Annotated in this window: 45 protein-coding genes and 1 tRNA gene; 20 read left to right on the top strand and 26 right to left on the bottom strand. The window is 74.5% G+C overall.

From position 1 onward, the window contains the following. Nucleotides 1-61 precede the first annotated feature (61 nt). Together ACI79D_RS21255 and ACI79D_RS21250 are read right to left on the bottom strand one after the other, a co-directional pair. A tRNA-Ser gene (locus tag ACI79D_RS21255) sits at nt 62-148 on the bottom strand. 28 nt (nt 149-176) lie between these two features. Then, nucleotides 177-686 (bottom strand): hemerythrin domain-containing protein, encoded by a 510-nt coding sequence (locus tag ACI79D_RS21250; RefSeq protein WP_456920488.1) that lies wholly within the window; start codon nt 684-686, stop codon nt 177-179. A 162-nt stretch (nt 687-848) separates the two neighbouring features. On the opposite strand from ACI79D_RS21250, the gene ACI79D_RS21245 reads away from it, so the two are divergent. Further along, nucleotides 849-1493, top strand: coding sequence for a hypothetical protein (locus tag ACI79D_RS21245; RefSeq protein ID WP_456920487.1), 645 nt, complete (start codon nt 849-851; stop codon nt 1491-1493). A 148-nt stretch (nt 1494-1641) separates the two neighbouring features. Here ACI79D_RS21245 and ACI79D_RS21240 read toward each other — a convergent pair whose 3' ends face one another. Beyond that, nucleotides 1642-2331, bottom strand: a complete 690-nt coding sequence (locus tag ACI79D_RS21240; RefSeq protein WP_456920486.1) for a TetR/AcrR family transcriptional regulator — start codon at nt 2329-2331, stop codon at nt 1642-1644. Nucleotides 2332-2425: 94 nt separating this feature from the next. Between ACI79D_RS21240 and ACI79D_RS21235 the strand changes: the two genes are divergently transcribed. Next, the gene (locus ACI79D_RS21235; protein WP_456920485.1) at nt 2426-3094 is read left to right on the top strand and encodes a DUF2306 domain-containing protein; all 669 of its coding nucleotides are present in this window, start codon (nt 2426-2428) and stop codon (nt 3092-3094) included. Nucleotides 3095-3275: 181 nt separating this feature from the next. Here the strand turns inward: ACI79D_RS21235 and ACI79D_RS21230 are convergent, their stop codons facing one another. The 13 genes from ACI79D_RS21230 to ACI79D_RS21170 all read right to left on the bottom strand — a co-directional run bounded on the left by ACI79D_RS21230 (nt 3276) and on the right by ACI79D_RS21170 (nt 18038). Further along, nucleotides 3276-3983 (bottom strand): class I SAM-dependent methyltransferase, encoded by a 708-nt coding sequence (locus ACI79D_RS21230; protein ID WP_456920484.1) that lies wholly within the window; start codon nt 3981-3983, stop codon nt 3276-3278. Nucleotides 3984-4086: 103 nt separating this feature from the next. Next, nucleotides 4087-4947, bottom strand: coding sequence for an LLM class flavin-dependent oxidoreductase (locus ACI79D_RS21225; protein WP_456920483.1), 861 nt, complete (start codon nt 4945-4947; stop codon nt 4087-4089). A 15-nt stretch (nt 4948-4962) separates the two neighbouring features. Then, nucleotides 4963-5376 (bottom strand): TIGR03668 family PPOX class F420-dependent oxidoreductase, encoded by a 414-nt coding sequence (locus ACI79D_RS21220; protein WP_456920482.1) that lies wholly within the window; start codon nt 5374-5376, stop codon nt 4963-4965. Between the two features lie 39 nt (nt 5377-5415). After that, on the bottom strand, nt 5416-6438 hold the full coding sequence (locus ACI79D_RS21215; RefSeq protein ID WP_456920490.1) for an ABC transporter ATP-binding protein: 1023 nt from the start codon (nt 6436-6438) through the stop codon (nt 5416-5418). Between the two features lies 1 nt (nt 6439). Continuing rightward, a complete protein-coding gene (locus tag ACI79D_RS21210; protein WP_456920480.1) occupies nt 6440-7480 on the bottom strand; it encodes an ABC transporter ATP-binding protein in 1041 nt (346 codons plus the stop codon). Continuing rightward, the gene (locus ACI79D_RS21205; protein WP_456920478.1) at nt 7477-8376 is read right to left on the bottom strand and encodes an ABC transporter permease; all 900 of its coding nucleotides are present in this window, start codon (nt 8374-8376) and stop codon (nt 7477-7479) included. Before ACI79D_RS21205 ends, ACI79D_RS21210 begins: the two co-directional genes overlap by 4 nt. Next, the gene (locus tag ACI79D_RS21200; RefSeq protein WP_456920489.1) at nt 8373-9302 is read right to left on the bottom strand and encodes an ABC transporter permease; all 930 of its coding nucleotides are present in this window, start codon (nt 9300-9302) and stop codon (nt 8373-8375) included. The genes ACI79D_RS21205 and ACI79D_RS21200 overlap by 4 nt, the downstream gene beginning before the upstream one ends. Nucleotides 9303-9310: 8 nt before the next feature. Beyond that, nucleotides 9311-10837 (bottom strand): ABC transporter substrate-binding protein, encoded by a 1527-nt coding sequence (locus tag ACI79D_RS21195; protein WP_456920477.1) that lies wholly within the window; start codon nt 10835-10837, stop codon nt 9311-9313. Nucleotides 10838-11066: 229 nt separating this feature from the next. Beyond that, nucleotides 11067-12551 (bottom strand): aldehyde dehydrogenase family protein, encoded by a 1485-nt coding sequence (locus tag ACI79D_RS21190; protein WP_456920476.1) that lies wholly within the window; start codon nt 12549-12551, stop codon nt 11067-11069. Nucleotides 12552-12692: 141 nt separating this feature from the next. Then, nucleotides 12693-14492, bottom strand: coding sequence for a glycoside hydrolase family 2 protein (locus ACI79D_RS21185; RefSeq protein WP_456920475.1), 1800 nt, complete (start codon nt 14490-14492; stop codon nt 12693-12695). Between the two features lie 65 nt (nt 14493-14557). Continuing rightward, a complete protein-coding gene (locus ACI79D_RS21180; RefSeq protein ID WP_456920474.1) occupies nt 14558-15406 on the bottom strand; it encodes a MaoC family dehydratase in 849 nt (282 codons plus the stop codon). A gap of 2 nt (nt 15407-15408) precedes the next feature. Then, nucleotides 15409-16746, bottom strand: coding sequence for a 3-oxoacyl-ACP reductase (locus ACI79D_RS21175; RefSeq protein ID WP_456920472.1), 1338 nt, complete (start codon nt 16744-16746; stop codon nt 15409-15411). A gap of 11 nt (nt 16747-16757) precedes the next feature. Continuing rightward, on the bottom strand, nt 16758-18038 hold the full coding sequence (locus ACI79D_RS21170; protein ID WP_456920470.1) for an acetyl-CoA C-acetyltransferase: 1281 nt from the start codon (nt 18036-18038) through the stop codon (nt 16758-16760). Between the two features lie 92 nt (nt 18039-18130). Between ACI79D_RS21170 and ACI79D_RS21165 the strand changes: the two genes are divergently transcribed. Beyond that, a complete protein-coding gene (locus ACI79D_RS21165) occupies nt 18131-18772 on the top strand; it encodes a TetR/AcrR family transcriptional regulator (protein ID WP_456920469.1) in 642 nt (213 codons plus the stop codon). Next, complete coding sequence (locus ACI79D_RS21160; protein ID WP_456920468.1) at nt 18769-20796, top strand: acyl-CoA dehydrogenase family protein; 2028 nt, start codon at nt 18769-18771, stop codon at nt 20794-20796. The genes ACI79D_RS21165 and ACI79D_RS21160 overlap by 4 nt, the downstream gene beginning before the upstream one ends. A 142-nt stretch (nt 20797-20938) precedes the next feature. Here the strand turns inward: ACI79D_RS21160 and ACI79D_RS21155 are convergent, their stop codons facing one another. Continuing rightward, nucleotides 20939-22474 carry an amidase gene (locus tag ACI79D_RS21155; RefSeq protein ID WP_456920467.1) on the bottom strand — a complete coding sequence of 512 codons (1536 nt, stop codon included), beginning with the start codon at nt 22472-22474 and terminating at the stop codon, nt 20939-20941. Between the two features lie 98 nt (nt 22475-22572). Here ACI79D_RS21155 and ACI79D_RS21150 point away from each other — a divergent pair, with 98 nt between their 5' ends. Continuing rightward, nucleotides 22573-23301 carry a trimeric intracellular cation channel family protein gene (locus tag ACI79D_RS21150; protein WP_456920466.1) on the top strand — a complete coding sequence of 243 codons (729 nt, stop codon included), beginning with the start codon at nt 22573-22575 and terminating at the stop codon, nt 23299-23301. Here ACI79D_RS21150 and ACI79D_RS21145 read toward each other — a convergent pair. Beyond that, nucleotides 23298-26138: a SpoIIE family protein phosphatase gene (locus ACI79D_RS21145; protein ID WP_456920465.1), complete on the bottom strand. Its 2841-nt coding sequence runs from the start codon at nt 26136-26138 to the stop codon at nt 23298-23300. The two genes, ACI79D_RS21150 and ACI79D_RS21145, sit on opposite strands and share 4 nt — an antisense overlap. 188 nt (nt 26139-26326) lie before the next feature. Between ACI79D_RS21145 and ACI79D_RS21140 the strand changes: the two genes are divergently transcribed. Further along, the gene (locus ACI79D_RS21140; protein ID WP_456920464.1) at nt 26327-27421 is read left to right on the top strand and encodes an EAL domain-containing protein; all 1095 of its coding nucleotides are present in this window, start codon (nt 26327-26329) and stop codon (nt 27419-27421) included. Between the two features lie 159 nt (nt 27422-27580). Next, nucleotides 27581-27754 carry a DUF1059 domain-containing protein gene (locus tag ACI79D_RS21135; protein WP_456920463.1) on the top strand — a complete coding sequence of 58 codons (174 nt, stop codon included), beginning with the start codon at nt 27581-27583 and terminating at the stop codon, nt 27752-27754. 46 nt (nt 27755-27800) lie between these two features. On the opposite strand, the gene ACI79D_RS21130 is transcribed toward ACI79D_RS21135, so the two are convergent. Continuing rightward, on the bottom strand, nt 27801-28724 hold the full coding sequence (locus ACI79D_RS21130) for an aldo/keto reductase (protein WP_456920461.1): 924 nt from the start codon (nt 28722-28724) through the stop codon (nt 27801-27803). Between the two features lie 193 nt (nt 28725-28917). On the opposite strand from ACI79D_RS21130, the gene ACI79D_RS21125 reads away from it, so the two are divergent. The 6 genes from ACI79D_RS21125 to ACI79D_RS21100 all read left to right on the top strand — a co-directional run bounded on the left by ACI79D_RS21125 (nt 28918) and on the right by ACI79D_RS21100 (nt 34094). Continuing rightward, nucleotides 28918-29202 (top strand): HU family DNA-binding protein, encoded by a 285-nt coding sequence (locus ACI79D_RS21125; protein ID WP_089336247.1) that lies wholly within the window; start codon nt 28918-28920, stop codon nt 29200-29202. Nucleotides 29203-29325: 123 nt separating this feature from the next. Further along, nucleotides 29326-30582, top strand: coding sequence for a serine hydrolase domain-containing protein (locus ACI79D_RS21120; protein ID WP_456920460.1), 1257 nt, complete (start codon nt 29326-29328; stop codon nt 30580-30582). Nucleotides 30583-30620: 38 nt separating this feature from the next. Further along, nucleotides 30621-31481 (top strand): dihydropteroate synthase, encoded by an 861-nt coding sequence (gene folP, locus ACI79D_RS21115; protein ID WP_456920459.1) that lies wholly within the window; start codon nt 30621-30623, stop codon nt 31479-31481. A 68-nt stretch (nt 31482-31549) separates the two neighbouring features. Further along, nucleotides 31550-31936, top strand: coding sequence for a VOC family protein (locus ACI79D_RS21110; RefSeq protein WP_456920458.1), 387 nt, complete (start codon nt 31550-31552; stop codon nt 31934-31936). A 40-nt stretch (nt 31937-31976) separates the two neighbouring features. Then, nucleotides 31977-32402 (top strand): PaaI family thioesterase, encoded by a 426-nt coding sequence (locus ACI79D_RS21105; RefSeq protein WP_456920457.1) that lies wholly within the window; start codon nt 31977-31979, stop codon nt 32400-32402. Between the two features lie 90 nt (nt 32403-32492). Then, a complete protein-coding gene (locus ACI79D_RS21100; RefSeq protein ID WP_456920456.1) occupies nt 32493-34094 on the top strand; it encodes a 4-coumarate--CoA ligase family protein in 1602 nt (533 codons plus the stop codon). Here ACI79D_RS21100 and ACI79D_RS21095 read toward each other — a convergent pair. Further along, complete coding sequence (locus ACI79D_RS21095; RefSeq protein WP_456920455.1) at nt 34078-35079, bottom strand: AraC family transcriptional regulator; 1002 nt, start codon at nt 35077-35079, stop codon at nt 34078-34080. The two genes, ACI79D_RS21100 and ACI79D_RS21095, sit on opposite strands and share 17 nt — an antisense overlap. A 153-nt stretch (nt 35080-35232) precedes the next feature. Between ACI79D_RS21095 and ACI79D_RS21090 the strand changes: the two genes are divergently transcribed. Further along, nucleotides 35233-35907 carry an NAD(P)-dependent oxidoreductase gene (locus tag ACI79D_RS21090; RefSeq protein ID WP_456920454.1) on the top strand — a complete coding sequence of 225 codons (675 nt, stop codon included), beginning with the start codon at nt 35233-35235 and terminating at the stop codon, nt 35905-35907. Between the two features lie 257 nt (nt 35908-36164). Continuing rightward, nucleotides 36165-37157 (top strand): NAD(P)H-quinone oxidoreductase, encoded by a 993-nt coding sequence (locus tag ACI79D_RS21085; protein WP_456920453.1) that lies wholly within the window; start codon nt 36165-36167, stop codon nt 37155-37157. A gap of 12 nt (nt 37158-37169) precedes the next feature. On the opposite strand, the gene ACI79D_RS21080 is transcribed toward ACI79D_RS21085, so the two are convergent. Continuing rightward, a complete protein-coding gene (locus ACI79D_RS21080) occupies nt 37170-38393 on the bottom strand; it encodes a cysteine desulfurase-like protein (RefSeq protein WP_456920452.1) in 1224 nt (407 codons plus the stop codon). Nucleotides 38394-38483: 90 nt separating this feature from the next. On the opposite strand from ACI79D_RS21080, the gene ACI79D_RS21075 reads away from it, so the two are divergent. Together ACI79D_RS21075 and ACI79D_RS21070 are read left to right on the top strand one after the other, a co-directional pair. Further along, nucleotides 38484-39044 carry a bacterial proteasome activator family protein gene (locus ACI79D_RS21075; RefSeq protein WP_456920450.1) on the top strand — a complete coding sequence of 187 codons (561 nt, stop codon included), beginning with the start codon at nt 38484-38486 and terminating at the stop codon, nt 39042-39044. A 118-nt stretch (nt 39045-39162) separates the two neighbouring features. Then, a complete protein-coding gene (locus tag ACI79D_RS21070) occupies nt 39163-39432 on the top strand; it encodes a DUF4190 domain-containing protein (protein WP_456920449.1) in 270 nt (89 codons plus the stop codon). A 70-nt stretch (nt 39433-39502) separates the two neighbouring features. Here ACI79D_RS21070 and ACI79D_RS21065 read toward each other — a convergent pair whose 3' ends face one another. The 5 genes from ACI79D_RS21065 to serS form a co-directional block, all read right to left on the bottom strand. Then, nucleotides 39503-41143, bottom strand: coding sequence for a methyl-accepting chemotaxis protein (locus ACI79D_RS21065; RefSeq protein WP_456920448.1), 1641 nt, complete (start codon nt 41141-41143; stop codon nt 39503-39505). Nucleotides 41144-41391: 248 nt separating this feature from the next. Next, nucleotides 41392-42987, bottom strand: coding sequence for a methyl-accepting chemotaxis protein (locus ACI79D_RS21060; protein WP_456920447.1), 1596 nt, complete (start codon nt 42985-42987; stop codon nt 41392-41394). 141 nt (nt 42988-43128) lie between these two features. Next, entirely contained in the window at nt 43129-43932 is an 804-nt protein-coding gene (locus ACI79D_RS21055) for an HAD family hydrolase (RefSeq protein ID WP_456920446.1), read from the bottom strand. Between the two features lie 11 nt (nt 43933-43943). Continuing rightward, complete coding sequence (locus tag ACI79D_RS21050; RefSeq protein ID WP_456920444.1) at nt 43944-44855, bottom strand: HAD family hydrolase; 912 nt, start codon at nt 44853-44855, stop codon at nt 43944-43946. Beyond that, complete coding sequence (serS, locus tag ACI79D_RS21045; RefSeq protein WP_456920443.1) at nt 44852-46147, bottom strand: serine--tRNA ligase; 1296 nt, start codon at nt 46145-46147, stop codon at nt 44852-44854. Before serS ends, ACI79D_RS21050 begins: the two co-directional genes overlap by 4 nt. Nucleotides 46148-46329: 182 nt before the next feature. Here serS and ACI79D_RS21040 point away from each other — a divergent pair, with 182 nt between their 5' ends. The 3 genes from ACI79D_RS21040 to ACI79D_RS21030 are packed head-to-tail and all read left to right on the top strand — an operon-like array spanning nt 46330 to nt 48880. Then, a complete protein-coding gene (locus ACI79D_RS21040) occupies nt 46330-47046 on the top strand; it encodes a hypothetical protein (protein ID WP_456920442.1) in 717 nt (238 codons plus the stop codon). A gap of 56 nt (nt 47047-47102) precedes the next feature. After that, nucleotides 47103-48536, top strand: coding sequence for a GuaB1 family IMP dehydrogenase-related protein (locus ACI79D_RS21035; protein WP_456920441.1), 1434 nt, complete (start codon nt 47103-47105; stop codon nt 48534-48536). Beyond that, nucleotides 48533-48880, top strand: a complete 348-nt coding sequence (locus ACI79D_RS21030; protein ID WP_456920440.1) for a metallopeptidase family protein — start codon at nt 48533-48535, stop codon at nt 48878-48880. The genes ACI79D_RS21035 and ACI79D_RS21030 overlap by 4 nt, the downstream gene beginning before the upstream one ends. Nucleotides 48881-48992: the final 112 nt, after the last annotated feature.

Raw genomic sequence — 48992 nt, 5'->3', positions numbered from 1 at the left:
GCCGGTGACCGCGAGCGGTCACCGGCCCCCCGGACGTGGATCGAGGGTGAGCCCTCGGGAGCGGAGGGCGTGGGATTCGAACCCACGATGGGTTTGACCCCATAGCGGTTTTCAAGACCGCCGCCATCGGCCACTAGGCGAGCCCTCCTGGCGCCGTCGAGGCTAACCCGACGCGCTCACCGGTTCTCGTCGATGTACCGCTCGGGGTCCTTGTCGCGGATCGGGATGCCGGCGTAGTGCTGCGCCTCGAAGGTGAGGAACTGCACCGCGATGTCGTGGCGGGTCTGCAGGTCGGCGTGCCGCCGGAAGTCGAGCAGGTCCTCCCGCTCCTCCTCGCCCATGTGGTCGTCGTTGGCCTTGCGGGCCTCCCAGACCGCCGTCCACCACTCCTCGGTGCCCACCTCGTGCTCGCCGGCCTTGCGGACGGCGTCGCGGATCTCGTTGTGGTCCTTGATCGCGTCCTCGACCTCGTCGTCGACGTCGCCGTCGGGGTTGCCCTTCCCGAGCCGGAGCAGCCGCGGGTAGAAGAACCGCTCCTCCGCCTCGGCGTGCACCTCCAGCAGCACCCCGAGCCGGGCCCACACCGCGCCGAGTGCCGCGGAGTCGCCGCGGGGCATCTCGTCGAGCAGCGCGAACGCCCGCCGCTGCTCGTGGTGCTGCTCCAGGATCACCTCGGTGATGTCCATGCGCCGACCCTCCCCGGCTCGGCCGACCGGGGCAATGCCCGCCGACCCCGGCGGTCAGCGCTCCGGGGAGCTCCAGCCTTCGCGCTGCAGCCGTTCGGCGCCGTCCAGCAAACACGGCGTCGCTCAAGTGTCGGGCCGCTGCTCCGCCCTATCGTCGCCGCTGTGGGCGGTCAACAGGCGACCCTGGGCACTCTGGGAACTTGGGCCGTCGTCTTAGGCGCAGTTCTCACTTCGTCCGTCATCTCCGCGGTACTCACCAAGGTGATGGACCGGACCGGCGCGCACGTCGATCGCGTGAGGGAGGGCTACGCAGAGGCGTCCAAGGCGCTTGTCGCATGGTCGTTGTTTCCCGACCGCATCCAGCGCAGAGTCGACGACGAGCCTGACACGCGCGCCGCGCTCGCTAAGACAGGGACAGACATCACGGAGCGTCTCGCGTACTACTCCGGCTGGGTGCACACGGAGAGCCCTGTACTCGGCGAGCTGTACATGAGCCTCGCAGAAACTCTTCGTCGAGAAACCGCCCCGCGTGCTCAATCCGCGTGGAAGCTGCCACCTCGACGGAGCGGCGACAAGATGAACCTCGGCACAGGCGTGGTCGATGCCTCTCCCGCGGGCTGGCGACACGTGCGCGCCTTTGCGGCTGGCTTTCAATACCGATTCGGATGGCGACGCTATCTCGTTCCTCCTGCCCTGCTGAGACGCCGACTGATTGCAAAGGGGCTACTTCATGAAAGCTCAATGACCACAGCCGCGGAAGACGTACCTGAGACACCAGCGCACACGGGCGTGGCTACTGAGGGATGATGGGCACTCACTAGAAGACCGGGACACTTGCAATGCGCAAGAAAAGGTACTGGATGAATGGCCTGCACATCCCCCGCTACAGCCCTATGTGACAGAGCGCAGCATTCGTCGCACGTTGGGCCCCTCTTCTCGCCGACGAGGCGATCAATCAGCCCTTCGAGGAAGCCCAGGCCGCGCGGTGCAGCCGTTCGGCGCCGTCCAGCAGCAGGTCGAGGGCGAACTCGAACTCGAACTGCTCGTCGCAGCCCCCGCCGACGGCGGACAGGTGCCCTCCGGTCGCGGCCGTGGCTATCGCCAGGATGTGCGGGAAGCGCCGCGCTATCGCCGCCTGCACCTCGGGGCCGGGGGGCGGCGCGTCCGGGTCCTGCGGCTCCTCGAACAGCTCGGGACTGAAGCCCCAGATGCGGTTGCCCAGGGCGTGCATCACGTGGTGGGTCAGGTCCGCCGAGAGGCCGCCGGCGAGGAACTCCCCCGCCACGGCGTCCATGTGACCCAGCACGACCGGCGTCCGGCGGGTGCGCGACTCGATCGCCTGCCGCGCCCACGGGTGCCGCAGCACCGTGCGGCGCGCGGCGAGGACCCGCTGCCGGACGGCGGCCTTCCAGTCCAGCGCCGGGTCCGGCTGCGCGATCTCCCCGAGGACGACGTCGACCATGCCGTCGAGCAGTTCCTCCTTGTCCGCGACGTGCTTGTAGAGCGCCATCGGGACGACGCCGAGCTGCTGGGCCAGCCGGCGCATGCTCACCGCCGCGATGCCCACCTCGTCGGCCAGGGCGACCGCGGCGCGCAGCACGCGGTCCCGGCTGAGGGGTTCCCGGCGGCGCGCCTCGGGCGGCATCGACGTCCTCCACGGGTCTTGACGTGTGTACACCGTACACCTATGGTCCTCGCCAATGGGTGTACGCCGTACACCGGAGACGAAGGGACCCGCCATGAGCTCCTCCCGACAGTGGCTGACCCCCGCGGGGCTGCTCCTGCTCAGCGCCGTCCCGGTGCTGGCCGGCGCCGCCCGGGTCGGCGAGATCACCGGTGGGGCCGAGGCGACGGCGGACAACGCCCGGTTCCTCGCCTCGCCGGCCCCTCTGCTCGTGCACGTCCTCGGCGCGACCATCTACTGCCTGCTCGGCGCGCTGCAGTTCGCCCCCGCCCTCCGCCGGCGCCGGCCGCGGTGGCACCGCGTCGCCGGGCGGGTGCTGGTCCCGTGCGGGCTGGCGGCGGCGCTGTCCGGCGTGTGGATGGCGCTGTTCTACGAGCGCCCGCCGGCCGACGACGTGCTGCTCACGCCGATGCGGCTGTTCTTCGGGCTCGCTATGACCGGCTGCCTCGTCCTAGGCGTCGCCGCGATCCGCCGTCGCGACCTCGCCGGCCACCGCGCCTGGATGGCCCGCGGCTACGCGATCGGCCTCGGGGCGGGCACCCAGGTGCTCACCCACCTGCCGTGGACGCTGCTGGTCGGCCCGCCGAGCGGGACCCCTCGGGTGCTGATGATGCTGGCGGGCTGGTTGCTCAACCTCGCCGTGGTCGAGTGGGCGCTGCGCCGGTCGCGCGTCCGGCCGACGCGGGTGGCCGGACCCGCGGCCACCGCCGTCCCCGTCGCCTGACCCCGACCCCGGCTCCGGCCCCGTCCCACGCCCGATCCGCGCTCCGACCCCGATCCGCGTTGATCATGGGCTCGCTGCCGGGGGACACGCCGCCGCCCGGCGTGTCGGCCTGCAACAACGCCATGATCAACACGGAGAGGCGCGGACGGACCGCCAGGAGGGGCGGGCAGGGAAGTCTGTGTCAGACGGCCACCGCGGTGACGAACGTGCAGACGCCGTCCCCGCGCGTGGCCCGCGCCCGCAGACCGAACAGCCGGAGCACCGCCATCTCGACCCGGTACGCCAGGCGGGTCAGTCCGCTGTAGAAGGTGTCGCCGGCGTTGGTGACCTCGATCCGGTCGAACCCGGCGAGACGGACGTGCTCGGTCAGCATCCAGTCCGGGAGGATCGTGATGTGCCCGGGCGAGTGGTAGAACTCCGGCCCGAAGATGTACGGCGAGCCCACCAGGAAGTTCTTCAGCCGCGAGTGCGGGTGGGTGATGTTCGGCGTGCTGACCAGCAGCCGGTCGCCGGCCCGCAGCAGTGACCGGATCTGACGCAGCACCTGGCGCGGGTTCTCCACGTGCTCGAGCGTCTCGACGCAGAGCACCATGTCGAACGGGCCGCGGGTCTCGTCGGTCCACTCGGGGGCGTCCAGGTCGAGCCGGGCGATCCAGTCGTGCGGTGGGTCCAGGTCGGTCGGGACGACGTCGAAGCCCGCGTCGCGCAGCCGCAGCGCCAGCGCGCCGCACCCGGAGCCGACCTCGAGGATCCGCCCGCCGTCCGGCAGCGCCTGCCGCACCAACTCCACGGCGTACTCGTGCACCCCCGGGGCGGCGTGCACCCCGTGCCCCTTGTAGGACCGGACGGCCTCGGTGCGCCCGCCACTCCTCTGCTCCGCGACTGCCATCGCGCCAGCCTGGCACACCTCCCCGCCGCCCACCCGCGAGCACGCGCCGGGGCCGGCGGACCCTCTCCCCGTCGGGTGAGGCAGCCGGACGGGGAGAGCCCGCTCAGAGGGCCACCTCGGCGAGCAGGTCGACCTGCGCCGGGTCGGGCACGGTCGGGTCGAGGATCAGCTCGTCGATCCCGACCTCGGCGAACGCGGTGACGACGTCCTTGATCGCCTGCGGCGACCGGTGCGCGCTCCCGGCGATGAACGCGGCGGTCTCCCCGCCCATCGGCTGGTAGTAGTCCAGGAGGTAGGCGCGGGACTGCTCCTCGGTGTCGCCGAGGGAGAAGTAGTTGAGCGCCACGATCCGGGGGGAACCTTCCCGGCCGGCGTCCCGCCACGCCGCGCGCACCTTCTCGACGAACGGTGCGGTCGCCTCCGGCGGCAGCCCGCCCGCCGTCCAGCCGATGCCGTGCCGGACCGCCCGACGGACCGCGGCGTCGGTGTTGCCGCCGATGAGCAGCGGCACCCCGGCGTGCCCGGTCTCCGGGGTCGCCGACCGGGTGCCCTCCGCGATCGGCTCCCCCGCCCACGCCCGGCGCAGGTCGGCCAACTGCTGGTCGAACAGGCGTCCGCGCCCGGCGAAGTCGCGGCCGGTGAGCGTGTAGTCGGCCTCCCGCCAGCCCACCCCCAGGCCCAGGGTCAGCCGTCCTCCCGTGAGCTCCTGCACGGTGGCCGCCTGCTTGGCCAGCTCCGCGGTGCTGCGCGCCGGCGCGATGAGCACGTTGGGGAGGAACCGGATCCGCTCGGTCACCGCCCCCACGGCGGCGAACACGGTCAGCTCCTCGTAGCTGGGATAGGAGACCGCACCGATCGAGGCCAGCGTGGAGAACCCCGCCGCCTCGGCTCGCCTCCCCCACTCGAGGAGCTGGGTGCCCGTGGTGCCGCGGACGCTGTTCGGGATGCCGATGCCGATCTCCACGCTGGACTCCTCCTGTCAGGACGTGCCCGACCAGCCACTCCACCGCTGGACGGTGACGACGAGGAGCGGCCCGGCCGGGGGCTCCTCGCGGTACTGCGGGTGCCGGTCGACCAGCGCGGCCAGCCCGGGGTGGGCGGCGGCAGGCTCGTCGACGACCTCGGCCGTACCGTCCGCCCGGACCCACCACAGCCGCGACCAGTCGTCCTCGTAGTGGTCGACCAGCAGGGCGCAGCGCGGCTCGGCCCGCACGTTGGCCAGGCGCTGCAGCCGCGGCGAGCGCTTCGGCTTGGCGTCGACGGCCGAGTAGACGACCCCGTCGACCAGGGCGAACACGACGGGGACCAGGTGCGGGGCGCCGTCCGGCCGCACGGTGGCCAGGCGGGCCACCGGGCTGGAGGCGAACCGGTTGCGCAGTTCCGCCGGCTGCACGCGGCAGTCCTACCAGGGACGCTGCCGGACGACCACCGCTCACTCCGCCGCGGCCGCGACCTCCTCGCGCTCGACCGGCGTCCCGACGACGCCGTGCAGGTGGCAGGCCGCCCGCTGCCCGGGCGCGCCGACCGGCTGGAGCGCGGGGTCGACGTCCGGGCACGGCTCGAACGCGTACGGGCAGCGGGTGCGGAACCGGCAGCCGCTGGGGACGTTCGCCGGCGAGGGGACGTCGCCGCCGAGCACGATCCGCTTCCGGGAGCGCTCCAGCGCGGGGTGCGGCACCGGGACGGCGGACAGCAGCGCCTGCGTGTAGGGCATCTGCGGATCGGCACCGACCGCCGACGCCGGCCCCACCTCGACGATGCGGCCCAGGTACATCACCGCGATCCGGTCGGAGACGTGCCGGACGGCGGACAGGTCGTGCGAGATGAACAGCACGGTCAGCCCGAGCTGCCGCTGCAGCCGGCGCAGCAGGTTGAGCACCTGCGCCTGCACGCTGACGTCGAGGGAGGCGATCGCCTCGTCGCACACGAGGAAGTCCGGCTCCCCGGCCAGGGCGCGGGCGATGCCGACGCGCTGCCGCTGCCCGCCGGAGAACTCGTGCGGGTAGCGGCCGGCGACGGCGGGGTCCAGGCCCACCAGCTCCAGCAGCTCGGCGACCCGCTGCGCCCGCTCCCGCCGGCCGCCGTGCAGGCCGTGCACCTCCAGCGGCTCGGCCACCGTCTGCGCCACCGTTCGGCGGGGGTCGAGCGAGGCGAACGGGTCCTGGAACACCATCCCGGCCCGGCGGCGCAGGTCGCGCAGCCCGCGCTTGCCCAGCGCGGTCACGTCCGTGCCGTCGAAGGTGACCGTCCCCCCGGTGGGCGGCACCAGCCGGAGCAGCGCGTTGCCGAGGGTGGACTTCCCGCAGCCGGACTCCCCCACCAGCCCCAGGGTCTCGCCGCGGTACACGTCGAGGTCCACCCCGTCGACCGCCCGCAGCACCCCGGTGGGACGCCGCAGCGCGCCGCCGGAGCGGATCGGGAAGTGCACCTCCAGCCCCCGCGCGGAGACCAGCACGTCAGACAACGGGACCCTCCTCGCACCACGTCGCCGCCCGGTGCGGCAGTCCCCCCGACACGGACCGCTGGCTCTGAGTGGGGCGGAAATGGCCATTTCTGCCCCCACCGACGAGGGTGAGGGGTGGCTGCTCGGTCTCGCACCGCGGGTCCGCGCGCACCGGGCAGCGCGGCCAGAACACGCAGCCGGGCGGCAGGTCGGTCGGCGCGGGCGGCACCCCGGGCACGGTGGCCAGCTCGCCGCCGTCCGCCGTCGTGAGGTCGGGCAGCGCGCCGAGCAGGCCGCGGGTGTAGGGGTGGGCGGGGCGCTCGAGGACGTCGTCCACCGTGCCGTCCTCCACGCAGCGGCCGCCGTACATGACGAGCACCCGGTCGGCGATCCCCGCGACGACGCCGAGGTCGTGGGTGATCCAGACGACGCCGGTGCCGTGCTCGGCCTGCAGCTTCTCGACCAGGTCGAGGATCTGCGCCTGCACGGTGACGTCGAGGGCGGTGGTGGCCTCGTCGGCGATGAGCAGCGACGGGTTGTTCGACAGCGCGATCGCGATGACCACCCGCTGCCGCATGCCGCCGGAGAGCTCGTGCGGATAGCGGTCCAGCGCGCCGCGCGGGTCGGGGAGCCCGACCTCGACCAGCAGCTCCGCGGCCCGGTCGCGGGCCGCGACCTTGGACACCTCGCCGTGGGCGCGGATCCCCTCCACCAGCTGCCGGCCGACGGTCAGCACGGGGTTGAGCGAGGTCATCGGGTCCTGGAACACCATGCCCACGCCCGGGCCGCGCACCTCGCGCAGCCGCTCGGGGCGCATGGTCAGCAGGTCCTCCCCGTGCAGCCGCGCCCGCCCGGTGACCGTGGCGACCCGCGGCGGCAGCAGCCCGAGCAGCGCCAGCACCGAGACGCTCTTGCCGCTGCCCGACTCCCCCACCACGGCGACGGTCTCGCCCGCCCCGACGGCGTAGCTGAGCCCGTTGACCACGTGCGCCGTCCCGCGCGGCGTCCGCAGCTCCACGCGGAGGTCCTCGACCTCCAGCACCGGCGCGGTCACCGGCCACCTCCTGCCATGAGGGTGCGCTGCCGCGGGTCCAGGACGTCGCGCAGCCCGTCGCCGAGCAGGTTGAAGCACAGCACCGTCACGAAGATGGCCATGCCCGGGAAGAAGGCCAGCCACCACGCGATGTCGATGAAGCCGCGCCCCTCGGCCAGCATCAGCCCCCAGGAGGGGTTGGGCGGCTGGGTGCCCAGACCCAGGAAGGACAGCGCCGCCTCGGCCAGGACGGCGAAGGCCAGGCTGATCGAGGTCTGCACGATGATCGGCGGCGCGGCGTTGGGAAGCACGTGCCGGGTGAGCAGCCGGAAGTCCGACGCGCCCACCGACCGCGAGGCCCGCACGTACACCTCTTCCCGGACGCCGAGCACGCTGGCGCGGGTGACCCGGGCGAAGATCGGCACGTAGACGATGCCGATGGCCAGCGCCGTGTTCCCCGACCCCGGGCCGCGGACGGCGAGCACCGCGATCGCCAGGAGCACCGCGGGGAACGCGAAGAGCACGTCCATGAACCGCATCAGGACGTCGTCCACCCACCGGCCGTAGAAGCCGGCCAGCAGCCCGATGACGCTGCCGACCAGCAGCGCGATCGCCACCGCGAGGAACCCGACCCGCAGGGACACCGCGGCCCCCAGGATGACCCGGCTGAGGATGTCCCGGCCCAGGTCGTCGGTGCCGAACGGGTGCTCGAGGCTGGGCGGCTGGAGGCGGTCGGCGACGTCGATCTCGTTGGCCCCGCTGGGCGCCAGGGTCTCGTCGAAGACCGCCATGAGCACGATGAGCAGCAGCACGGTCGCCGCGATCGCCGCGGTCGGGTTGCGGGCGAGCAGGCCCAGCGTCTCCCGCCACCGCGGCCGGGCGGGACGCAGGGCGACGGGGGCCGATTGCGTGGTCATCGGCGGATCCGGGGGTCGATCGCGGTGTAGAGCAGGTCCACCACCAGGTTGATCACGAGGAACACCAGCGCGAACAGCAGGATCGCGCCCTGCAGCACCGGGTAGTCGCGGGCCTGCACCGCCTGCAGCGCCAGCTGCCCCAGGCCCGGCCAGGAGAAGACGATCTCCACCACGACCACGCCGGAGAGCAGGTAGGCCAGCTGTACGCCGGTGACGGTGACCAGCGGGAGCAGCGCGTTGCGCAGCACGTGCCAACCGAAGACCTGCCGGGTGGGCAGCCCCTTGGCCTGCGCCGTCCGGACGTGGTCGGCGCCCAGGGCCTCCAGCACGCTGGAGCGCACGAAGCGGGTGATCACCGAGCCGGAGACCACGCCCACGACCAGCGCCGGCATCACCAGCCGCTCCAGCCAGCCCAGCGGGTCCTCGCTCAGCGGGACGTAGCCGCCCGAGGGCAGCCAGCCCAGCGTCCCGGCGAAGACCAGGATGAGCACGATCGCCATCCAGAAGTCCGGCACCGAGATGCCGATCTGGCTGAGCACCGTGGCGATCCGGTCGACGACCGACCGGGGGTGCAGCGCCGACAGCGTCCCCAGCGGGACGGCGATCAGCAGCGCGACCAGGATCGAGGCGAACGCCAGGGTCAGCGTCGCCGGCAGCCGCTCGGCGATCAGCGAGGTCACCGTGTCCCCGCTGCGGAAGCTCACCCCGAGGTCACCGGTGAGCGCGCGGCCGGACCAGCCGACGAACTGCTCGACCAGCGGCTGGTCCAGGCCGGCGCGGGCGCGCAGCGCGTCGTAGGTGTCCTGGTCGAACCGGGTGCCCAGCGCGAGCCGGACCGGGTCGCCCGGGACCAGGTGGACCAGGGCGAACACGATCACGCTCACCCCCGCCAGCACCACCACCGACTGGCCGGTGCGGCGGAGCAGGTAGCCGGTCAGGGCAGCTCCACGGTCTCGAAGTTGATCGCCTTGTCCGCCCGGATCTGGTACCCGGCCAGGCCCGGCGCCCAGGCCTGCACCACGTCGGGGTTGTAGAGGTACAGGTAGGAGACGTCGTCGACGATGAGCTGGGCGGCCTGGTCGTAGGCCTGCTTGCGCGCCGCGTCGTCGGTGGCCGTGGCCCCCTGCTGCAGCAGCTGGTCGACCTGCGGGTTGCTGTAGCCCTGGTAGTTGTTCGACCCGCCGGTGACGTGCTGCTCCTGGTAGTACGCGGCCGGGTCGAGGTTGCCGAGCCAGCCGAGCAGGAAGGCGTCGAAGTCGCCCTGGCCCTGCCGGTCGAGCCAGGTGGCGAAGTCCAGCGTCTCGATCTCGACGGTGATGCCGACCTCCTCCAGCTGGCTGGCGATCACCTGCGCCGCGGTCACGGTCTCGGGGAACTCGTCGGTGACCATCAGGCCCATCGTCAGCGGGGTCTGCACGCCCGCCTGCGCCAGCAGCTGCCGGGCCTGGTCGGGGTCGCGCTGGAACGGGGCGTAGTCGTAGTAGAAGAAGCTGTCCTGCGGGATGGCGGTCTGGTTGGGCTGCGCCGCGCCGAACCACGCCGCCTCCGCGACCGCCTCCCGGTCGATCGCGAAGGAGATCGCGCGCCGGACGTCACGGTTGTCGAACGGCGGGCGGTCGTAGTTCATGGACACGTACCAGTAGTCCACGCTCGGCGTCGTCTGCAGCTCGATCGAGTCGTCGCCCTCCAGGGACTCGATCTGCTGCGGCGGGATGTTGTCGGTCCACTGCACCTCGCCGTTCTGCAGCGCGGTGAGCGCGGCGGCCGGCTCGGTGATGTAGCGGAACTCGACGCCGCCGACGCTCGGCGCGCCGCCCCAGTAGTCCTCGTAGGCGGTGAGCACGGTGCTGCTCGCGTCGGAGCTCTCCAGCCGGAACGGCCCCGTCCCGACCGCCTCGGTGGTCAGGTCGGCCTGGTCGGCCGCGCCCTCCGGCAGGATCGCCATCCCCTTGAACGAGCCGATCCGCTCCAGCAGGTTCGGCGTCGGCTGGCTGAGCCGGATGACGACGGTCTGCGGGTCGGGCGCCTCGACGGCGGTGACGTTGGCGAACCGGTAGGCGTTGCTCAGCTCCTCGTCGATGATCCGCCGGTAGGAGTAGACGACGTCGGCGGAGTCGAACTCGCTGCCGTCGTGGAAGGTGACCCCGTCGCGCAGGGTGAACGTCCAGGTCAGCCCGTCCTCGCTGGTCTCCCACTCCGTCGCCAGGCTCGGCTCCATCGTGAGGTCCTCGGGGTCGGGGACGACGAGGGTGTCGTAGACGTTCTCCAGCACCTGGAAGCTGGGGTAGGCCGTGGTGACGTGCGGGTCGAACTGGTCGGGCTGGGCCGCCACCGCCGCCACGAGGACGTCGTCGCCGCCGCCTCCTCCGCCTCCCCCGGTGTCCACGCTCTCGCCGCCACCGCAGGCGCTGAGCACGAGCGCGCCGGCGGCGAGCAGGGGCAGGAGTCGGTTGCTGCGCACGGGGACCTCCGGGCGGGGTCGGGAGCGACGGCCTCCCCCGACCCTGGACCCGCCCGCCCGACCTCGCAGGTCGGAACGCCGATCGTCACCCCTCCGTGACTGACGCGGCCGCCGTCCCACACTGCAGACGACGACCGTCGCCGTTGTCGATCATGGGCTCGTCGCCGTGCAACACGCCGGCACCGGCGTGTCCGCCGGCAACGAGCCCACGATCAACGGGAGAGGAGGGTCAGAGCGCCACGTAGACCGACTTGGTCTGCAGGTACTCGTCGAGGGCCTCGGGGCCGTTCTCCCGGCCGTAGCCCGACGCCTTGTAGCCGCCGAAGGGCAGGCTCACGTCGAGGACGCCGTAGGTGTTGACCCAGATCAGGCCGGCCTCCAGCCGTGCGGCGACCCGGTGGGCGCGCCCGACGTCCTTCGTGTGGAGGCCGGCGGCCAGGCCGTAAGGCGTGCCGTTGGCCAGCACGACCGCCTCCTCCTCGGTGTCGAACACCTGCACGGTGAGGACCGGTCCGAAGATCTCCTCCTGCACCAGCCGCGAGTCCGGCGCGACCTCGGTGACGACGGTCGGGGCCATGTAGAACCCGGGGCGGTCCAGCCGCTCGCCACCGGCCACCACCTTGCCGTTCGGGCCGCCGTCGGCCAGCGCCACGTAGCGCTCGACGTTCTGCAGGTGCCGCTCGCCGGCCATCGGGCCGACGACGGTGCCCTCCTCCAGCGGGTCGCCGACCGGCACGTGCGTCGCGCCGGCGACCACGCCGGCCAGCACCTGGTCGTACACCGAGCGCTGCACGAGCAGCCGGGTGCCGCCCATGCAGAACTGGCCGGTGTTGAACACGAACGCGGAGACGGCGGCCTGGACGGCCTCGTCGAGGTCGGCGTCCTCGAAGACGATGTTGGCCGACTTGCCGCCGAGCTCCATCGTCACCGGGGTGACGTTCGCGGCGGCGGTGGCCGCGATCAGGCTGCCGATCTTCGTGGAGCCGGTGAAGGCGATCCGGTCGACCCCGGTGTGGCGGGCCAGCGCGTCGCCGGCGACGGCGCCGCTGCCGGTCACCACGTTGAGGACACCCTCGGGCAGCCCCGCCTCGGTGAGCAGCGCGGCGATCCGCAGCGCGGTCAGCGGGGTGTCCTCGGCCGGCTTGTGGACGACGGTGTTCCCCGCGGCCAGCGCCGGGGCGATCTTCGACGTCGACAGGATCATCGGGAAGTTGAACGGCGTGATGGCCGCGACCACACCCAGCGGCTCGCGCCGGGTGTAGGCCAGGCCCGGGCCGCGGATGCCACGGGTGGCGCCCTCGATGGCGCCGGCCAGGCCGCCGAAGTAGGAGAAGTGCTCGGCCGTCGTCCCGGCGTCGATCATGCGGGCGAAGGCGATCGGCTTGCCGGTGTCCAGGCTCTCCAGCCGGGCGAGCTCCTCGGCGTTCTCCTGGATCAGCTGCGCCGCGCGGATCAGGATCGCGCCGCGCTCGCGCGGGCTCATGGCCGGCCACGGGCCGCTCTCGAAAGCCCGGCGGGCGGCCTGCACCGCGAGGTCGACGTCCTCGACCGTGCCCTCGGGCACCGTCGTGACGACGCCGCCGGTTGCGGGGTCGACGACGTCGCGGCGCTCGGTGCCGGTGCTGTCGCGCCAGGCGCCGTCGATGTAGAGCCGCCCCGGCGGCAGGGCCACCGAGTCGGCGGCGGTCGGAGCGGCTGCGTCTGTCGTGCTCATGTTCTGCCCCTTTCCCGGACAGTCCGTTCGGACCGCCCCGAAACCGACGCTACGCCGCTGAGCAGGCAAGATGTGTTCGTTGAGCGTACAACCACCACCGGCGAGTGTGTGGTGTCGGCCACTGCACGGACGGCTGTCCGTTCAGCCCTCGCCGAGCGTCGCGCGCCGGAGGTCGTCGGGGTCGCACTTGGGCACCCGGTCCATCGTCAGCAGCCCGTTGACCTCCTGGTAGGTGTCGGTGAGCTGGGTCCAGCAGGCCCCGGCCAGCGCCTCGCTCGCGTGCACCGCCGCCCACTGCGCGCGGTAGCGGGTGAGCAGGTCCTCCGGCGAGCGGGCCTCGGCGTAGCCCCACCCCCGGTCGTCGTGGGCGTCGGTCCGCAGGGCCACCCCGCCGAACTCCGACAGGACGACGGCGCGGCCTCCCGCCCCGGCGCGGTCGAGGTCGGCCAGCCGCCCGTCGGGACGGCGGCCGCTCGCGGCGCGCTCGAGGTCCTCGCGGGTGCGGTAGCGCGCCGCGAGCACCGCCGGGTCCTGCTCGTAGTCGTGCACGCCCAGGACGTCCCCGCCGACGGTCTCCCAGCCGTCGTTGGCCGAGACCGGCCGGCTGCCGTCGAGGGCGCCCGCCGCGGCCGCCAGCGCCCCGATCAACGCCCGCTGCCGGGGGTCGGCCGACGCCTCCTGCACGCCCCAGGACTCGTTGAGCGGCACCCACGCGACGACGCTCGGGTGCCCGCGGTGCGCGGCGACGACCTCCGGCCACTCCCTCAGCAGGCGGGCCGCGGCGGTCGGCCCGGGCCGGTGCGCCGAGGGCATCTCCGCCCACACCAGCAGACCCATCCGGTCGGCGAGGGCGAGGTGGCGGGGGTCCTCGGTCTTCTGGTGCTCGCGCACCCCGGTGAAGCCCAGCGCCCGGGTCAGCTCGAGGTCGCGCCGCAGCGCCGCGACGTCCGGCGGGGTGGCGCCGGTGTCGGGCCAGTACCCCTGGTCGAGGACCAGCCGCAGCCGCGTCGGCCGGCCGTTGACCAGGAACTGCCCGTCCTCGACCCCGACCGACCGCAGCGCCGTGTAGCTCTCCACCTCGTCGAGCACCTCGCCGTCGTCGGCGACGAGCGCGACCTCGGCGTCGAGCAGCCGGCCGTTCCCGGGTTCCCACAGCAGGCCCCAGCGGTCGTCGAAGCCGCCGTCCCCGACCTGCAGGGTCCGCTCGACGACCGCGCCGTCGACCCGGACGGCGTCCTCGGCCAGCAGGCGGTCCCCGGACCGCAGCCGCAGGTGCAGCCGGGCGCCGGTCACCGGGACGGCGAGCTCCACCCGGACGTCGACGCGGAGGGTCAGCGGGTCCCCGCGCCACTGCACGTCGGCGACGTGTCGCGGCGAGACGTGCTCCAGCCACGGGGTGCGCCAGATGCCGGTGGTGCGGGGGTACCAGATGCCGTGCGGCTCGTCCCGCCAGTCCTGCTTGCCGCGCGGGGCCTCGAGGTCGGCCGGGTCGTCGTCGGCGCGGACGACGAGGTCCGCGCCGTCCCCCAGGGCGTCGGTGACGTCGACGGCGAACGGGGTGTACCCGCCCTCGTGGTGCACGACGTGCGCGCCGCCGACCCAGACGTCGCACACCCGGTCGACCGCGCCGAGGTGCAGCACGGTGCGCCGGTCCCCGCCCGGCGCCGGCAGCGGACGGCGGTACCAGACCCGGCGCAGCGGACCCTGCCAGTGCACGCCGGACGCCGGGGTCTCCGGCGCGTAGGGCGCCCGGATCGTGCGGTCGAAGGCCACGCTGCCCGGCGCCGCGGTCCGGTCGGGGTCGGCGGCGAACTGCAACTCCCCCTCCAGCGAGGTCCACGGCCGGCGCAGCAGCGGGCGGGGGTGCTCGGTCGGGTCGGTGGCGCCCATGCCCCCCAGCTCAGCGGAGTCGCCGCCCGCCCGCATCCGGTCGGCGATCATGGCGCCGGGACCACGCCGGGAGCTCCGGCTGTGGGCACGGCGCCGTGATCGGCGAGGAGAGCCCGTCAGAGCGGGCGGACGGTGCCCAGCAGGTGGTCGGAGCCGGACGTCGCGTTGCGGACGGCGAGGTCCCAGCCGCCGTCGACGGGCGCAGCGGACAGCGTCACCGTCGACGGCAGGAACAGCGGCTTCTTGAAGACGACGTCGGCCACCAGCGTCTCGGGCAGCCGGCCGGACAGCGCCGCGAGCGCCCGCCCCTGCACCCACATGCCGTGGGCGATCGCCCGCTTGAACCCGAACGCCTTGGCGGTCAGCGCCGACAGGTGGATGGGGTTCACGTCGCCGGAGACCCTGGCGTAGCGGCGCCCGGTGTCCTCGGGCACCCGCCAGCGGATGGTGCCCTCGGGCAGGGTCCCGACGGTCACGTCGACGTCGGCGTCGGCAGCGCCGTCGGGAGCGGTCGCACCGCGCGCCAGGTAGGTCGAGCGCCCGCGCCACACCTCCGCGCCGCCCACGCGGACCGACGCGCACAGGTCGACGGTGGCGCCGCTCCGGTGCCGGGCGAACCGCTCGGCCCAGACCTCGAGGTCGAGGACCTCCCCCGGCGCGATCGGCCGGAGCACCGCGATCCGGTTGCGGACGTGCACCAGACCCGGCAGCGCCAGCGGGAACGCGCGGTCGGCCATCAGCTCGACCTGCAGCGGGAAGGTCAGCACGTGCGGGTACGTGGCGGGCAGCGCGTCGGCCAGCGGGAAGTCGCAGACCCGGCCGTAGGCGGCGACAGCGGCCGGGTCCACGGCCACGCCGGTGCGGGTCAGCCGGGTGTCGGGCAGGTCGCCGCCCCGGCCGCGCGCGCTCAGCGCGGCCCGGGCGAACAGCGCGGGCAGCCTCGGCGGCCGGGCCGGTTCGCTCATCGTCAGGCCCCCAGCAGCGACTGGCCGCACACGCGCACCACCTGGCCGTTGACCCCGGCGCTGGCCGGCTGCGCCAGCCACGCGATGGTCTCGGCGACGTCGACCGGCAGGCCGCCCTGCTGCAGCGAGTTGAGCCGCGCCCCGACCTCGCGGGTGCCGAACGGCATCCGCGCGGTCATCTCGGTGACGATGAAGCCGGGGGCGACCGCGTTGATCGTCGCCCCCCGCTCGGCGAACCCCGGCGCCCAGGCCCGCACCATGCCGATCACCCCGGCCTTGGACGCCGCGTAGTTGGTCTGCCCGCGGTTCCCGGCGATGCCGGACTGCGAGCTGACCGCGACCACCCGCGCGCCGGGCCGCAGCACCCCCTCGGCGTCCAGCATTGCCTGCGTGAGGTCGAGCTGGGCCTGGAGGTTCACCGCCAACACGGCGTTCCAGCGGTCGGCGTCCATGTTGACCAGCAGCTTGTCGCGGGTGATGCCGGCGTTGTGCACGACGACGTCGACCCCGCCGTGGCGCTCGCGCAGGTGCGCGATCAGCCGGTCCGCCGCGTCGGGCGCGGTGATGTCGAGCTGCAGCGCCGTCCCGCCGACCTCGTTGGCGACCTCGGCGAGCGCCTGCCCGGCGGCCGGGACGTCGACGGCGACCACGTGCGCGCCGTCCCGCGCCAGGACCCGCGCGATCGCCGCACCGATGCCACGGGCCGCGCCGGTGACGACCGCGACCTCGCCGGCCAGCGGCCGCTCCTCGCCGGTCCCGGCGGGGACGTCGGCGGCGCTCAGCGTGACGACCTGCCCGTCGACGTAGGCCGACCGGCCGGACAGGAAGAACCGGACCGGGCTCTCGATCGACGCCTCGGCGCCCTCGGGCACGTACAGCAGGTTCGCCGTCGCCCCGTTGCGCAGCTCCTTGGCCACCGATCGGACCAGCCCCTCCAGTGCCTGCCGCGCGGCGGCGGGAGCAGGGGCGGCCGCCGAGGCCGGCGGGTCGCCCAGCACCAGCACCCGTCCGGACGGGCCCAGCCGCTTGACCGCGGGGGCGAGGACGGCGTACGCGGCGGCGAGGTCGGCCGGACCGGCGAGGCCGGTCGCGTCGAGCAGCACCGCGCCGAGCCGCCGGTCGTCGGCCTCCTGGAGCACGGGGACGCCGGCGTCCTCGAGCAGCCGGGTCAGGGCCTTCTCCAGCCGGCCGGCCCCGGCCGAGCCGACCACCGCGGGCCCGGGCAGCAGCGGGGCGCCGGGCTCGTACCGGCGCAGCACGGCCGGACGGGGCAGCCCGAGCTGGCGGGTGACCGCCGTCCCGACACCGGAGTTGGCGAAGTCGCGGTACCAGTCGCTCACGGGGTGCTCCTTCAGGACTCGAGGATCGCGACGACGCCCTGGCCGCCGGCGGCGCAGATGGAGATCAGGCCGCGCCTGCCGGGACCGGCCTCGTGCAGCAGCTTGGCCAGGGTGGCGACGATGCGGCCGCCGGTCGCGGCGAAGGGGTGCCCGGCCGCGAGCGAGGAGCCGGCGACGTTGAGCTTCGACCGGTCGACCGGGCCGAGCGGGGCGTCCAGGCCGAGCTTCTCCTTGCAGAACGCCGGGTCCTCCCACGCCTTGAGCGTCGCGAGGACCGTCGACGCGAACGCCTCGTGGACCTCGTAGAAGTCGAAGTCCTGCAGGGTCAGGCCGTTGCGGGCCAGCAGCACCGGGACGGCGTAGGCCGGCGCCATCAGCAGCCCCTCGCCGCCGTGCACGTGGTCGACCGCGGCGGTCTGCGCGTCGACGAGGTGGGCGAGCACCGGCAGCCCGCGGGCGGCGGCCCACTCGTCGGAGGCCAGCAGCACCGCCGAGGCGCCGTCGGTGAGCGGGGTGGAGTTACCCGCGGTCATCGTGCCGTGCTCCCCGCCGAAGACCGGCTTCAGCGTCGCGAGCTTCTCCAGCGTGCTGTCCGGCCGCAGGTTCTGGTCCCGGGTCAGGCCGAGGTAGGGGGTGACCAGGTCGTCGAAGAAGCCGCGGTCGTAGGCGGCGGCGAGGTTGCGGTGCGAGCGGACGGCGAGCTCGTCCTGCTCCTCCCGGCCGATCTCCCACTGCGCAGCGGTGATCGCCGCGTGGTCGCCCATCGCCAGGCCGGTGCGCGGCTCGGCGTTGCGCGGGGCCTCGGGCACGAGCATCCCCGGGCGGACGCCGGCGAGGGCCTTGAGCCGCTGCTGGACCGTCTTCGCGCTGCTGAGCGCGATCAGCAGCCGGCGCATCTCGTCGTGGATGGCCAGCGGGGCGTCCGACGTGGTGTCGACGCCGCCGGCGATGCCCGACTCGACCTGCCCGAGGGCGATCTTGTTGGCGACCAGGATCGCCGCCTCCAGCCCGGTGCCGCAGGCCTGCTGGACGTCGTAGGCCGGGGTGGTGGCCGACAGCCGGGAGCCGAGCACCGACTCCCGGGTGAGGTTGAAGTCCCGCGCGTGCTTGAGGACGGCGCCGGCGACGACCTCCCCCACCCGGACGCCCTGCAGGCCGAACCGCGCGACCAGCCCGTCGAGGGTGGCGGTGAGCATGTCCTGGTTCGAGGCCTGCGCGTAGGCGGAGTTGGACCGGGCGAACGGGATGCGGTTGCCGCCGACGATCGCGGCCTTCCGGGTCTGCGGAGCCATCGGTGACCTCCGGGTCGCTGAGGAGAGGGCAGAAATGGCCATTTCTGCCCTCGCGGTGTGCGGGACCGACGGTATCAGGTACCTTCCGTACCGTGAAAACGTCCGCGCCCCGCCGCGACCGGCGCGACTCGCGCTGGGACGAGCACCGCCGGGCCCGGCGCGAGCAGCTGGTCGACGCCACCCTGGCCGCGGTCGGCCGGCACGGCGCCGGCGTCGGCATGGACGAGATCGCCGCCGAGGCGGGCACCAGCAAGACCGTCGTCTACCGGCACTTCGCCGACCGCACCGAGCTGCACGTCGCCGTCTGCGCCCGCGTGGCCGGCCACCTCACCGCCAAGCTGCGGGAGGCGATCACCGGCACCGACGACCCGCGGCAGATGGTCGCCGCCGCCGTCGAGACCTATCTGGCCTTCCTGGAGGCCGATCCCGAGGTCTACCGGTTCGTCGTCTCGCACCCGCTGGTCGACCGGCCGGTCGACGACCCGATCAGCACCCTCTCCCACCTGGTGGGCGACCAGGCCGCGGCGCTGATGGCGCTCGCCCTGGAGCGCGCCGGCCGCGACCCGTCGGCGGCCCCGCCCTGGGGTCACGGCCTGGTGGGCCTGGTCCGCTCCGCCGCCGACTGGTGGCTGCAGGCCGACCGGCCCATGCCCCGCGCCGACCTCGCCGCCCACCTCACCGACCTCGCCTGGGCCGGACTCTCCGGCGTGGTGACCCGCAAGGAGGAACCGTGACGACCGCTCTGCCGACCAGCGTCGACCCGAGGGCGCTCACCGAGGCGCTCGACGGCCGCTGGGCGCACGTGCGCCGCGACGCCCGCGAGCACCTGCACGACCCCGACTTCCTGCCGCGCTACGGCGAGGACGTGCGCGCCGCCCGGGAGCGGGTCACCCGGGCGGCCCGCACGCTGGCCGCCTCCGGCCGGGTCAGCCGGGGCTTCCCCAAGGAGTACGGCGGCGAGGACGACGCCGGCGGCTCGGTGGTCTCGGTCGAGATGCTGGCCTTCCTCGACCTGTCGCTCATGGTGAAGGCCGGCGTCCAGTGGGGGCTGTTCGGCGGCGCCGTCCAGCTGCTCGGCACGCAGCGGCACCACGACGCCCACCTGCGCGACATCCTGGCCTTCGACCTGCCCGGCTGCTTCGCGATGACCGAGACCGGGCACGGCTCCGACGTCCAGCAGCTGCGGACGACGTGCACCTACGACCCCGCCACGCAGACCTTCGACCTGCACACCCCGCACCCGGCCGCCCGCAAGGACTACATCGGCAACGCGGCGCAGGACGGCCGGATGGCGGTCGTCTTCGCGCAGCTGGTCACCCAGGGCCGGCGGCACGGCGTGCACGCCTGGCTGGTGCCGATCCGCGACGAGCAGGGCAACCCGATGCCCGGGGTCACCATCTCCGACGCCGGCCCCAAGGCGGGCCTCAACGGCGTGGACAACGGCCGGCTGGCCTTCGACCACGTGACCGTGCCCCGGGAGATGCTGCTCGACCGCTACGGCCAGGTCGCCGAGGACGGTACCTACACCAGCTCGATCGAGAACGAGACCCGCCGCTTCTTCACCATGCTGGGCACGCTGGTGCGCGGCCGGGTCAGCGTCGGCGGCTCGGCGTCCTCGGCGACCCGGCTGGCCCTTGACATCGCCGTCCGGTACGGCGACGTGCGCCGGCAGTTCTCCGCGCCGGGCGCCGACCGCGAGGTGGTCGTCAACGACTACCTCGTGCACCAGCGCAAGCTGCTGCCGGCCCTGGCCGCCACCTACGCGTACGCCTTCGCGCAGGAGGAGCTGCTGGGCACGATGCACGACGTCCAGGCCGCGGACGAGGTCGACGAGCGGGCGCAACGGGAGCTGGAGTCGCGCGCGGCGGGCCTCAAGGCGGCGCAGACCTGGCACGCCACCCGCACCATCCAGCTCTGCCGGGAGGCCTGCGGCGGGGCGGGCTACCTGCAGGAGAACCGGCTGCCGCACCTCAAGGCCGACACCGACGTCTTCACCACGTTCGAGGGCGACAACACCGTCCTGATGCAGCTGGTCGCCAAGGGCCTGCTCACCGGCTACCGCGAGGCCTTCGGCTCGCTCGACGGCTGGGGCCGGGTCGGGTTCATCGCCGACATGGTCCGCGAGACCGTGCTGGAGCGGACGGCGGCCCGCGGGCTGATCGCCCGGCTGGTCGACGCCGTCCCCGGCCGGGACGACGAGGTGCCGCTGCTGGACCGCGGCTGGCAGCTCAAGGCGTTCGAGGACCGCGAGAAGCACCTGCTGGAGAGCGCCATCCGGCGGCTGCGCAGGAACGCCGCGGCCGACGGGATGGCGCCCTTCGACGTCTTCAACGACGTCCAGGACCACGTGCTCGAGGCGGCGCGGGCGCACGTCGACCGGATCGTGCTGGAGGCCTTCGTGGCCGGCATCGAGCGGACGACGGACGACGCCGCCCGGGCCCTGCTCGACCGCCTCTGCGACCTCCACGCGCTGTCGACGATCGAGGCCGAGAAGGGCTGGTTCCTCGAGCACGGCCGGCTCACCCCGGCCCGGGCCAAGGCGCTCACCGCCACGGTGAACGCGCTGCTGGCGGACCTGCGCCCGCACATGGCGACGCTGGTCGACGGCTTCGCCATCCCGGAGGACTGGAAGGCGGCGGCGATCCTCACCGAGGAGCCGGCGCGGCAGGACGCGATGCACCGCCACGACCTGGCCACCCCCGACGGCATGCCGCGCCGGGGGACGGCGACCTCGGTCGAGGTCCCGCCCGCTCAGTAGCAGGAGGACCCCCTGCCCCCTCCCTCCGCGTTGATCATGGGGTTCTCGTCGGCCGCCGCGGCGTGTCCGGCCGTGTCGGCTGCAACAACCCCATGATCAACGCGGGAAGGGAGGGCAAGGGCGAAGGGCGCAGAACCGGTCGTCAGCGGGCCGGTGGGCGGGGGAAGCCGCCGACCAGCTGCTCGAAGGCGTGCGCCACCTTCAGGCAGGTGGTGTCCTCGAACCGGCGGCCGACCAGCATCATCCCGACCGGCAGCCCCTGCGACATCCCGGCCGGGACGCTGGTGGCCGGGTGCCCGCTGACGTCGAACGGCGCGCAGTTGACGATCATCTCCAGCGCGCGGGCGACCCGGACCTCGATCGGGTCGTCGGACTCCGGGATCTCCGGGGCGACCATCGGCACGGTGGGCATCACCAGCAGGTCGACGTCGGCCAGCGCGGCGTCGTACTGCCGGCGCACCTCGACCGCCAGGTTCTGCGCCTTCGCGTAGTGCCGGGTCTGCTCCCGCTCCAGCGACCAGCGCCCGGCCAGGGCCACCGCGGTGACCGTCGGTGACCACCGGTCGACCACCTCGCGCCGCGTGCGGCCGTAGTGGGCGATCAGCTCGGGGTCGTAGCGGCCCTCGTAGTTCCACCCGTAGCCGTTGCCCTCGATCATCTGCACCGTCGCGCCGTCGGTGGCGATGACGTTCCAGACGTGCAGGGCGTGCCGGTGCCAGGGCAGGTCGAGGTCGACCACCTCGACGCCCAGCTCGCGCAGCCGGCCGGCGGCGGCGCGCACGGTGTCGTCCACGCCGGGCTCGGAGAGCTCCTCCCAGCCGAACCCCTGGGCGACGACGCCGACGCGCAGGCCGGACACGTCCCCGCCGAGGGCGGCCGCGTACTGCTCGGGGGCCAGGTCGGCCGGCTGGCGCGGGTCCTGCCCGTCGCGGCCGGCGAGGACGTCGAGCATCAGCGCGGCGTCGGCGACGGTGCGGGTCATCGGTCCGAGGTGGTCGAGGGTCAGCTCGATCGGGAAGGCGCCGGTGTAGGGCACCAGGCCGTGGGTCGGCTTGTGGCCGACGATGCCGGAGAACGCGGCGGGCATGCGGATCGACCCGCCCTGGTCCCCGCCGAGGGCGAGGTCGACCTCCCCGGACGCGACCAGCGCGGCACTGCCGCTGGAGCTCCCACCGGTCGTGCGGGAGGGGTCCCAGGGGTTGCGCACCGGGCCGGTGACCGAGGTGTGGCTGCCGCCGGAGAAGCACAGGTCCTCGCAGACGGCCTTGCCCGCGACCGTGGCCCCGGCCTCGAGCAGGCGGGTGACGACGGTGGCGTCCTCGGCCGGCACGTAACCCTCGACGGTGTACGAGCCGTTCATCATCGGGACGCCGGCGACGGCCACGTTGTCCTTGACCGCCACGGTGCGCCCGGCCAGCGGGCCCTCGGCCGCGCCGCGGATCTCGGTGGTCACGTACCAGGCGCCGAGCGGGTTCTCGGCGTCCGCCGGCCGGGTGCTGCGCCGGTCGGTGGGTGCCCGCGGGGCGAGCTCGTCGTAGAGCTCCTCGACCGCGTCGTAGGAGCTGAGGAAGGCCGCGACGATCGGGGTGTAGGCGGCCACCTCCTCGGCGGTGGGTTTCATGCCGTAACTGGCCGCGAGGGCGGCCACCTCGTTCTCGTCCGGCGGGCGTACGGGCACGGCGACCTCCTGGCGTTGAGTGTGCTGGGCAAGCTAGTGACGCCGGGCAGCCCTGTCACCGTCGGCCCTGCCGATCGGCCCGGGGAGAATGCCGGGCCGTGGAGATCCTCGCCGCGGCGGCCGAGACGCTGCGCGTGCCGGCACCGGTCGACCTCGCCGCCATCGTCGTCGGGGCGCTGACCGGCGGGCTGCTGGCGGCGCGCGAGGGCTTCGCGGTCTCCGGTGTGCTGCTCCTGGCGGTCAGCGGCGGGCTCGGCGGCGGGCTCATCCGCGACGTCCTGCTCGGCGAGGGCCCGGTGGTGGCGCTGACCAACCCCGCGTACCTGCCGACCGTGGCCATCGCCGCGATGGTGACCTTCTACTTCTCCGGCTGGCTGTCGCGGCTGACCGGGCTGCTCGTCGTCCTGGACGCCGTCACGCTCGGCTTCTTCACGGTGATCGGCGCGCAGAAGGCGCAGCTGGCCGGCCTGCCCAGTGCGTCGGTGGTCTTCGTCGGCACGGTGACCGCGGTGGGCGGCGCGGTGATCCGCGACGTCCTGCTCGCCCAGCGGGCCGAGATCGTCCAGCCGGGGCCCTACAACGCCGTGGCCGCGCTGCTCGGCGCCGCCGTCCTCACGGTGCTGGCCGGGCCGGTGGGCCTGGGGCCCCTCCCGGTGGCGGCGGTGGTGATCACGCTGGTCACCGCGCTGCGGGTGCTGTCGGTGTGGCGGGGGTGGGAGGCGCCGGTCGCCGTCGACCTGCCGGGACGGGCCCGCAGCCGGCTGGTCCGGGCCCGCGCCGCGCGACCCCTGCGGCGCACCAAGCTGCGCCGCCGCGACCGCCGCTAGCTGTCGCGGTCGGCGCCCGCCTCCGGGTGCACCTCCGGCGCGGGCGGGATGCTCTCGGGCACCACCTGCGGGCCGGCCTCGGGCGGGCGCGGCTCCGCCTGCGGGTGCAGCCGGACGGCGAGCAGCGCGACGTCGTCCTCGGCGTCGGGGAGGAACAGCCGCTCCAGCACCCGGTCGCACAGCTCGGCGAGCGGCAGCCCGGGGGACTCGCGCAGCACGGCCACCAGCGCGGCCGTCCCGGTGTCGAGGTCGCGGTCGCGGCGCTCGACCAGCCCGTCGGTGTAGAGCAGCAGCGTGCTGCCGGCGGGCAGGTCGGCCACGCGGTCGGCACGCGGCGCCGAGGGCTTGACCCCCAGCAGCAGGTCGGCCGGCGCGCCGCCGAGCACGCGCACCCCGCCGTCGGGGTGGATCACCACCGGCGGCGGGTGCCCCGCGCTCGACCAGCGCAGCCGGGTGCGGTCGGCCCGCAGGTCGGCGCGGTCCTGCTCCAGCCGGGCGACCAGGGCGGTGGCCATCGTGTCCAGCGCCAGCCCGCGGATGGCGGCGTCCAGCTGGGTCAGCACCTGCGCCGGCGGGGCGCCGCTGGCGTAGCTGATGCCGCGCAGCAGGCCGCGCAGCTGGCCCATCTCGGCGGCGGCGCGGCTGTCGTGGCCGACCACGTCGCCGATCGCCAGCACCGTGGCGCCACCGGCCTCGAGGAAGGCGTCGTACCAGTCGCCGCCGATCTCCGCCCCCGCGGCGGCCGGCACGTAGCGGACGACGATCTCGCAGTGGTCCGGCTCGGGCGGCGCGGTGAGCATGCTGTGCTGCAGGGCCTGGGCCAGGGCGCGCTGCTGGCCGTACAGGCGGGCGTGGTGCAGGGCGAGCCCGGCCCGGCGGCCCACCTCGACCGCGGTCTCCGCCTCGGCCGGGGAGTGCGGCCCGCGGTCGGGGCCGTTGAACAGCCCGAGCGCCCCGAGGGTCTGCCCGCGGGCGACCAGCGGCACGACAACCCCGGAGTCCAGGCCCAGCCGCACCAGCAGCTCCTGGGTCGCCGGCTCGGGGATGGCCCGCTCCACCCGCTCCCGGTCGATGTGCGGCAGGACCATCGGGCGCCCGGACCGGGTGACCACGTGCGCGGCCGCGTGCTCGGTCATCACCGCGACCATCGAGTGCACGTACAGCTCGAGCTCGGCGCGCAGCGCCGGGTCGCGGTGCGCCGAGGCCAGCTGGTGCAGCCGGCCCTGCTCGTCGGTGACCACCAGCCAGCACCAGTCCGCCAGCGTGGGGACGACGAGGTCGGCCAGCTGCTCGACCTGCTGGGTGATGTCCAGGCTGCCCGACAGCACCCGGCCCGCGTCGGCCAGCAGCTGCAGCCGGGCGGTGGCCTCGGTCATCGCGGCGACGGCGTCGGCCCGGACCGCGTCGGCCTGCAGCCGGGAGGCGGTCAGCGCGATCTGCGCGGTCAGCCCCTCCAGCAGCTCCAGGTCGGGCTCGGTGAAGACGTGGTCGGTGGTCCAGACGACGATGAAGCTGCCGAGCAGCCGCCCCTCCACCCGCAGCGGCAGCGCGGCCAGGGCCCGGGTGCCCAGCACCGCGTTGACCGCGGCCATCCGCGGGAAGCGCGCCTCGGCCGTGGCGGCGTCGGTGAACAGCAGCCGCTCGCCGTGCCGCGCCACGTACTGGGTGGGCAGCTCGTCGTCCAGGGGCGTCTCCACGCCGCCGGCGGGCAGCTCGACGTCGGCCTCGCTGGCGACCGTGTCGACGATCCGGCGGGTCAGGTGCAGGTAGAGCTTGTCGTCCTGGGGGTCGAACACGGCCAGTCCGATGGACTCCGCGCCGAGCACCCCGGCACCCCGCAGCGCGATCTCGGCCAGCTGGGTGATCCGGGTGGCGTTGGCCAGCTCCGCGGCGACCTCGGCGATCGCCGCCGCGCGCTGCACCGCGGCGATCCGGCGCTCGGACTGCTCGCGCGCCGCGGTGACGTCGACCGCCGTCCCGAGCACGCGCACCGGCCGGCCCACCGGGTCGGTCAGGACCCGGCCGCGCGACACCGTCCACCGCACGCTGCCGTCGACCCGGACCACCCGGGCCTCCACCAGGTACTCCCCCGTGCCGGCCAGCGCGTCGCGCATGGCCTGGACGACCGTCTCGCGGTCGTCGGGGTGGATCCGCTCGGTCATCATGTCCTCGACCGAGTCCAGCTCGACGGCCCCCTCCAGGCCGAAGATCGCCGCGCAGCGTTCGTCCCAGTGCACGAGACCGGTGCGCATGTCGCGTTCCCAGATGCCGATGGAGGCCGCCTCCAGGACGACGTCCAGCCGGGCCGCGGAGGCGCCGGCGGCCGACCGGACGGCCGACAGCTCCAGCTCGGCCACCACCGACGCGGCCAGCTGCTGCAGCAGCGCGGCGTCGTCCTCCGACCACACCCGCGGCACCGGGTCGTACACCGCCAGGACGCCGACGACGTGGCCCGAGGCGGCGAGCAGCGGCGCCCCGAGGTAGGCACCGACCTGGCCGGTGGTGACCGCGGGCAGCTCGGCGACCTGCGGGCACGCCCGGGCGTCGGGGACCACCAGCGGCGTCCCCTGGCGGATGGCCAGCGCGGACAGCGCCCCGGTGAGCAGGGCGGGCCCGCCGACGACCCCCGCGGGCAGGCCGTGGCCCCCGATGACGGTGTCCTGATCGGTGAAGAGGGTGACCTTGGCGTGCCCGGTGTCCAGCAGTCGCGCCGCGAGACCGGAGAGCCGGTCGAAGGCGGCCGGGCCCGAGACCTCGACGGCCAGCCGGCGGGCGGCGGCGATGCGGTGCGGGTCGGCGAGCGCGTCGGGCACCGGACCCGGGGATGCGGCGTCCATCGCGACGAGGACCCCCGTTCCCTCCTGCAGTGGACTCACCGGCGAGCCGCAACGCACCATGCTGACACGACCGCCCGCCGTGGAGCGGCACGGTCCCTCGTTCGCGTGCCACGCGCGTTGCTCCCTCCGCAGGGGTAGACCCGCGCCCCACCGGTCAAGCGGCCGGTCAGGCGGACCGATGGGACGGCATGTCGGTCACCCGCACGAGCGCCCTGCCGGACTGCCGGCCGCTGCTCGCCGACCCCGACGACCTGACGATGGCGTTCCAGCCGATCGTCGACATCGCGGCCGCACGGATCGCCGGCTACGAGGCCCTCTCCCGCTTCCCCGGCACCGCCGGCCCCGACGTGTGGTTCGCGGCCGCCGCCGAGTGCGGGCTGGCCGCCGAGCTCGAGGCGCTGGCCATCACCAAGGCGCTGGACGCCGTCCCGCTGCTGCCCGACGACACGTTCCTGACCGTCAACGTCAGCCCGCACCTGCTCGGCGCGGCGCCGGTGCGGGACGCGCTCGCCGGCTGCCACGACCTGCGGCGGGTGGTCGTCGAGCTCACCGAGCACACGCCGGTCCACGACCTGGCCGCGCTGCGCCACCAGGCCGAGGAGCTCCGCGCCCGCGGCGCCCTGATCGCCCTGGACGACGCCGGGTCGGGCTACTCGGGCCTGCAGCAGATGGCCGTGGTGCGGCCGCAGTTGGTGAAGCTCGACCGCGCCCTGGTCACCGACGTCGACACCGACCCGGTCCGGGCCGCGCTGACCGAGATGGTGGGGGAGTTCGCCGGCCGGATCGACGCCTGGCTGCTGGCCGAGGGCGTCGAGACCGCCGGGGAGCTGGCCGCGCTGGCCCGGCTCGGCGTCCCGCTGGCCCAGGGCTGGCTGCTGGGCCGCCCGGCGCCGACGTTCGCCCCGCTGGCCCCCGAGGTGGTCCGCCTGGTGCGGGCGCAGGTGGCCCGGGCGCGGGTGACCGAGAGCGTGAGCAGCCTGCTGCGGCCGGTGCGCCAGTGCGAGGTCGGGACGACGCACCCCGGCGTCCCGCCGGCGGTGCTCGTCGGCGAGCTCGGCGAGCCGGTGGGCCTGCTGCTGGCCGACCCGCGCACCACGGAGGTCCACACCGCCCCGGTGTCGCTGCGCGTGCACCCCACGGCCGACGTCACCCAGACCCTGCAGCGCGCGCTCACCCGGCCGCCGGCGCACCGCTTCGACCCGGTCCTGTGCACCGACCCGGCCGGCACCGTCCTCGGCCTGCTGCGGGTCGAGGACCTCGCCTCGGCTGCCGCCGCCCGCTGAGAAAGGACCCCCCTGCCCCCACCGTGGAAGGACCCCGTCCTCCTCACCCCTCGCACGCTCGGGGTGAGCCTCGGGACGGGGCCGCGGCGGGTCCCTCACGGGGACTGCCGGACGGCCCGCCCGGGCGGCCCGGCCCCAACGACGAACCAGGAGACCACGATGAAGACCTTCGCCTGCGGCGACGTCATCCCCGGGTGCAGCGCGCGCTTCACCGCTGCCGACGAGGGCGGCATCCTCGCCCAGGTCGCTGGCCACGCGGCCCACGACCACGGCGTCACCGACGTCACGCCGGAGCTGGTCGCCGCCGTCCGCCAGCACATCCACAGCATCTGAGCTGTTGGAGTGGATCCGTGCGGGTCACCCGCACGGATCCACTCCGTCACGCCGAGGCGTCGGTGAGCAGCCGGTGCTCCTCGTCGGTGAGCCGCAGGTCCTGCATCGGCAGCAGGTCGGCCAGCTGGTCCACCGAGCGGCCGCTGGCGATCGGCGAGACGACGGTGGGCTGGTCGGCCAGCCAGCGCAGCGCCACCGCGGCGCCGGTCACCCCGTGGGCGTCGGCCACCTGCTGCAGGGCGGCCAGCACCCGGTCGCCCCGCTCCCCCACGTAGGCCGCCGCGCCCTTCGCCCGCGGCGAGTCCACCTGCTCCCCCGGCCGGTACTTGCCGGTGAGGAAGCCCTTGGCCAGCGCGAAGTACGGCAGCACGCCGATCCCGTGCGCGGCGACGACGTCGCGCAGCTCGTTCTCGTAGGCGGGCCGCTCCATCAGGTTGTAGTGCGGCTGCAGGGCGGCGTAGCGGGTCAGGCCCAGCCGCTCGGAGGTCTCCAGCGCCTCGGTCAGCCGCTTCGCCGAGTAGTTCGACGCCGCCGCGTACCGGACCTTGCCCGCCTGCACCAGCTCGTCGAACGCCTGCAGGGTCTCCTCCAGCGGCGTCGACTCGTCGTCGTAGTGGGCGTAGTAGAGGTCGATGCGGTCGGTCTGCAGCCGCCGCAGCGACCGCTCGGCGGCCGTCCGGACCTCCTTCGCCGACAGCGGGTGCTCCTTCTCCAGCGGCGAGGCCTTGGTGGCCACGACCACGCGGTCGCGCATCCCGCGCTCGGCCATCCAGCCGCCCAGGATCTCCTCGGAGCGCCCCTTGCCGTAGGACTCCGCGGTGTCGACGAACGGCGCCTGGGTGCTAGGGGTGGCGTCGGCGAACCGGTCCAGCAGCGCGAAGGACGTCGGCTCGTCCGCCGTCCAGCCGAACACGTTGCCGCCGAGGCAGAGGTCGCTGACGGTCAGGTCGGTCCCCGGGATCCGTGGCATGGCCTCACGCTAGGTCGGCCGTCGCAGTGCCGCCGTCCGGCGGATCGGCCCAGAGGGACCGGTGGGACGTGAGGGACCCGTTCGACCCCCCTCGGTGGCGGTTCGTCGGTACGGCATGGCAGCGTGCCCCCGGTCCGACCTCGGCAGATCCGCCGAGGCGGCCAGCTGTAGTCACCGACACGGAAGGACCCTCGTGAACAAGGCCGAACTCGTCTCCGCCATCGCCAAGCGCGCCGACGTGCCCGCCTCGACCGTCGACTCGGTGCTCGCCGGGCTCCAGGACGAGCTCGTCGACGCCATCACCCGCGGCGAGAAGGTCGCCGTCTCCGGCCTGCTGACCGTCGAGCGCACCCAGCGCTCCGCGCGCACCGGCCGCAACCCGCAGACCGGCGAGTCCATCGACATCCCCGCCGCCAACACCGTCAAGGTGACCGCCGGCTCGAACCTGAAGAAGGCCGCCAGCAACGTGCCGGTCTGATCGGCGACGCGCCGGTCCGATCGGGCCGGCGGCTGCCCCGTGTGGCCTGGCTCACGACGCGGTGGGCCAGGATGCGGGGGCAGCCGCCGCCCGACGGCGGGCGGGGCCGGGAACGGAGGACACGTGACGACGGCGCTCCAGGTGGACACCGACCCCGCCGAGGTCGGCTTCGACCCCGGCCGGATGGCCCGCATCGACCGGCGGCTGGCCCGCTGGGTGGACGACGGCCAGCTCCCCGGCTTCCTCGTGACGGTGGCGCGGCACGGCCGGCTGGTGCACGTCGGCCGCTACGGCCACCGGGACGTGGAGGCGGGGCTGCCGGTCGAGACCGACACCCGCTGGCGCATCTACTCGATGACCAAGCCGATCACCTCGGTCGCGGCGATGATGCTCTACGAGGAGGGCGCCTTCGAGCTCTCCGACCCGATCGCCCGGTGGCTGCCCGAGTTCGCCGAGACCCGCGTGTACGTGGCCGGGTCGGCGCAGAAGCCGGTGACCGCGCCGCAGACCGAGCCGATCCGGGTGTGGCACCTGCTCACCCACACCTCCGGGCTGACCTACGGCTTCCACCACGCCCACCCGGTCGACGCGATGTACCGGGCCGCCGGGCACGAGTGGGGCACCCCGGCGGGGGCGGACTCCGCGGAGGTCTGCCGGCAGTGGGCGGCGATCCCGCTGGCGTTCCAGCCCGGCTCCGAGTGGAACTACGGCGTCTCCACCGACGTCCTCGGCCGGCTGGTCGAGGTGCTCTCCGGCCAGCCGCTCGACGAGTTCTTCGAGCAGCGCATCTTCACCCCGCTCGGCATGCGCGACACCTCCTTCGGGCTGCGGGAGGGCGACGACCCCGAGGCGCTGGCCCGGCTCTACACCGCCGTCCCGGGGCAGCCCGGCGGCGCGCCCACCGGCTACGCCCCGCTGGACACGATGGGCGCGGCGGCGCTGCGCAAGCCCGCGTTCCTCTCCGGCGGCGGCGGGCTGGTCTCCACCGCCGCGGACTACCTGCGCTTCACCGAACTGCTGCGCCGCGGCGGCGCGCACGACGGCGGGCGGCTGCTGGGCCCCCGCACGATCGCGCACATGACCCGCAACCACCTGCCGGGCAACACCGACCTGGAGACCTTCGGCCGGCCGCTGTTCGCCGAGACGCCGCTGCGCGGGGTGGGCTTCGGCCTGGGCTTCTCGATGGTCATCGACCCGGTCCGCTACGGCGTGGTGGCCAGCGCCGGCGACTACAGCTGGGGCGGGGCGGCGTCCACCGCGTTCTACGTGGACCCGGTGGAGGACGTCACGGTCGGGTTCTACACGCAGCTGCTGCCCTCGAGCACGCTACCGATCCGCAACCACCTGCGCGCACTGGTCAACCAGGCCCTCGTCGACTGACCGGCGGGCGCCGGCCGGCGGCGTGGTTGGGTGACGGCGTGCTGCGCCTGGGAGCCCTCGACGTGCCGGCCGGCCGGTTCGTCGTCATGGCGATCGTCAACCGCACCCCGGACTCCTTCTACGACCGCGGCGCCACCTACGAGCTGGCCGCCGCGGTCGAGCGGGTGGACCAGGTCGTGGTCGAGGGCGCGGACATGGTGGACGTCGGCGGCGTGAAGGCCGCCCCGGGCGACGAGGTCGACGCCGCGGAGGAGATCCGCCGCACCGTCGACCTCGTCGCCGCCATCCGCGCCGCCCACCCGGCCCTGCCGATCTCGATCGACACCTGGCGGGCCGAGGTGGCGCGGGAGGCGCTGGCGGCCGGCGCCGACGTCGTCAACGACGCGTGGGGCGGGGTCGACCCGGAGCTGGCCGGCGTGGCCGCGGAGGCCGGGGCGGGCATCGTGTGCACACACGCCGGCGGGCTGCCGCCGCGCACCCGGCCGCACCGGGTCGCCTACGACGACGTCGTCGGTGACGTGGTCGCCCGGACGACGGCGCTGGCCGAGGCGGCGGTCGCGGCCGGGGTGGCCCGCGACCGGGTGCTGGTCGACCCCGGCCACGACTTCGGCAAGAACACCCGGCACTCGCTGGAGGCCACCCGGCGGCTGGACGAGCTGGTGGCCACCGGGTGGCCGGTGCTGGTGGCGCTGTCCAACAAGGACTTCGTCGGCGAGACCCTCGACGTCCCGCTGGAGGAGCGGCTGACCGGGACGCTCGCCGCGACCGCGGTCAGCGCGTGGCTGGGCGCGACCGTGTTCCGCGCGCACGACGTCGCCGCGACCCGGCAGACGCTGGACATGGTCGCCTCGATCCGGGGCGACCGCCCGCCCGCGCGGACGACCCGCGGACTGGCCTGAAGGCCCTGGTCACCGCGGCCCGAGCGGCCTAGCCTGCGCGCCACATCGGGCACAGGAGGTGGCGCGAGATGAGCGGCAGGGTCGTGCACTTCGAGATCCCCTTCGACGACGGGGACCGTGCGCGCAGCTTCTACAAGGAGGCCTTCGGCTGGCAGGTCCAGGAGATGCCGGAGATGTCCTACACGCTGGTGACCACCGGACCCAGCGGCGCCCAGGGGCCGGCCGAGCCGGGGTTCGTCAACGGCGGGATGCTCGCCCGCACCGACAGCGCCGCCCCCGGGCCGGTCGTCGTCGTCGACGTGGAGAGCATCGAGGTCGCGCTGGAGCGGATCGAGGAGCTCGGCGGGATCACCGTGAGCCCCAGGACGCCCGTCGGCGCGATGGGCTTCGCCGCCTACGTCCGGGATCCCGAGGGCAACGTCATCGGCCTGTGGGAGACCGCCGGGGACGCCTGACCGGGGGTGGCGGCCCGGCGGGCTCGATAGGTTCGCGCGCATGGCCGCCACCGGGTTTCACACCGCCGACGAGCTCAACGCCCTGCTCCCGGGCACCCTCCCCGGCCTCCTGGGGCTGACCATCACCGCCCACGAGCCGGGCCGGCTGGAGGCCGCCCTCGACGTGCGGCCGGACCTGCTGGCGCCCAACGGCTACCTGCACGCGGCCACCGTCGTCGGCCTGGCCGACACCTCCTGCGGGCTGGCCACGCGCGCGCTGCTGCCCGAGGGCTCGGCCGGCTTCACCACGATCGAGCTGAAGAGCAACTTCCTCGGCACCGTGCGCGAGGGCCGGATCACCACGGTGGCCACCAACGCCCACGCCGGGCGGACGACGCAGGTGTGGGACGCCGTGGTGACCGACGCCGGGTCGGGGAAGACGATCGCGCTGTTCCGCTGCACCCAGTCGGTGCTCTGGCCGAGGTGACCCGGCCCGCCACCAGCGGGTGACCCCCTGTGGCGGAGGCCACCCCGGATGTGAGACTGGCGCCACACCTGACCGTGAAGGAGCTCCTCCGTGGCGCTGGCCAGCCTCTATCCCGACGTCGAGATCCCCGACCTCTCGGTTCCCGCCCACGTCCTCTCGGCCGGCCGCGCCCGGCCCGACGCCCCGGCGCTGGTCGACGGGCTCAAGGGCGACACCATCACCCACGGCCAGCTCGCCGCCTACGTGGACCGCGTCGCCGCGGCGCTGCACGCCCGCGGGCTGCGCAAGGGTGACGTCGTCGCCGTCTTCTGCCCGAACACGCCCTGGTACCCGGTCGTCTTCCACGGCATCGCCGCGGCGGGCTGCGTGATGAGCCCGATCAACTCCCTGTACACGCCGGAGGAGATCGCCTTCCAGCTTCGCGACTCGGGCGCCAAGGTCGTCGTCACCGTCTCGCCGTTCCTCGAGCGGGTGCAGGCCGCGGTGGCGAAGGCCCCGGTCGACGAGATCGTGGTCATGGACGGCGCGGAGGGGCACGCCTCGCTGCTCGACCTGCTCAGCAGCGACGCGCCCTCGGTGCAGGTCGACATCGACCCCGCCACCGACCTGGTCACGCTCCCCTACTCCAGCGGCACCACCGGGCTGCCGAAGGGCGTCATGCTGACCCACCGCAACCTGGTGGCCAACGTGGCCCAGATGCGGCCGATCATGGACGTCCACGAGGGCGACGAGCGGATCATCGCCGTCCTGCCGTTCTTCCACATCTACGGCCTGACCGTGCTGATGAACCAGGGCCTGGCCATCGGCGGCACCGTGGTCACGCTGCCCCGCTTCGACCTCGAGGACTTCCTGCGCACCCTGCAGGACCAGAAGATCACCCGGGCGTTCGTGGCGCCCCCGATCGTCCTGGCGCTGGCCAAGCACCCGCTGGTCGACCAGTACGACCTCTCCTCGCTGCGCACCATCACCTCCGGCGCCGCGCCGCTCGACGAGCAGCTGGCGCTGGCCGCCCAGACCCGGCTGCGCAGGGGCGCCGACACCGGCGTCACCGTCGCCCAGGGCTACGGCATGACCGAGCTGTCGCCGGTGTCCCACAGCACCCCCGACGCAGGGATGGAGCCGCCGGGCGGCGCCACCCCGGTGCCGAAGGGGTCGGTCGGTTACGCGCTGCCCAACACCGAGTGCCGGCTGGTCGACCCGGCCACCGGCGAGGACGCGCCCACAGGGGAGCGCGGCGAGCTGTGGGTCCGCGGCCCGCAGGTGATGAAGGGCTACCTCAACAACCCGCAGGCGACCGCCGACACCATCGACCCCGAGGGCTGGCTGCACACCGGGGACGTCGCGATCGTCGACGCGTCCGGCCACTACACCGTGGTCGACCGGGTGAAGGAGCTGATCAAGTACAAGGGCTACCAGGTCGCCCCCGCCGAGCTGGAGGCGGTGCTGCTCACCCACCCGGAGATCACCGACGTCGCGGTCATCGGCGTCCCGGACAGGGAGAGCGGCGAGGAGCTGCCGAAGGCGTTCGTCGTCCGGGCGCCGGGCTCGTCGCTCACGCCGGACGCGGTCATGGAGTTCATGGCCGGCCGGGTGGCGCCGCACAAGAAGATCCGCTTCGTGGAGTTCATCGAGGCGGTGCCGAAGTCCGCCGCGGGCAAGATCCTGCGCAAGGAGCTCAAGGCCGCGAAGTGAGCTCGCGGCGGGGGACGTCGGTGACCGGCGTCCCCCGCCGTCGTGCCGTGACCGCCGGTGGCACACCGACCACCCGCTTGTAGGCGCGGGAGAAGGCGGCCTCGGACTCGTAGCCGAACCGGCGGGCGAGCTCGCCGGCGCCCGCACCGCCCTCGAGCGCGACGGTCGCCAGGTGCATCCGCCACCGGGTCACGTAGTGCATCGCCGGCTCCCCGGCCAGCTCGGTGAACCGCGCCGCGAACGCCGACCGGGACATCCGTGCCTCGCGGGCCAGCCGGTCGAGCGTCCACGGGTCCCCCGGCGAGCGGTGCACGCGGGCCACCGCGCGCCCCACCTGCGGGTCGCGCAGGGCGCGCAACCAGCCCGGGCCGGTGCCGCCGGCGTCGATCCACGCCCGGATCGCCTGGATGACCACCACGTCGGCCAGCCGGGTGACGACGGCCTCGGCACCCGGCCGCTCGTGACGGACCTCGTCGGCCAGCAGGCCGAGCAGGACCGGCAGCCAGCCGGGCCGCCCGGTGTCCTCCGCCCCGAGGTGCAGGACCGGCGGCAGCAGCTCGACCAGGTGCGCCGCGCCGGGCCGGTCGGCCTCCACCACGCCGCACACCAGCCCGGCGCGCGCTCCGCCGCCACCGAGCCGCATCACGGAGTAGTGCTCGCCGACCATCTCCTGGGGCAGCAGGTCCGCCCGTCCGGCCACCCGCGCCGACGCGCTGCTGCGCAGCACGTGCCCGCGGCCGTGCGGCACCAGGGCCAGGTCACCGCTGCGCAGCAGCACCTGCCTGCCGTCGACCTCGAGCAGGCAGCTGCCCTCGGTGACGACGTGGAAGCTCATGCACCCGTCGAAGGCCGGCATCTCCAGGCCCCACGGCTCCGTGAGCTCCACCCGGCAGTAGAAGGTGCCGCGGATCCGCAGGTCGAACAGGACCCTGCCGAGCGGGTCGACCGGGGTCCACGGAGGAGCGGCTCCACCGTCGTCGGTCACGGCGCCACCCTCGCCGCCCCCGGAGCCGTCGTCCAGGGTCGCTGGACGAACTGTCGTGGACCGTGGACGGCCGGGCATGGGCCGACCCCGGGTGCGTCCCGACCATGGAGGACGCCGGTCACCGAGGACCGGTCTTTCCGAGAGGAGCGGGCCATGCGGGTGCTGGTCGTCGGGGCCACGGGCGGATCGGGCAGGGCGGCGGTCGACGCGCTCACCGCCCGAGGACACGAGGTGACCGCGTTCGCCCGTCGGGCGAGCGCGGTGTACGGGCAGCGGGCGGGGGTCCGGGCCGTCGACGGCGACGTCACGATCGCCGCGGACGTCGAGCCTGCGGTCCGGGGGCAGGAGGCCGTCGTGGTCGCGCTGGGCATCAGCGAGTCCGCGCTGCGGGTGCGGCTGCTGGGCAGTCGCGGCACGCCGCTGGACGTCCGCTCGCGCGGGACGCGGACCGTCGTCGCGGCGATGCGCTCGGCCGGGGTGCGCCGCCTGGTCGTGCAGTCCTCCTACGGCGTCGGGGAGACGCGGACGCGGCTGCCGCTCTCCAGCCGGGTGGTGCTCGCCCTGCTGCTGCGCCCGCAGATCGCCGACCACGAGCGCCAGGAGCGGCTGGTCCGCGCCAGCGGGCTGGACTGGACGCTGGTCCAGCCGGTGTACCTGACCGACGGCGACGAGCCGGCCACCGTCTCGGCCGACGGGGACGTCGAGGAGTGGCACGTCTCGCGCGCGGCGGTCGGGAGCGTCCTCGCCGACGCCGTGGACGGCGCATTCCCGCGGGGGCGCAGCCTGGCCGTCTCCGGGTCCGCGCGGCGCTCCTCGCCGGTCGGGTGAGGACCCCTCCAGGCGCGCGAGGGGTGGGGAGGACGGGGTCCCGCCCCGGCCGTCCGCCCCGTCCCGGGTCCCGCCCCGAGCGGGCGAGGGGTGGGGAGGACGGGGTCCCGCCCCGGCCGTCGGCCCCGTCCCGGGTCCCGCCCCGAGCGGGCGAGGGGTGGGGAGGACGGGGTCCCGCCTCGGCCGTCGGCCCCGTCCCGGGTCCCGCCCCGAGCGGGCGAGGGGTGGGGAGGACGGGGTCCTTCTAGGGTGCGGGCATGCGCGCGGTGACTGTACGCGGACCGGGTGGGCCCGAGGTGCTGGAGTGGGGCGAGGTCCCCGATCCCGAGCCGGGGCCCGGCGAGGTGCTCGTCGACGTCGTCGCCACCGCGGTCAACCGCGCGGACCTGCTGCAGCGCGCCGGCAACTACCCGCCGCCGTCCGGGGCCAGCGAGATCCTCGGCCTGGAGTGCAGCGGCGTGATCAGCGAGGTCGGTGAGGGCGTCACCGGTTGGAAGATCGGCGACGAGGTCTGCGCGCTGCTGTCCGGTGGCGGCTACGCCGAGCGGGTCGCCGTCCCGGCCGGGCAGCTGCTGCCCCGCCCGGCCGGCGTGGAGCTGGCCACCGCCGCCGCGCTGCCCGAGGTGGTCTGCACGGTGTGGTCCAACGTGTTCATGCTGGCCGGGCTCACGCGGGGCGACGACTTCCTGGTGCACGGCGGGTCCAGCGGCATCGGGACCATGGCCATCCAGCTGGCCGCCCGCGCCGGCGCCCGGGTGTTCACCACCGCCGGCACCGCGGCCAAGCTCGACGTCTGCCGGGAGCTCGGCGCCGACGTGCTGATCAACTACCGCGACGAGGACTTCGTCGAGTGCGTGCGCGAGGAGACCGACGGGGCGGGCGTCGACATCGTCCTGGACAACATGGGAGCCAAGTACCTGGCCCGCAACGTCGACGCTCTGGCCACCGGCGGGCGGCTGGTCTGCATCGGCATGCAGGGCGGGACGAAGGCCGAGCTCGACCTCGGCAAGCTGATGCGCAAGCGCGCCGCGATCCACGCCACCACGCTGCGGGCCCGCCCGGCGACCGGTCCCGGCGGGAAGGCCGAGATCGTCGCCGCCGTCCGGCACGACGTGTGGCCGGACGTCGAGCGCGGGGTGGTCCGCCCGATCGTCGACCGCCGGCTGCCGATGTCGCGCGCGGCGGAGGCGCACCGCGTGGTCGACGCGAGCGAGCACGTCGGCAAGGTGCTGCTGCTCACCGGGGACTGAGGCCGGGGGCGGTCAGCGCGGGCGCAGCGCCGCGACCGAGTCGATGAGGTAGCCGACCTCCTCGGCGGTGTTGTAGTGCATGAGGCCGAGCTGCACCGCCCCGCCCTCCTCGTTGGCGCCGAGGGCGTCGAAGAGCTCGCGGGCGTAGAAGTCGCCGTCCCAGGCGCAGATGCCGCGGCGGGCCAGCTCGTGGGCGACCTGCCGCGGCCGCATGCCGGCCACGGTGAAGGCCAGGGTCGGCGTGTTGCGCGCCGCCGCACCGAGGACCTGCACGTGGCGCATCGCGCGCAGCGCCTGCTCGAGCCACTCGTACAGCGCGCCCTCGTAGGCGGCGACGGCCGCCATGGACATGCGCAGCCGGTGCCGGCGGCTGCCGAGGGCACCCTCGCTGAGCCCCGCGAGGTGCTCGACGGCCGCGGTCACCCCGGCGAGCAGCTCGAAGGGGTGCCCGCCGCTCTCGAAGCGGTCGGGCACCCGGTCGGGGACGGGGACCAGCTTGTCCGGCTGCAGCTCCCCCAGCAGCGCCGGGTCGGCGACCACCGCGCCCACCCGCGGTCCGCACCACTTGTCCGCCGCCACCGCGAGGAAGTCCGCTCCGAGCTCGCCGACATCGAGCAGGTGGTGCGCGGCCGCGTGCACCCCGTCGACGTAGACCAGCGCGCCGACCGCGTGCGCCCGCCGGGCGATGGCCGCGACGTCCGGCCGGGTGCCGATGGCGTTGCTCGCCGCGGTGAGGGTGACCAGGCGGGTGCGCGGCGTGAGCAGCTCGTCGTACTGCCAGTCGGGCAGCTCGCCGGTCTCGATGTCCACCTCGGCCCACCGGACCTGCACGCCGGCGGCCTCGGCCAGGTGCAGCCAGGGCCGGATGTTGGCGTCGTGGTCGAGCCGGCTGACCACGATCTCGTCCCCCCGGCGCCAGGTGCGGGCCAGCGCGCGGGCCACCGTGTAGGTCAGCGCGGTCGCGTTGGCGCCGAGCACCACGCCGGCGGGGACCCCGCCGACGAGGTCGGCCACGGCGGCGCGGGCGCTGGCCACCAGGCCCTCGGCGCGGGCCGAGGCGGGGAAGACCCCTCCCCGCGCGGACACCGGGGTGCGCATCGCCTGCGCGACGGCCAGCACGACGCTCTCGGGCAGCAGCGAGCCGGCCGAGCCCTCGGCGTGCACCAGCCCGTCGGAGAGCCCCGGGAACAGGCCACGGACGCGCGCGACGTCCAGGCGTCCCTCCCCCGGTCCCATGGGTTTCGACCCTAGACGCTGGGCCCGCGCGCCGAGCACGTGTGCACGGGGGCCCGGCGGGCGCCGTCCTCCTCGGGGGAGGATGGAGGCATGACCGCACCGGGAAACGGCAGTGAACGTCCTCAGCAGGTCGTCGTCGTCGGCCCCGACGGCCGGCCGGTCGGCACGATGCCCGTGCCGCAGGGGCCTGACGGGGACACCGGCGCCCCGGACGGCGCGGCGGGCCTCACCGACATGGTCGAGCAGCCGGCGAAGGTGATGCGGATCGGCACGATGATCAAGCAGCTGCTCGAGGAGGTCCGTGCCGCGCCCCTCGACGAGGCCAGCCGTCAGCGGCTGCGCGACATCCACGCCTCCTCGATCCGCGAGCTGGAGCAGGGCCTGGCCCCGGAGCTGCGCGACGAGCTGGAGCGGATCACCCTGCCGTTCAGCGAGGACCAGACGCCGTCGGACGCCGAGCTGCGGATCGCGCAGGCGCAGCTGGTCGGCTGGCTGGAGGGCGTCTTCCACGGCATCCAGACGGCGCTGTTCGCCCAGCAGATGGCCGCGCGGGCGCAGCTGGAGGAGATGCGCCGCCGCGCGCTGCCCGGAGGCCCCTCGGCCGCACCGCAGCAGCCCGACTTCCGCCCGGGCGGCGGCCAGTACCTGTGAGGGGTGACCGCCGTCACCCGTCCGGGTGACGGCGGTCGACCGGGTGCTTGACCGCCGTCCGCGCCGGTCACCCTCCGTGTCCCCGGCCGGGTCCCCGGCCCGTACGAGCGGAGGAACGGTGAGCACGCAACCGCACACGACGACACGCAGCGGGACGCAGAACGGCCTGGCGGTCGCCGCCCTGGTGACCGGGATCGTGGGCGCGGTCTTCGCCTGGCTGTTCGCCATCGTCGGCCTCGCCCTCGGCGTGGTGGCCGTCGCGCTCGGCGCCGTGGCCCGGCGCAACGGCACGGCGACCGGTCAGGCCACCGCGGGCCTGTGGCTGGGTATCGCGGCGATCGTCATGGCCATCGTGAACATGGTGATCGCCTACAACCTCCTCACCTGAGCCCGGACGCACGACGGCGCCGCCCTCCCACACGGGAGGACGGCGCCGTCGGCCTCTGGACGGGGTCCTTCTAGACGGTGAAACGCCGGATCGCGCCCTGCAGCTCCCCGCTCATCCGGGCCAGCTCGGCCGCGGCGCGCTGGGCGTCGGCGACCCGCGCGTTGGTCTCCTCCGTCCCGGCGGCGAGCCCGGTGATCGCGGAGGCGATGTCCCGTGAGCCACCGGCCGCCTCGGCCACGTTGCGGTTCATCTCGTTCGTGGTGGCGGTCTGCTCCTCGACGGCCGCCGCGATGGTGGCCTGGAAGTCGTTGATCTCGCCGATCACCGAGCTGATCTGACCGATCGCCTCGACCGCACCGGCGGTGTCGGCCTGGATGGCCTCGACCCGCCGGGAGATGTCCTCCGTGGCCCGCGCCGTCTCCTGGGCCAGCTCCTTGACCTCGCTGGCCACCACGGCGAAGCCCTTGCCGGCCTCGCCCGCCCGCGCCGCCTCGATGGTCGCGTTGAGCGCGAGCAGGTTGGTCTGCTCGGCGATGCCGTTGATCAGCTTCACCACGGTGGCGATCTCCTGCGAGGAGTCGCCCAGTTTGCCGACGGTGCGGGTGGTGTCCTCGGCGACGGTGACGGCCTGTCCGGCGACCCGCGCCGCCGCCGTCGCGTTCTGGGCGATCTCGCGGATCGCGGTCTCCATCTGCGTCGACCCGGTGGCCACCGTGTCGACGCTGGCGGCGACCTCACCGGCCGAGGTCACGACCACACCGGCCTGACCGGCCGCCGTCCGGGCGTTGTCGGCGATGGCGTCGGCCGCGGTGTTCAGCTTCTGCGACGCGTCCTCCAGGCGGCTCGCCGAGGCGCCGACGAGGGTGAGGACGTCGCCGATGGCGTCGAGCGTGTGGTCCAGCGAGCGGGCGACCTCACCGATCTCCGCGCCGCCGGTCTCGCCGACCCGGACGCTGAGGTCGCCGCCGGCGACCTCGTCGAGCACCTCGCGCACCCGCTGCACCGGCCGGGTCACCGTCCGGGCCAGGACCAGGGCCAGCGCGACGCCGATCGCCAGGCCGAGGAGCACGATGCCCACGGTGATCGCCCGGGCCGTGCGGTAGGCGGCCTGCGCGTCGGCGGCGACCTGCTGGGCGACCTCCGCCTCGGCCGCGGTGGCCGCCTGCAGCGCCTCGACCGCGACGGCCTCGGCCTCCTCCAGCCGCCCGATCGCCGGTACGGCGGTGGCCCAGTCGTTGGCCCGGATCGCGGTGTTCACCGTGGTCAGCGTGTCGAGGTAGGTGTCCTGGGCCGCGGTGAAGCCGTCGACCTGCTCCACCACCGCTGCGGGGAGCGGCTGACCGGCCACGACGTCGCCCTGCGCGAGCAGCGCCTCCCGCTGCTCGTCGGCCTTGCGCCGGTTCATCTCGATGACCTCGGGGGCGACGGTCGTGATGTTGGCGCGCGCGGCCATCGTCTGGAACCGCCACCAGGCGACCTCCAGCTCCTCCAGCTCGCGCAGCGGCACCGTCCCCTCGGTGTACACGCGTTGCGCGCCGTCGCTGAGGACTCCCATCCGCTGGACGCCCACGATGCCGGCGGTCAGGGTGGTGAGGGCGACCGCGAGGATCGCGGCCAGCAGCCGGCCGCGCAGGCCCACGCGGCTCAGCAGTCCGGACCGACGGTCGTCGGGCGTGGTCGGGGGCGGTACCTGCGCGCGGGCGGCGTCCATGCCGGGTCTCCTGGGTCCGAGGGACGGACCGCCGGGTGCGGCGGTCCCGCGTGCACTGTCGGCGGACAGGTGTCCGTGTTGAGCCGAGACGTGTCCGCGGTCACCACCGGCGCGGGCCGGCGGACACACCCGCCCCGCCCCCCCCGCCGCGGAGGGGGCGCCGGCGCCGCGCCGGCGGCCCCGTCCCCGGTGACCGACCGATCCGCGGGGTCGCCGTCGGGGGCGGCGGCGCCCCCGACGGCGGACCGTCAGAAGCGGAAGCCGCCGACGAGGTCCCGCAGCCGGCCGGACACCGACGCCAGCTCCTCGGCCGCCTCGTGCGAGGCCCCGACGTGCTCGGTGGTGGACCGGGCCACCGCGGCCACGCTGTCGATGCCGGTGGCGATCTGCCCCGACCCGGTGGCGGCCTCGGCGACGCTGCGGTTCATCTCGGTGGTGGTCGCGGTCTGCTCCTCGACCGCCGAGGCGATCGTCGCCTGGTAGTCGTTGATCCGGTTGATGACCTCGGCGACCTCGGCGATGGCGGTCACGGCGCTGCCGGTGTCGGCCTGGATCGCCTCGACCCGCCGGGCGATGTCCTCGGTGGCCTTGGCCGTCTCCTGCGAGAGCTCCTTGACCTCGTTGGCGACGACGGCGAACCCCTTGCCGGCGTCACCCGCGCGGGCCGCCTCGATCGTGGCGTTGAGGGCCAGCAGGTTGGTCTGCTCGGCGATCGAGGAGATGACCTTCACGACGTCGCCGATGGTGCGGCTGGACTCCCCGAGCCGGGACACCGTCTCGGTCGTCGTCCCGACGGCGGCGACGGCCCGCTCGGCGACCGAGGCCGCCTCGGTGGCGTTGTGCGCGATCTCCCGGATGGAGGCGCCCATCTGCTCCGACCCGGCGGCCACCGTCTGCACGCTGGAGGAGACCTCCCCGGCCGCCGCGGCGACGACGGCCGCCTGCGCCGAGGACTCCTCCGCCCCGGAGGAGATCTGCCGCGACAGGTCCCCCACCCGGGTGCTGGCGGTGGTCAGCGCGGCGATCGCCTCGGAGAAGGTCCCCATGAGCCGCCCCAGCGACTCCAGGGCGGCGTTGGTCGAGCGGGCCATCCGGCCGATCTCGTCCTCGCCGCGGACCTCGAGCCGCTGGGTGAGGTCGCCCTCGGCGACGGCGGCGAAGGCCTCCTCGGCCTCGGCCAGCGGCCGGGTGATCCCCCGCGTGGTCCGCCAGGCGATGACCACGGCGAGCACCGCCGCGGCGGCGCAGACGAGGACCATCGTGAGCAGGAAGCCCGAGGCGATGCCGCGCGCCTCGTCGCTGAGGTCGGCGTTCATCGCCTCCTCCATGTCGATGAGGACGTTGATCGCGCCGAGCCACTCGATGAACAGGGGCTTGGCCTGCTGGGTGAGCACCTCGAGCGCGGCGGCCTGCTGACCGGTCCGCTCCAGCTGGACGACCTGCTCGATGAGCGGCAGGGTCTCCGCCTCGATCCGCTTGATCTCCGCCAGCGCGGCGACCTCGTCGGCGTTGACGTTGCCCTCGACGGCGAAGAGGTCGTCCATCGGGCCGGCGGACGCCGTGTACTTGGCGGCCAGCTCCTCGATGAGGTCGACCTCCTGCTGCACCTGGGCCGGCGTGGTGCTCAGGACGACGTCCCGCAGCGCGATCGCCCGGTCGTGGACGCTGCCGCGGAAGTTGATGGCGTACCGCTGCTTCACCGCGTTGAGGTCGTTGATCGTCGTCAGGGAGTCGTTGATCGACTCGACCCGCAGCACGCCGATGCCGGTGAGGCCGACCATGCTCAGGACGACGACGAGGAAGCCGAGGGTCAGTCGGCGGCTGATCGACAAGCTCTTTCCCATGGCGCTCTCCGGCTGCCGGTGTCAGGGGGAGCGATCACTCCCTCGACAGCAGGTGTCGGCCCCCGCGCGGGTGTGTTGAGCCGAACAGTGGAGTCACTACACCGAGTCAGAAAGGTCGTGCACGACCCATCTGACCTGCGGCTACAACGCGGCGAGGAACGCGGCGACCCCGTCGTCGTCGTTGCTGCCGGTGACGTCGGTGGCCGCGGCGAGCAGGTCGGGGTGGGCGTGGGCCATCGCCACCGCCCGGCCCCCGGCCTCGCGGACCCAGTCGAACGCGGCGATGTCGTTGGGCATGTCCCCGAAGACGACGACGTCCTCGGGGCCGACGCCGTGGCGGGCGGCGACCTTGGCCAGCCCGGTGGCCTTGGTGACCCCGAGCGCGGAGATCTCGGCCAGCGCGTCGCTGGAGGAGGTGGTGACCGTCGCGCGGTCGCCCACCACGGCCTCGACCAGGGCGACGAACTCGTCGCGCGGCAGCGACTCGTGGCGGGCCAGCAGCTTGGCCACGGGCGCGGACACCATCTCCTCCAGGGAGGCGACGGCCACGCCGGGGGCGTCGACGTCCCACCGCGGCTGGTAGACCGGCTCGTGGCGGAACTCCAGGCCGTACTCGACGGCGAACCAGGTGTCGGGCTGGCGCCGGCGCAGCTCGGCGGTGACCTCCTGCAGCACGGCCGGCTCCAGGGTGTCCTCGTCGAGGATCTCGAAGCCGGCCAGGTCCAGCAGCACCGCCCCGTTGCAGCAGACCGCCGTGCCGTGCCGCAGCACCTCGCGGATGCGGGTCATCCAGCGCGGCGGCCGCCCGGTGGCCAGGACGACCGGCACGCCCTCGGCCCGCCAGCGCTCGAGCTCGGCGACGGTCGCCTCGCTCACCGTGTCGTCCCAGCGCAGCAGGGTGCCGTCCATGTCGCTGGCGATCAGCTTCGGCTTCCAGTCAGACATCGCGCGACCGGTCAGACACCGAGGACCGCCTCGAGGTACCGGGCGACGCCGTCGGCGTCGTGCCCGCTGGTGCGCAGGGAGGTCGCGGCGAGGACGTCGGGGTGCGCGTTGGCGACGGCGACCGACCGCCCGCCGGCGACCCGCACCGCCTCCAGCATCGGCAGGTCGTTGGGCATGTCGCCGAAGACGAGGACGTCGCCGAACCCGACGCCGTAGCGCTCCAGGGCGATGGCCAGCCCGGACGCCTTGGTGACGCCGACCGGCAGGACCTCGATGAAGCCGAGACCGGCGTGGGTCAGCTCGGCCTCCGCCGGGTCGACGACCCGCCTGGCGCGGGCCAGCAGCTCGTCCTGCCCGAGCGAGGGCGACCGGAGGAACACCTTGAGCACCGCGCCCTGCGGCAGCACCTGGGCACGCGGCAGGAGGTGCGCCGGCTCCGGGTAGGGCCAGTCGAAGCCGTGCTGGACGCGCAGCGCGCTGTGCACCTCGGCCTGCTCGGCGGCGTCCTCGACGGCGACGACGAGCTCGCCGGCCACCGCCTCGATCCGCTCGATGACCGCCACCGCCTGGTCGCGGGGCAGCCCCACGGTGCGCAGCACCTCGTCGCGCTCCAGGTCGACGACGAAGCCGCCCTGGGCCAGGACGGCGATGCCGCGGCCGTCCATCGCCCCGCGGACGCTGTCGAGCAGGCGCGGGCCGCGGCCGGTCACGCCCACGACCGGGATCCCGGCGTCCCAGCAGGCATCCAGCGCCGCCCGCGTGCGGGCGCTGACCTCGCCGTCGGAGCGCAGCAGGGTGCCGTCGAGGTCGCTGGCCACCAGCTTGGGGCGCCAGCTGCCCAGGTCGGCGAGCTCGACCACGCGGTCGGAGTGCGGGGAGGGCACGTGGCCGGAGAGCACGGCCCGGGGCGCGGGATCGCTCATGCGACGGGCACCGGCGCCGCCAGCGTCATGCCGGGGATGAGGGACTCGACGCCGCCCAGCCAGGGGCGCAGCGCAGCGGGCACGTGCACCGACCCGTCGGCGCGCTGGTGGACCTCCAGCAGGCAGGCGATGGTCCGGGCGATCGCGCACAGCGTGCCGTTGAGCGTGGCCGCCGTCTGGTTCTTCCCGTCGGCGTCGCGGTAGCGGGTGTTGAGCCGCCGGGCCTGGAAGGTCGTGCAGTCCGAGGTGCTGGTCAGCTCGCGGTAGGTGCCCTGGCTGGGGAACCAGGCCTCGATGTCGTACTTGCGGGCGGCGCTGGTGCCCAGGTCGCCGGCGGCGATGTCGACCACCCGGTAGGGCAGCTCCAGCGCCTGGAGGAACTCCTCCTCCCAGGCCAGCAGCCGCAGGTGCTCCTCGGCGGCCTCCTCGGGCCGGCAGAAGCTGAACATCTCGACCTTGTCGAACCAGTGGACGCGGATGATGCCGCGGGTGTCCTTGCCGTAGGACCCGGCCTCGCGGCGGAAGCAGGACGACCAGCCCGCGTACCGCAGCGGCCCGGCCGACAGGTCGAGCACCTCGTCGCTGCGCATCCCGGCCAGCGCGACCTCGGAGGTGCCGACGAGGTAGAGGTCGTCGCGCTCGACCCGGTAGACCTCCTCGTCGTGCTCGCCGAGGAAACCGGTCCCCTCCATGGCGGTGGGCTTGACCAGCGCCGGGGCGACCACCGGGGTGAACCCGGCGGCGACGGCCCGGCTGATCGCCAGCTGGGCGAGCGCGAACTCCAGCAGTGCGCCCGGGCCGGTGAGGAAGTAGAAACGGGCGCCGGAGACCTTCGCGCCGCGCTCCATGTCGATCGCGCCGAGCGCCTCGCCGATCTCCAGGTGGTCGCGCACCGGGAAGTCGTAGGCGGGGACCTCGCCGACGGTGCGCAGGGTCACCGCGTCGTCCTCACCGCCGGGTGGCACCCCGTCGTGGACGACGTTGGGGATGCGAAGGTGCGCCTCGCGCAGCGCGGCGTCCGCGGTGCGCAGCGCCTCCTCGGCCTCCTTGACCTGCGCGGCCAGTGCCTTGGCCCGCTCCAGGACGGCGGGCCGCTCCTCGGGGGTCGCCTTCTTGACCGCCTGCGAGGCGGCCTTCTGCTCGGCGCGCAGGTCGTCGGCCCGCTTGACCGCCTCGCGGCGGGTGGCGTCGGCGGCGAGCAGGTCGTCGACCCGGGACTCGTCGGCTCCGCGGGCACGCTGACTGGCCTTCACGCGGTCGGGGTGCTCACGCACGAGTCGCAGGTCGATCACACACCGATCGTAGGTGGCCGCGCGGTGCGCGCCCGGGCCGCGGCCGGGGATGCCGCCCCTCCGGGCGAGATCGCGCCATCTGGGCCGGGGGTGGGCCTGCTGCCCGCGCCGGGGCGCCCCCGTGCATCCGGCAGGCCGGGTCGGGGCGAAGGTGGGGGAGGACACCGCTGACGGAGGCCGCCGTGACCGACACCCACGGACGCCGGGGACGCTGGCTCCTGCTCGCCACCGCCGTGGCCCAGGTCGTCGGCCCACCGGTCGCCGGCTTCGACCAGGGCTCGGACACCGACCCGGTGGTCGTGCCACCCGGGCCCTTCTTCGCCATCTGGGGTGCGATCGTCCTCGGCTGCCTCGCCGCCGCGGTGTGGGGACTGCCTCTGCAGCGGGCGAGCAGCGAGCCGTGGCGAGGTGTCCAGCTGCCCCTGTCGCTGGCGCAGACCGGCTTCCTCGCGTGGCTCGTGGCCGCTGCCACGCTCCCCGTCCTCACTCTGCCCGTCTTCGCGGGCATGGTCGTCGCCCTGGTCGTCTGCCTCCGCCGAGTCGTGGCGACGCGGACCGACCGCGTCACCCGGGTCCTGCTCGGTGGCAGCGTCGGGCTCTACACGGGGTGGGCCAGTGCCGCCGTGTGGGTGAACGCCGCGACGCTGCTGCCGGCAGGAGCCGCCTCGGCCACCGCCCCGCTGGCCGTCCTGCTCACCGGTGCCGCGCTCACCGCGGCCGTCCTGACGCGGCTGGTTCACGGCCAGATCGCCTACGTGCTGGCGGCCGGCTGGGCTCTGCTCGGCGTGCTGGTCTCCACCGCCGGTCACGGGACCGAGCTGCTGTCCGCCGTTGCCGCGGCCGGGCTCGCCGCCGTGGCACTGACCGGGGCGACCGCGACGCCACACCGCCCCGGCTGACCGGCCGTCGGTCGCGGTTGCCGTGGTCGTCGGCGTCCTGCGGGACAATGGGCTTCATGCGCTTCCTTGGCGGCACCCGCCCGGCGACCGACCTGACCTATGCCGACGTCTTCATGGTGCCCAACCACTCCACCGTGGGCTCGCGGCTCGAGGTCGACCTCACCACGCCGGACGGCGTCGGCACGACCATCCCGGTGGTCGTCGCCAACATGACGGCGATCTCCGGACGGCGGATGGCCGAGACCGTCGCCCGCCGCGGGGGCCTGGCCGTGCTGCCGCAGGACATCCCGGTCGACGTCGTCACCGAGGTGGTGTCCTGGGTCAAGCAGCGGCACCCGGTCTACGACACCCCGATCACGCTCACGCCGACCTCCACGGTGGCCGAGGCGCTGTCGCTGATGCACAAGCGCGCCCACGGCGTGGTGGTCGTCGTCGACGAGGCCCAGCGCCCGGTCGGCATCGTCACCGACGGCGCCTGCCAGGACGTCGACCGGTTCAGCCAGCTCGCCCAGGTGATGACCGAACCGCTGACCGTCCCGGCCGGCACCGACCTGCCCAAGATCTTCGACGTCCTCTCCGAGGAGCGGGTGAACGCCGCACCGGTGGTGGAGGGCGAGCGGCTGGTCGGGATCATCACCCGCAAGGGCGCGCTGCGCTCGGCGCTCTACCTGCCGGCGGTGAACGACGACGGGCACCTGCTCACCTCCGCCGCCGTCGGCATCAACGGGGACGTCGCCGGCAAGGCCGGGGCGCTGCTGGCCGCGGGCGTCGACGTGCTGGTCGTCGACACCGCGCACGGGCACCAGGAGAAGGCCGTCGAGGCGGTGCGGGCCGTGCGGTCGGTGGCGGGGTCGGCGCCGGTGGTGGCCGGCAACGTGGTCACCGCCGAGGGCACCCGGGACCTGATCGAGGCCGGCGCGGACGTCGTCAAGGTCGGCGTCGGGCCGGGCGCGATGTGCACCACGCGGATGATGACCGGGGTGGGGCGGCCGCAGTTCTCCGCCGTCGAGGAGTGCGCCGCGGCCGCCCGCGAGCTGGGCCGGCACGTGTGGGCCGACGGCGGCGTGCGCCACCCGCGCGACGTCGCGCTGGCCCTGGCCGCCGGCGCGGCCAACGTGATGGTCGGCTCCTGGTTCGCCGGGACCTACGAGAGCGCCGGTGACATCCACGACGACGGCTCCGGCCGGCTGTACAAGGAGTCCTTCGGCATGGCCTCGGCGCGGGCGGTCAAGGCCCGGACGGCGACGCAGAGCGGCTTCGAGCGGGCCCGCGCCGGCCTGTTCGAGGAGGGCATCAGCTCCTCGCGCATGTACCTCGACCCCGCCCGCCCCGGCGTGGAGGACCTGGTCGACCAGATCGTCGCCGGGGTGCGCTCGTCGTGCACCTACGCCGGCGCCCGCACCGTCGACGAGCTGCACGAGCGCGCGGTGCTCGGGGTGCAGAGCGCGGCCGGCTACGAGGAGGGCCGGCCGCTGCCGACCTCCTGGTGAGGCCGCTGCCGCTCCCGGTCTTCGAGGAGCTGGTCGCCGACGCCCTCGACGCGGTGCCGGCCGAGCTCATGGCGCTGCTGGACAACGTCGTCGTCCTGGTCGAGGACCGCAACGAGGACGAGCCGGACCTCCTCGGCCTCTACGAGGGGTACGCGCTGACCGAGCGCGGCTGGCAGTACGGCGGCGCGCTGCCCGACCGGATCATGATCTACCGCGAGGCCATCTGCGAGATGTGCTCGACCGCCGAGGAGGTGGTCGAGGAGGTGACGATCACCGTCGTCCACGAGATCGCCCACCACTTCGGCATCGACGACGAGCGCCTGCACGAGCTCGGCTGGGGTTGACGGTGCCCCGTGCGTCGGTTTCCGCGGCCCGAGGGCTCGACAGGATTCCTCGACCTACGGCTCATGCTCAACAGCGGCACCCGGGTCACCTCGGTCGACCAGGCCCTCCGGG

The sequence above is a fragment of the Geodermatophilus sp. SYSU D00708 genome, assembly GCF_054050115.1.
The sequence above is the reverse complement of the archived record's forward strand: the minus strand, read 5'-3'. Positions and strand labels throughout refer to the sequence as shown.

Excerpts from the sequence above, each read along its gene's own strand:
- ACI79D_RS21110 (WP_456920458.1), top strand. The coding sequence starts at position 31,550 with ATGAGCGGCAGGGTCGTGCACTTCGAGATCCCCTTCGACGACGGGGAC.
- ACI79D_RS21060 (WP_456920447.1), bottom strand. The coding sequence starts at position 42,987 with ATGGGAAAGAGCTTGTCGATCAGCCGCCGACTGACCCTCGGCTTCCTC.
- ACI79D_RS21055 (WP_456920446.1), bottom strand. The coding sequence starts at position 43,932 with ATGTCTGACTGGAAGCCGAAGCTGATCGCCAGCGACATGGACGGCACC.
- ACI79D_RS21105 (WP_456920457.1), top strand. The coding sequence starts at position 31,977 with ATGGCCGCCACCGGGTTTCACACCGCCGACGAGCTCAACGCCCTGCTC.
- ACI79D_RS21075 (WP_456920450.1), top strand. The coding sequence starts at position 38,484 with ATGACCGCACCGGGAAACGGCAGTGAACGTCCTCAGCAGGTCGTCGTC.
- ACI79D_RS21240 (WP_456920486.1), bottom strand. The coding sequence starts at position 2,331 with ATGCCGCCCGAGGCGCGCCGCCGGGAACCCCTCAGCCGGGACCGCGTG.
- ACI79D_RS21250 (WP_456920488.1), bottom strand. The coding sequence starts at position 686 with ATGGACATCACCGAGGTGATCCTGGAGCAGCACCACGAGCAGCGGCGG.
- ACI79D_RS21230 (WP_456920484.1), bottom strand. The coding sequence starts at position 3,983 with ATGGCAGTCGCGGAGCAGAGGAGTGGCGGGCGCACCGAGGCCGTCCGG.
- ACI79D_RS21085 (WP_456920453.1), top strand. The coding sequence starts at position 36,165 with ATGCGCGCGGTGACTGTACGCGGACCGGGTGGGCCCGAGGTGCTGGAG.
- ACI79D_RS21170 (WP_456920470.1), bottom strand. The coding sequence starts at position 18,038 with ATGGCTCCGCAGACCCGGAAGGCCGCGATCGTCGGCGGCAACCGCATC.
- ACI79D_RS21235 (WP_456920485.1), top strand. The coding sequence starts at position 2,426 with ATGAGCTCCTCCCGACAGTGGCTGACCCCCGCGGGGCTGCTCCTGCTC.
- ACI79D_RS21180 (WP_456920474.1), bottom strand. The coding sequence starts at position 15,406 with ATGAGCGAACCGGCCCGGCCGCCGAGGCTGCCCGCGCTGTTCGCCCGG.
- ACI79D_RS21035 (WP_456920441.1), top strand. The coding sequence starts at position 47,103 with ATGCGCTTCCTTGGCGGCACCCGCCCGGCGACCGACCTGACCTATGCC.
- ACI79D_RS21090 (WP_456920454.1), top strand. The coding sequence starts at position 35,233 with ATGCGGGTGCTGGTCGTCGGGGCCACGGGCGGATCGGGCAGGGCGGCG.
- ACI79D_RS21050 (WP_456920444.1), bottom strand. The coding sequence starts at position 44,855 with ATGAGCGATCCCGCGCCCCGGGCCGTGCTCTCCGGCCACGTGCCCTCC.
- ACI79D_RS21145 (WP_456920465.1), bottom strand. The coding sequence starts at position 26,138 with ATGGACGCCGCATCCCCGGGTCCGGTGCCCGACGCGCTCGCCGACCCG.
- ACI79D_RS21190 (WP_456920476.1), bottom strand. The coding sequence starts at position 12,551 with ATGAGCACGACAGACGCAGCCGCTCCGACCGCCGCCGACTCGGTGGCC.
- ACI79D_RS21065 (WP_456920448.1), bottom strand. The coding sequence starts at position 41,143 with ATGGACGCCGCCCGCGCGCAGGTACCGCCCCCGACCACGCCCGACGAC.
- ACI79D_RS21140 (WP_456920464.1), top strand. The coding sequence starts at position 26,327 with ATGTCGGTCACCCGCACGAGCGCCCTGCCGGACTGCCGGCCGCTGCTC.
- ACI79D_RS21135 (WP_456920463.1), top strand. The coding sequence starts at position 27,581 with ATGAAGACCTTCGCCTGCGGCGACGTCATCCCCGGGTGCAGCGCGCGC.
- ACI79D_RS21205 (WP_456920478.1), bottom strand. The coding sequence starts at position 8,376 with ATGACCACGCAATCGGCCCCCGTCGCCCTGCGTCCCGCCCGGCCGCGG.
- ACI79D_RS21185 (WP_456920475.1), bottom strand. The coding sequence starts at position 14,492 with ATGATCGCCGACCGGATGCGGGCGGGCGGCGACTCCGCTGAGCTGGGG.
- ACI79D_RS21080 (WP_456920452.1), bottom strand. The coding sequence starts at position 38,393 with ATGGGACCGGGGGAGGGACGCCTGGACGTCGCGCGCGTCCGTGGCCTG.
- ACI79D_RS21130 (WP_456920461.1), bottom strand. The coding sequence starts at position 28,724 with ATGCCACGGATCCCGGGGACCGACCTGACCGTCAGCGACCTCTGCCTC.